Annotated in this window: 55 protein-coding genes and 1 riboswitch (2 of these 56 running past the window's edge); of the genes, 44 read left to right on the plus strand and 11 right to left on the minus strand. The window is 72.2% G+C overall.

The window, feature by feature from the left end:
- The 5 genes in view from ACFQW6_RS15925 to ACFQW6_RS15945 are tightly spaced (at most 10 nt apart) and all read left to right on the plus strand, a layout consistent with a single transcriptional unit that may run on beyond the window.
- Positions 1–831: the 3' portion of an extracellular solute-binding protein gene (locus tag ACFQW6_RS15925; RefSeq protein WP_378547244.1), read on the plus strand. It extends 597 nt beyond the left edge of the window; only the last 831 of its 1428 coding nucleotides appear in the window; the start codon falls outside the window, past its left edge; its stop codon occupies positions 829–831.
- A gap of 10 nt (positions 832–841) precedes the next feature.
- Positions 842–1783 carry a carbohydrate ABC transporter permease gene (locus tag ACFQW6_RS15930; protein ID WP_378547247.1) on the plus strand — a complete coding sequence of 314 codons (942 nt, stop codon included), beginning with the start codon at positions 842–844 and terminating at the stop codon, positions 1781–1783.
- Positions 1783–2694 carry a carbohydrate ABC transporter permease gene (locus ACFQW6_RS15935; RefSeq protein WP_378547249.1) on the plus strand — a complete coding sequence of 304 codons (912 nt, stop codon included), beginning with the start codon at positions 1783–1785 and terminating at the stop codon, positions 2692–2694. Before ACFQW6_RS15930 ends, ACFQW6_RS15935 begins: the two co-directional genes overlap by 1 nt.
- Positions 2694–3761 carry an ABC transporter ATP-binding protein gene (locus tag ACFQW6_RS15940; RefSeq protein WP_378547252.1) on the plus strand — a complete coding sequence of 356 codons (1068 nt, stop codon included), beginning with the start codon at positions 2694–2696 and terminating at the stop codon, positions 3759–3761. The genes ACFQW6_RS15935 and ACFQW6_RS15940 overlap by 1 nt, the downstream gene beginning before the upstream one ends.
- The gene (locus ACFQW6_RS15945) at positions 3761–4837 is read left to right on the plus strand and encodes an ABC transporter ATP-binding protein (protein WP_378547255.1); all 1077 of its coding nucleotides are present in this window, start codon (positions 3761–3763) and stop codon (positions 4835–4837) included. The genes ACFQW6_RS15940 and ACFQW6_RS15945 overlap by 1 nt, the downstream gene beginning before the upstream one ends.
- 10 nt (positions 4838–4847) lie before the next feature.
- Here ACFQW6_RS15945 and ACFQW6_RS15950 read toward each other — a convergent pair whose 3' ends face one another.
- Positions 4848–5210 carry a response regulator gene (locus tag ACFQW6_RS15950; RefSeq protein WP_378547258.1) on the minus strand — a complete coding sequence of 121 codons (363 nt, stop codon included), beginning with the start codon at positions 5208–5210 and terminating at the stop codon, positions 4848–4850.
- A gap of 134 nt (positions 5211–5344) precedes the next feature.
- Between ACFQW6_RS15950 and ACFQW6_RS15955 the strand changes: the two genes are divergently transcribed.
- Positions 5345–7291, plus strand: a complete 1947-nt coding sequence (locus ACFQW6_RS15955) for an ATP-binding protein (RefSeq protein ID WP_378547261.1) — start codon at positions 5345–5347, stop codon at positions 7289–7291.
- 106 nt (positions 7292–7397) lie between these two features.
- Here the strand turns inward: ACFQW6_RS15955 and icmF are convergent, their stop codons facing one another.
- The 3 genes from icmF to ACFQW6_RS15970 form a co-directional block, all read right to left on the minus strand.
- On the minus strand, positions 7398–10622 hold the full coding sequence (gene icmF / locus ACFQW6_RS15960) for a fused isobutyryl-CoA mutase/GTPase IcmF (protein ID WP_378547262.1): 3225 nt from the start codon (positions 10620–10622) through the stop codon (positions 7398–7400).
- Positions 10623–10775: 153 nt separating this feature from the next.
- Positions 10776–11264: a MarR family winged helix-turn-helix transcriptional regulator gene (locus tag ACFQW6_RS15965; RefSeq protein WP_378547264.1), complete on the minus strand. Its 489-nt coding sequence runs from the start codon at positions 11262–11264 to the stop codon at positions 10776–10778.
- Positions 11265–11274: 10 nt separating this feature from the next.
- The gene (locus ACFQW6_RS15970; protein ID WP_378547266.1) at positions 11275–12030 is read right to left on the minus strand and encodes a helical backbone metal receptor; all 756 of its coding nucleotides are present in this window, start codon (positions 12028–12030) and stop codon (positions 11275–11277) included.
- Positions 12031–12090: 60 nt separating this feature from the next.
- Here ACFQW6_RS15970 and ACFQW6_RS15975 point away from each other — a divergent pair, with 60 nt between their 5' ends.
- Together ACFQW6_RS15975 and ACFQW6_RS15980 are read left to right on the plus strand one after the other, a co-directional pair.
- Entirely contained in the window at positions 12091–12795 is a 705-nt protein-coding gene (locus tag ACFQW6_RS15975; protein WP_378547269.1) for a hypothetical protein, read from the plus strand.
- 66 nt (positions 12796–12861) lie between these two features.
- Entirely contained in the window at positions 12862–14058 is a 1197-nt protein-coding gene (locus ACFQW6_RS15980; protein WP_378547272.1) for an aldehyde dehydrogenase family protein, read from the plus strand.
- Here ACFQW6_RS15980 and ACFQW6_RS15985 read toward each other — a convergent pair.
- Both ACFQW6_RS15985 and ACFQW6_RS15990 read right to left on the minus strand, forming a co-directional pair.
- The gene (locus tag ACFQW6_RS15985) at positions 13997–14470 is read right to left on the minus strand and encodes a GNAT family N-acetyltransferase (protein ID WP_378547275.1); all 474 of its coding nucleotides are present in this window, start codon (positions 14468–14470) and stop codon (positions 13997–13999) included. The genes ACFQW6_RS15980 and ACFQW6_RS15985 overlap by 62 nt on opposite strands.
- Positions 14467–15378: an alpha/beta hydrolase gene (locus tag ACFQW6_RS15990; protein WP_378547278.1), complete on the minus strand. Its 912-nt coding sequence runs from the start codon at positions 15376–15378 to the stop codon at positions 14467–14469. Before ACFQW6_RS15990 ends, ACFQW6_RS15985 begins: the two co-directional genes overlap by 4 nt.
- Positions 15379–15410: 32 nt before the next feature.
- A riboswitch (TPP riboswitch) is annotated at positions 15411–15520 on the plus strand.
- On the opposite strand from ACFQW6_RS15990, the gene ACFQW6_RS15995 reads away from it, so the two are divergent.
- The 4 genes from ACFQW6_RS15995 (at position 15511) to ACFQW6_RS16010 (ending at position 20367) form a co-directional block, all read left to right on the plus strand.
- Positions 15511–16608: a thiamine ABC transporter substrate binding subunit gene (locus ACFQW6_RS15995; protein WP_378547281.1), complete on the plus strand. Its 1098-nt coding sequence runs from the start codon at positions 15511–15513 to the stop codon at positions 16606–16608. Its footprint overlaps the riboswitch before it by 10 nt.
- A 110-nt stretch (positions 16609–16718) precedes the next feature.
- Entirely contained in the window at positions 16719–18296 is a 1578-nt protein-coding gene (locus ACFQW6_RS16000; protein ID WP_378547283.1) for an ABC transporter permease, read from the plus strand.
- Between the two features lies 1 nt (position 18297).
- Positions 18298–19293: an ABC transporter ATP-binding protein gene (locus ACFQW6_RS16005; RefSeq protein ID WP_378547285.1), complete on the plus strand. Its 996-nt coding sequence runs from the start codon at positions 18298–18300 to the stop codon at positions 19291–19293.
- A 27-nt stretch (positions 19294–19320) separates the two neighbouring features.
- A complete protein-coding gene (locus ACFQW6_RS16010) occupies positions 19321–20367 on the plus strand; it encodes a phosphatase PAP2 family protein (protein ID WP_378547287.1) in 1047 nt (348 codons plus the stop codon).
- 110 nt (positions 20368–20477) lie between these two features.
- Here ACFQW6_RS16010 and ACFQW6_RS16015 read toward each other — a convergent pair whose 3' ends face one another.
- Complete coding sequence (locus ACFQW6_RS16015; protein ID WP_378547289.1) at positions 20478–21455, minus strand: type IV toxin-antitoxin system AbiEi family antitoxin domain-containing protein; 978 nt, start codon at positions 21453–21455, stop codon at positions 20478–20480.
- A 314-nt stretch (positions 21456–21769) separates the two neighbouring features.
- On the opposite strand from ACFQW6_RS16015, the gene ACFQW6_RS16020 reads away from it, so the two are divergent.
- Entirely contained in the window at positions 21770–23386 is a 1617-nt protein-coding gene (locus ACFQW6_RS16020) for a C40 family peptidase (RefSeq protein WP_378547291.1), read from the plus strand.
- Positions 23387–23473: 87 nt separating this feature from the next.
- Here the strand turns inward: ACFQW6_RS16020 and ACFQW6_RS16025 are convergent, their stop codons facing one another.
- The gene (locus ACFQW6_RS16025) at positions 23474–24349 is read right to left on the minus strand and encodes a sulfotransferase domain-containing protein (RefSeq protein ID WP_378547293.1); all 876 of its coding nucleotides are present in this window, start codon (positions 24347–24349) and stop codon (positions 23474–23476) included.
- Between the two features lie 35 nt (positions 24350–24384).
- Here ACFQW6_RS16025 and ACFQW6_RS16030 point away from each other — a divergent pair, with 35 nt between their 5' ends.
- The 7 genes from ACFQW6_RS16030 (at position 24385) to lon (ending at position 31695) form a co-directional block, all read left to right on the plus strand.
- The gene (locus ACFQW6_RS16030) at positions 24385–26448 is read left to right on the plus strand and encodes an acyl-CoA dehydrogenase (protein ID WP_378547296.1); all 2064 of its coding nucleotides are present in this window, start codon (positions 24385–24387) and stop codon (positions 26446–26448) included.
- Position 26449: 1 nt separating this feature from the next.
- Positions 26450–27133: a class I SAM-dependent methyltransferase gene (locus ACFQW6_RS16035; RefSeq protein ID WP_378547299.1), complete on the plus strand. Its 684-nt coding sequence runs from the start codon at positions 26450–26452 to the stop codon at positions 27131–27133.
- A complete protein-coding gene (locus ACFQW6_RS16040; RefSeq protein WP_378547302.1) occupies positions 27130–27726 on the plus strand; it encodes a hypothetical protein in 597 nt (198 codons plus the stop codon). The genes ACFQW6_RS16035 and ACFQW6_RS16040 overlap by 4 nt, the downstream gene beginning before the upstream one ends.
- Positions 27727–27777: 51 nt before the next feature.
- Positions 27778–28173 (plus strand): carboxymuconolactone decarboxylase family protein, encoded by a 396-nt coding sequence (locus tag ACFQW6_RS16045; RefSeq protein ID WP_378547305.1) that lies wholly within the window; start codon positions 27778–27780, stop codon positions 28171–28173.
- Positions 28174–28185: 12 nt separating this feature from the next.
- Positions 28186–28359, plus strand: coding sequence for a hypothetical protein (locus ACFQW6_RS16050; protein WP_378547308.1), 174 nt, complete (start codon positions 28186–28188; stop codon positions 28357–28359).
- Positions 28356–29240 (plus strand): RNA polymerase sigma-70 factor, encoded by an 885-nt coding sequence (locus ACFQW6_RS16055; RefSeq protein WP_378547311.1) that lies wholly within the window; start codon positions 28356–28358, stop codon positions 29238–29240. Before ACFQW6_RS16050 ends, ACFQW6_RS16055 begins: the two co-directional genes overlap by 4 nt.
- A 73-nt stretch (positions 29241–29313) precedes the next feature.
- On the plus strand, positions 29314–31695 hold the full coding sequence (lon, locus tag ACFQW6_RS16060) for an endopeptidase La (protein ID WP_378547314.1): 2382 nt from the start codon (positions 29314–29316) through the stop codon (positions 31693–31695).
- An 18-nt stretch (positions 31696–31713) separates the two neighbouring features.
- On the opposite strand, the gene ACFQW6_RS16065 is transcribed toward lon, so the two are convergent.
- Entirely contained in the window at positions 31714–32253 is a 540-nt protein-coding gene (locus ACFQW6_RS16065) for an inorganic diphosphatase (RefSeq protein ID WP_378547317.1), read from the minus strand.
- A gap of 127 nt (positions 32254–32380) precedes the next feature.
- Here ACFQW6_RS16065 and dacB point away from each other — a divergent pair, with 127 nt between their 5' ends.
- The 12 genes from dacB to ACFQW6_RS16125 all read left to right on the plus strand — a co-directional run bounded on the left by dacB (position 32381) and on the right by ACFQW6_RS16125 (position 44073).
- Positions 32381–33844 (plus strand): D-alanyl-D-alanine carboxypeptidase/D-alanyl-D-alanine-endopeptidase, encoded by a 1464-nt coding sequence (dacB, locus tag ACFQW6_RS16070; RefSeq protein ID WP_378547320.1) that lies wholly within the window; start codon positions 32381–32383, stop codon positions 33842–33844.
- Positions 33845–34240: 396 nt separating this feature from the next.
- Positions 34241–35257, plus strand: coding sequence for a zinc-dependent metalloprotease (locus tag ACFQW6_RS16075; protein WP_378547323.1), 1017 nt, complete (start codon positions 34241–34243; stop codon positions 35255–35257).
- Complete coding sequence (gene tilS / locus ACFQW6_RS16080; RefSeq protein WP_378547326.1) at positions 35254–36237, plus strand: tRNA lysidine(34) synthetase TilS; 984 nt, start codon at positions 35254–35256, stop codon at positions 36235–36237. Before ACFQW6_RS16075 ends, tilS begins: the two co-directional genes overlap by 4 nt.
- A 102-nt stretch (positions 36238–36339) precedes the next feature.
- A complete protein-coding gene (hpt, locus tag ACFQW6_RS16085; protein ID WP_378547329.1) occupies positions 36340–36891 on the plus strand; it encodes a hypoxanthine phosphoribosyltransferase in 552 nt (183 codons plus the stop codon).
- A 123-nt stretch (positions 36892–37014) separates the two neighbouring features.
- Entirely contained in the window at positions 37015–39075 is a 2061-nt protein-coding gene (gene ftsH / locus ACFQW6_RS16090; RefSeq protein WP_378547332.1) for an ATP-dependent zinc metalloprotease FtsH, read from the plus strand.
- A 14-nt stretch (positions 39076–39089) separates the two neighbouring features.
- Positions 39090–39692, plus strand: a complete 603-nt coding sequence (gene folE, locus ACFQW6_RS16095; protein ID WP_378547602.1) for a GTP cyclohydrolase I FolE — start codon at positions 39090–39092, stop codon at positions 39690–39692.
- 38 nt (positions 39693–39730) lie between these two features.
- The gene (gene folP / locus ACFQW6_RS16100) at positions 39731–40534 is read left to right on the plus strand and encodes a dihydropteroate synthase (RefSeq protein WP_378547605.1); all 804 of its coding nucleotides are present in this window, start codon (positions 39731–39733) and stop codon (positions 40532–40534) included.
- A complete protein-coding gene (gene folB / locus ACFQW6_RS16105) occupies positions 40531–40905 on the plus strand; it encodes a dihydroneopterin aldolase (RefSeq protein ID WP_378547335.1) in 375 nt (124 codons plus the stop codon). Before folP ends, folB begins: the two co-directional genes overlap by 4 nt.
- On the plus strand, positions 40898–41467 hold the full coding sequence (gene folK, locus ACFQW6_RS16110; protein ID WP_378547338.1) for a 2-amino-4-hydroxy-6-hydroxymethyldihydropteridine diphosphokinase: 570 nt from the start codon (positions 40898–40900) through the stop codon (positions 41465–41467). Before folB ends, folK begins: the two co-directional genes overlap by 8 nt.
- Before the next feature lie 120 nt (positions 41468–41587).
- On the plus strand, positions 41588–42091 hold the full coding sequence (locus tag ACFQW6_RS16115; RefSeq protein WP_378547341.1) for a DUF3180 domain-containing protein: 504 nt from the start codon (positions 41588–41590) through the stop codon (positions 42089–42091).
- 9 nt (positions 42092–42100) lie between these two features.
- Entirely contained in the window at positions 42101–42718 is a 618-nt protein-coding gene (locus ACFQW6_RS16120; protein ID WP_378547343.1) for a hypothetical protein, read from the plus strand.
- Between the two features lie 254 nt (positions 42719–42972).
- Positions 42973–44073 carry a GNAT family N-acetyltransferase gene (locus ACFQW6_RS16125; RefSeq protein ID WP_378547346.1) on the plus strand — a complete coding sequence of 367 codons (1101 nt, stop codon included), beginning with the start codon at positions 42973–42975 and terminating at the stop codon, positions 44071–44073.
- A gap of 3 nt (positions 44074–44076) precedes the next feature.
- Here the strand turns inward: ACFQW6_RS16125 and ACFQW6_RS16130 are convergent, their stop codons facing one another.
- Complete coding sequence (locus ACFQW6_RS16130; RefSeq protein ID WP_378547349.1) at positions 44077–45060, minus strand: ABC transporter ATP-binding protein; 984 nt, start codon at positions 45058–45060, stop codon at positions 44077–44079.
- Between the two features lie 3 nt (positions 45061–45063).
- Here ACFQW6_RS16130 and ACFQW6_RS16135 point away from each other — a divergent pair, with 3 nt between their 5' ends.
- The 3 genes from ACFQW6_RS16135 (at position 45064) to ACFQW6_RS16145 (ending at position 47537) form a co-directional block, all read left to right on the plus strand.
- Positions 45064–45762 carry an ABC transporter permease gene (locus ACFQW6_RS16135; RefSeq protein ID WP_378547352.1) on the plus strand — a complete coding sequence of 233 codons (699 nt, stop codon included), beginning with the start codon at positions 45064–45066 and terminating at the stop codon, positions 45760–45762.
- Complete coding sequence (locus tag ACFQW6_RS16140) at positions 45762–46520, plus strand: ABC transporter permease (protein ID WP_378547355.1); 759 nt, start codon at positions 45762–45764, stop codon at positions 46518–46520. Before ACFQW6_RS16135 ends, ACFQW6_RS16140 begins: the two co-directional genes overlap by 1 nt.
- A 63-nt stretch (positions 46521–46583) precedes the next feature.
- Positions 46584–47537, plus strand: coding sequence for a glycine betaine ABC transporter substrate-binding protein (locus ACFQW6_RS16145; protein WP_378547357.1), 954 nt, complete (start codon positions 46584–46586; stop codon positions 47535–47537).
- Positions 47538–47644: 107 nt separating this feature from the next.
- Here ACFQW6_RS16145 and ACFQW6_RS16150 read toward each other — a convergent pair whose 3' ends face one another.
- Positions 47645–48757 carry a glycosyltransferase family 2 protein gene (locus ACFQW6_RS16150; protein WP_378547359.1) on the minus strand — a complete coding sequence of 371 codons (1113 nt, stop codon included), beginning with the start codon at positions 48755–48757 and terminating at the stop codon, positions 47645–47647.
- 55 nt (positions 48758–48812) lie between these two features.
- On the opposite strand from ACFQW6_RS16150, the gene ACFQW6_RS16155 reads away from it, so the two are divergent.
- The 9 genes from ACFQW6_RS16155 to ACFQW6_RS16195 all read left to right on the plus strand — a co-directional run.
- Complete coding sequence (locus ACFQW6_RS16155; protein WP_378547361.1) at positions 48813–49940, plus strand: sulfotransferase family protein; 1128 nt, start codon at positions 48813–48815, stop codon at positions 49938–49940.
- A complete protein-coding gene (locus ACFQW6_RS16160; RefSeq protein ID WP_378547363.1) occupies positions 49937–50887 on the plus strand; it encodes a hypothetical protein in 951 nt (316 codons plus the stop codon). The genes ACFQW6_RS16155 and ACFQW6_RS16160 overlap by 4 nt, the downstream gene beginning before the upstream one ends.
- Positions 50888–50995: 108 nt before the next feature.
- Positions 50996–51937 carry a MetQ/NlpA family ABC transporter substrate-binding protein gene (locus tag ACFQW6_RS16165; protein WP_378547366.1) on the plus strand — a complete coding sequence of 314 codons (942 nt, stop codon included), beginning with the start codon at positions 50996–50998 and terminating at the stop codon, positions 51935–51937.
- A 27-nt stretch (positions 51938–51964) separates the two neighbouring features.
- A complete protein-coding gene (locus tag ACFQW6_RS16170) occupies positions 51965–52993 on the plus strand; it encodes a methionine ABC transporter ATP-binding protein (RefSeq protein ID WP_378547369.1) in 1029 nt (342 codons plus the stop codon).
- A complete protein-coding gene (locus tag ACFQW6_RS16175; RefSeq protein WP_378547372.1) occupies positions 52990–53655 on the plus strand; it encodes a methionine ABC transporter permease in 666 nt (221 codons plus the stop codon). Before ACFQW6_RS16170 ends, ACFQW6_RS16175 begins: the two co-directional genes overlap by 4 nt.
- 145 nt (positions 53656–53800) lie before the next feature.
- Complete coding sequence (locus ACFQW6_RS16180) at positions 53801–54733, plus strand: Rossmann-like and DUF2520 domain-containing protein (RefSeq protein ID WP_378547375.1); 933 nt, start codon at positions 53801–53803, stop codon at positions 54731–54733.
- Entirely contained in the window at positions 54730–55668 is a 939-nt protein-coding gene (gene panC / locus ACFQW6_RS16185; protein ID WP_378547378.1) for a pantoate--beta-alanine ligase, read from the plus strand. The genes ACFQW6_RS16180 and panC overlap by 4 nt, the downstream gene beginning before the upstream one ends.
- The gene (gene panD / locus ACFQW6_RS16190) at positions 55668–56084 is read left to right on the plus strand and encodes an aspartate 1-decarboxylase (protein WP_378547382.1); all 417 of its coding nucleotides are present in this window, start codon (positions 55668–55670) and stop codon (positions 56082–56084) included. Before panC ends, panD begins: the two co-directional genes overlap by 1 nt.
- A gap of 9 nt (positions 56085–56093) precedes the next feature.
- Positions 56094–56366, plus strand: partial view of an L-aspartate oxidase gene (locus tag ACFQW6_RS16195; protein ID WP_378547385.1) — the 5' end (the start) only. Its footprint extends 1401 nt past the window's final position; only the first 273 of its 1674 coding nucleotides appear in the window; it begins with the start codon at positions 56094–56096; its stop codon lies beyond the right edge, outside the window.

Below are 56366 nucleotides of genomic sequence, written 5' to 3' on the forward strand. Positions count from 1 at the left end.
GGCGACGAGCCGCCGAAGACCTGGGACGAGATGATCGACGTCGCCGCCCAGTGCCAGGAGGACAACCCGGGCGTCAGCGGGCTGGCCTTCCACCAGTCCAACGGGTCCGACGCCGCGGCCGTCACCTACAACACGGTCAACGGTGTCTACGGGGGCAACCTCTGGAACGCCGAGGACAAGACCATCGAGGGCGTCATCAACGACGAGGCCGGCCAGAAGGCGATGGACGTGCTGGTCAACGAGATGAAGCCGCTCACCGCCAAGGGCTCGGGCAACTGGTTCATCGACGAGGTCAACGCGGCCGTGGCGCAGGGCAAGGCCTGCATCGCCTTCCAGTGGATCGCCGCCGCCGGCGGCCTCGTGGACCCCGCCCAGTCGACCCTCGGCAAGACCGAGGACGAGATCCTCGACAAGCTCGGCTTCGCCACCCTGCCCACGCAGGACGCCGACGTGGTGCCCCTCGGCGGCATGGGGATGCACATCTCCGCCTACGCCCCCTCTGAGCGGCAGGCCGAGGCGCTGAACTTCATGAAGTGGTTCGAGCAGGAGGACATCCAGAAGAAGTGGGCCGCTGCCGGTGGCGTGCCCGCCCGCACCGACGCGCTCGAGTCGCCGGAGTTCCTCGAGGCCGGACCCTTCAACCAGGTGTACGCCGACTCGGTGTCCCGCATGCGCGACATGTGGAACGTGCCGGAGTACGCCCAGCTGATCGACATCGAGAACACCAACGTGAACGCCGCGCTCAACGGGGCCAAGGACCCCGAGGAGGCGCTCGACGACATCGCCGAGCAGCAGCAGCAGGTGCTCGACTCCGACGGTGGCGGGCTGTGAGCTGACGGCGATGACCACCACGACCGACCACCCGGTGCAGGAGGCGTCCGCGGCGTCGCTCCCTGCACCGGGGCGGTCCCCCCGCCTCACCGACCGCCGGCTCGCCCTGCTGTTCATCTCACCGGCGATGCTGCTGCTGCTGACGATGTCGGTGTTCCCGCTGCTGTGGGCGCTCTACCTGTCCTTCACCGACTACTCCGCCACGCGTGACGTGCCGGCCGAGTTCGTCGGGTTCCAGAACTACGTCGACGTCCTCACGTCTCCGCAGGTCTGGCAACGGGCGCTGACGACCCTGGTCTACGTCACGGGGGCGGTGGCGCTGCAGACCGTGCTGGGCTTCGGCATCGCCTACCTGATCTCGAGGCGTACCCATGGACGCGGGCTGCTCACCACGTTGTTCCTGGTCCCGATGATGCTGTCGCCGGTCGTCGTCGGGCTCTTCTGGCGCTTCATGCTCGACACGCAGTTCGGTGTGGTCAACAGCATGCTGGGCTCCCTCGGCCTCGGACAGGTCGAGTGGCTCACCCGCCAGCGCACGGCGCTCCTGTCGCTGATCGTGGTCGACACCTGGCAGTGGACGCCGTTCATCATGCTCATCGCGCTGGCCGGCCTCACCGCCGTGCCGAAGTACCTCTACGAGGCCGCCTCGATCGACCGCGCGTCCGAGTGGTTCCGCTTCCGGCACATCACGCTGCCCCTCGTGTGGCCGCTGCTCCTCATCGCCGTCATGTTCCGCGCGATCGAGGCGTTCCGGCTCTTCGACCTGGTCTACATCCTGACCAACGGTGGGCCGGGGGTCTCGACCGAGACGCTGTCGTTCCACGTCTACAAGGTCGCGTTCCTCGGCTTCAACACAGGCACCGCGTCGGCGTACGGGATCCTCATGGTCCTCGTCGTCATCGTCCTCGCGCAGTTCTACCTGCGCTACCTCAACAAGCTCAAGGAGGGGTGATGGCGATCTCGATCGACGAGGCCGTCCCCGTGGCCGGGACCACCGGCGACACGCCACCTGTCGCCCGCCACGGAGGCCGCGGTCGCACGATCCTCGAGGTGGTGCTGCTGACGGCCCTGGCCGTCGCGATGCTCTTCCCGGTCGTCTGGATGTTCGAGACCTCGATCAAGGAGAACCGCGACGTCTACGCCGTTCCCGCGCAGTTCTTCGGCTTCGACGTGACGCTCGACCACTACCGCGACGTGTTCGTCGCACCCGGCGGTGGGCGCTCCGACCTGTCGGGGTCGCTGCTCAACTCGGTGATCGTCGCATCGGCGTCCACCGCGCTGGCCACCCTCCTCGGCGTCCCCGCGGCGTGGGCCTACTCGCGCTTCACGCTCAAGGCCAAGAAGGACCAGCTGTTCTTCATCCTCTCGACCCGGTTCATGCCACCGGTCGTGGTGGTGATCCCGATCTTCCTGATGTACCGCGAGCTGGGGCTGATCGACACCAAGCTCGGCCTCGTCCTCATCTACGCCGCGTTCAACGTGCCGTTCACGATCTGGATGATGAAGGGCTTCGTCGACGAGGTGCCGGCGGAGTACGAGGACGCCGCGATGCTCGACGGCTACACCCGCCTGCAGGCGTTCTGGCGCGTCACGCTGCCGCTGCTCGTGCCGGGCATCGCCGCGACCGCGGTCTTCGCCCTGATCTTCTCGTGGAACGAGTTCGTCTTCGCCATCTTCCTGACCTCCAGCCAGGAGGTGCGGACGGCGCCACCCGCCATCGCCGGCCTGATCGGCGGCACCACCGTGGACTGGGGCCTGGTCGCGGCGTCCGCGGTGGTGTTCGCGGTGCCGGTGCTGGTCTTCGCCTACCTCGTGCGCAAGCACCTCGTGGCCGGCGTGACCCTCGGGGCGGTGCGACGCTGATGGCCGGCATCGAGGTGACCTCACTGCACAAGCGCTACCCCGACGGCACCGTCGCGGTGGAGCACGTGGACCTGTCGATCGGTGACGGCGAGCTGTTCGTGATGCTCGGCCCGTCGGGCTGCGGCAAGACGACGACGCTGCGCGCGATGGCCGGTCTGGAGCTGCAGACCTCCGGCGACATCCGCATCGGTGACACGCTCGTCAACGACCTCCCGCCGGCGCAGCGCGACATCGCGATGGTGTTCCAGTTCTACGCGCTCTACCCGCACCTGCGCACGCGGGACAACCTCGCGTTCCCCCTGCGCGCCGAGGGTCTCCCGGAGCCCGAGGTGCGTGCCCGGGTCGACGAGGCGGCACGGATGATGCAGCTCGAGCCGCTGCTCGACCGCCGTCCCCATCGGCTGTCGGGCGGCGAGCAGCAGCGCGTGGCGCTCGCGCGTGCCCTGGTGCGCCGACCGCGCGCGTTCCTCATGGACGAGCCGCTCACCAACCTCGACGCCGAGCTGCGCGCCGACATGCGCACGGAGATCAAGCACCTCCAGGCGGAGCTCGGGACCACGATGGTCTACGTCACCCACGACCAGGTCGAGGCGATGTCGCTCGGGCACCGCATCGCCATCCTCAACAAGGGCCGCGTCGAGCAGATCGGCACGCCGCTGGAGGTGTACGACCGGCCCGCCAGCCTGTTCTGCGCCGCCTTCATCGGCTCCCCGCCGATGAACCTCATCGAGGTGCAGGTGGCCGAGGGCGTGCTCCACGGGCCCGGCGGGCTCGTGCTCACGCCGCCGGACGGGCTGCCGCGCGACCGTGCGCTCGTCGCCGGCGTACGACCGGAGGCGCTCGAGGTGACCGCACCCGGTGCGGAGCGGACGGTGCCGGCACGGGTCGTCTCGGCCGAGGCGCTGGGCGACGAGATCATCTACGTCGTCGACCACGGCGGCGCGGCCGACGTACGGGTCCGGATGCCACCGACGGTGCGCTTCGCCGCCGACGACCGGGTCGGGCTGCGCCACGCCGGCGGGACCCCGCCGGTCTACGACACGAGCACGGAAGAGCTGGTGGCCTGATGGGGACCGTGGAAGCGCACGGGCTGCGCAAGTCGTTCGGCGACGTGCAGGCCCTCGACGGGGTCGACCTCGACGTGCCGGACGGCTCGTTCTTCGTGGTGCTCGGTCCGTCCGGCGCCGGCAAGACGACGACCCTGCGGGCGATCGCCGGCCTCGAGAAGCTCGACGGCGGCTCGGTGCACCTCGACGGCCGCGACGCGACCGGCGACACCCCGGCCGCCCGCGACCTCGCGATGGTCTTCCAGAGCTACGCGCTCTACCCGCGGCGAACGGCGTACGACAACATCGCCTCGCCGCTGCGGGCCCGCAAGGCCTCCTCCGGCGACATCGCTGCCGCGGTCGAGCAGGTCTCGGCCCTGCTGCACATCGAGCGGCTGCTGCAGCGCCGTCCCGCGCAGATGTCGGGCGGTGAGATGCAGCGTGTCGCGCTGGCGCGCGCCCTGGTCCGTCGCCCGCGGGCGTTCCTCATGGACGAGCCGCTCACCAACCTCGACCTCAAGCTGCGGGTCGAGATGCGCACCGAGCTCACGCGGATCCACCGCACGCTCGGCGGGACGTTCCTCTACGTCACCAACGACCAGGTCGAGGCGCTGTCGATGGCCGACCACATCGCGGTGCTCAGGGACGGGCGCGTGCAGCAGGTCGGCACGCCGACCGAGGTCTACGAGCGGCCCGCCAACCAGTGGGTCGCCGGCTTCGTCGGCAGCCCCCGCATCAGCCTGCTCGCCTGCCGGGCCGAGGGCGACCGGCTGGTCGGGGCGGAGGGCTGGTCCCTGCCGCGACCGCGGTGGACCACCGCCGAGGACGGACGGCCGCTGCTCCTCGGCCTGCGCGCCGAGGACCTGTCGGTCGAGAAGCGTGGCGAGACGGCGCTGGCCGGCGAGCTCTACGGCCTCGAGCCGCTCGGCGACCGCACCGTGGTCGACGTGAAGGTCGGGTCGGAGACGGTGAAGGTGAAGGCCAGGCCCACCGTGACCGGCACGCGGGGGGAGCGGGTCTCGGTGACGGTCGACCTCGACCGCGCCCACCTCTTCGACGCCGGCACCGGGCTGGCTCTCTCCACCACGGGGCGGTAGCCGGATCCGCTCAGTCCGCCCCGGTACCCGGGCCGGGGTCGAGCAGCGTGTCGACCGCGGCGAGGAACTCGCGCCGGTTGAACGGCTTCGGCAGGAAGTGCCGGTGCTCGTCGCCGACGTCGAGGTCGCCGGACATGATGAGCACCTTGGTGGACGGGCTGGTGCGGTGCAGCTCGTCGGCGACCGCGAGGCCGGTCATCCGCGGCATGTGGTGGTCGACGACGACCAGGTCGAAGCTCTCCGTCGCCGTGTGGGCGAGGACCTCGGCACCGTCCCCGGCGGTCGTCACGCGGTGACCGGCGCGCTCGAGCACGTGGCCGATGAAGTCGCGGATGTCCGGCTCGTCGTCCGCCACGATGCTGCGCAGGGCCATGGGACGAGTGTGGACCCCCGCGGGTGCTGCTGTCGTGCCGCGACGCAGATTCTGGGGTGGATGTGAGCGGATCGTGAGGTCTGGGCTCTGTGGAAGCCCCGTCGGCCATCCGTCGCCGGCCTTAGTGTGTGCGCATGACGAAGGCCCTGTCGCCGTCGCGCGCAGCTGCCTTCGCCGTCGCGTACACCCTGCTGACCCTCATCGGGCGGGCCACCGCCACCGAGGGCCTGGTCGTCAGCCTCATCTGGCCGGGCTCGGGCGTCGCCCTCCTCTGGCTGCTCGCCGAGTCGCCGCGCCACGTGCTGCGCGTGCTCGTCCCGCTGATGGCCATCCACTTCGGCGTCGTGCTCGCGACCGGGGTGTCACCGCTCCTCGGCTTCTTCGGGGCCGCGTCGGTGACGCTGCAGACCGCCGTCGCCGGCCTGCTGCTGCGGCGCTGGTGCCCGACGATGCTCGGCGCCGGTGGCACCGCCAGCATCCGGTCGCCGCGCAACCTGGCGGCCATGGCGGGGGCGGCTGCCATCGGCTGCGCCCTGGGGGCGGCGGTCGGGACGCTCGGGCTGTGGCTCGACCAGGCACCGGTGACGGCCCTGACTCCCGTGGCCTGGTTCGCCCGGCACATCGCCGGCGTCCTCACCGTCGGTGCCGTCGGCCACCTGGCGTGGGAGTGGCGCACCCAGCCGATCCCGACGCGCATCCACGGCGGCTCGCGCACCGAGCTGGTGCTGCTCTGGGTCGTCTCGGTGGCCATGACGGTGCTGCTGTTCGTGCAGCCCTACCCGGTCGTCTTCCTCGTCATCGCCTTCGCGGTGTGGTCGGCCGCTCGGTTCCCGACGTTCCCCGCCGCCCTGCACTGCCTCGTGCTCGGTGGCATCGCGCTGTGGCTGAGCCTCACCGGGCACGGCCCGTTCGACGCCATCGACGACCCGGTGGCCGAGGTGCTCGTCTCGCAGCTCTTCATGGTCGTCGTGCTGCTCACCGGCCTGGCGGTGGGAGCCCTCGGCGACCGGGTCGACGAGTCGTACGCCGCCGAGACCGCGGCCCGCGCAGAGGCGGCCGAGCAGGCCGAGCTGCTCGCCGAGATGACCGAGAGCATGGACGAGGGGCTCGTCGTGCTCGACGCCGACGGACGGGTCGAGCGCAGCAACGGCGCCAGCCGACAGCTGGCACACCGCGTGAGCGTCGCGACCACCGACGCCGACGCGCTGGCCGAGCTCGTCGGCCTGCTGCGCGACCCCGACCCGTCCGACACCCGCGCGATGCGCGCCGAGCTGGGCGTCGGCGACGTCGTCATCGCGCTGAGCAGCGGTGAGGAGGTCGTCCTCGCGGTCTCCCGCGCGACGCTCTCCCGCGCGAACCGTCGCCCCGGCGTCCTGCTCGTGCTGCGCGAGGTGACGGAGCACCGCTCCGGCCTGCGGCCGCTCGCCGGCTTCGCGTCGACAGCCGCCCACGACCTGCGCGGACCCCTCTCGGCGATCCGCTCCTGGGTCGGCCTCGCCGTCGACGACCTGGAGCCCGACTCCCCGGCCGCGGAACCGCTCCGCCGCGCCGAACGGGCGTCGGAGCAGATGGGGGAGCTCATCGGCGACCTGCTCGAGCACGCAATCGCGGAGTCGGGCGAGCTCGCAGCCCGCGAGGTGCCGCTCGCCGGTCCCGACGGGGTGCTGGACCAGGTCTCCGGACTGCTCGGCCCCGACGACGTCCTCACGGTCGACCCGGACCTGCCCTCGGTGCGCGCCGACCCGGTGGCGCTACGACAGCTCTTCGGCAACCTGGTCGGCAACGCGGTGAAGTACGCCCGGCCCGGCGAGCCCGCGACCATCGCCGTCCGTGCCCGGCGCAAGGGATCGCGCGTCGTGGTCGAGATCGAGGACTGGGGGGTCGGGGTCGAGGACTCCGAACGGTCGCTGATCTTCCAGCGCTTCCACCGCAGCGGCGCCGTCCGCGCGCACTTCCGCGGGACCGGGATGGGACTGTCGATCTGCCAGACCATCGTGCAGCGCCACGGCGGCACCATCGAGTGCCTCACCACCCCGCCCGGGAGCGGGACCGTGTTCCGGTTCGACCTGCCGGCGGCCTAGCTGCGCCGACGTCGGTTTCGAGCCGCCCGTCGCGGCCTCGTTCCTCGCTCGCGGGGCTCCCTCAACCTCTTCGCGTTCGCGTCCTCGCTGCGCTCGTCCGCGAAGCTCAGACATTGCGGCGGTACTGCCCACCGACCTCGAAGAACGCCTCGGTCACCTGCTGGAGCGAGCAGACGCGGGCGGCGTCCATGAGCACGGCGAAGACGTTGTCGCCCGAGATCGCGGCGTCCTTGAGCCGGGCGAGCGCCTCCTGCGCCTCGGCGCCGTGCTCGGCCTGGAAGGCGCGCACGCGCGAGAGCTGCGACTCCTTCTCGGACTCGGTCGCCCGGGCGAGCTCGACCTCCTTGGGCTGCGCGTCGGCGGCCGACTCCTTGACGAAGGTGTTGACGCCGATGATCGGCAGCGAGCCGTCGTGCTTGCGGTGCTCGTAGAGCATCGACTCGTCCTGGATCCGCCCGCGCTGGTAGCCCGTCTCCATCGCGCCGAGCACGCCGCCGCGCTCGTTGATCGAGTCGAACTCCGCCAGCACAGCCGCCTCGACGAGGTCGGTGAGGTCGTCGATGATGAAGGACCCCTGCAGCGGGTTCTCGTTCATCGCCAGGCCCCACTCGCGGTTGATGATCAGCTGGATCGCCAGCGCGCGGCGTACGGACTCCTCCGTCGGGGTCGTCACCGCCTCGTCGTACGCGTTGGTGTGGAGGCTGTTCGCGTTGTCGTAGATCGCGATGAGCGCCTGCAGCGTGGTGCGGATGTCGTTGAAGTCCATCTCCTGCGCGTGCAGCGACCGCCCGCTCGTCTGGACGTGGTACTTCAGCTTCTGCGACCGCTCGGAGGCGCCGTACTTCTCCTTCATCGTCACCGCCCAGATGCGGCGGGCGACGCGGCCGAGGACGCTGTACTCCGGGTCCATGCCGTTGGAGAAGAAGAACGACAGGTTGGGCGCGAAGTCGTCGATCTTCATGCCGCGCGCGAGGTAGGCCTCGACGTAGGTGAAGCCGTTGGCGAGGGTGAACGCGAGCTGGCTGATGGGGTTCGCCCCGGCCTCGGCGATGTGGTAGCCGGAGATCGACACCGAGTAGAAGTTGCGCACCTGCTGCTCGATGAACCACTCCTGGATGTCGGCCATCATCCGGAGGCTGAACTCGGTGGAGAACAGGCAGGTGTTCTGGCCCTGGTCCTCCTTGAGGATGTCGGCCTGCACGGTGCCGCGGACGTTCGCGAGGGCGTACGCCGCGAGGGTGGCGCGCTCCTCCTCCGACGGCTCGCGGCCCTCCTTCTCGCGGAACGCGTCGACCTGCTGGTCGATGGCGGTGTTGAGGAAGAACGCCAGCACCGTGGGGGCCGGGCCGTTGATCGTCATCGAGACGCTGGTCGTCGGGGCGACGAGGTCGAAGCCGTCGTACAGCGCCTTCATGTCGTCGAGCGTCGCCACGCTCACACCGGACGTGCCGACCTTGCCGTAGACGTCGGGGCGCGGGTCGGGGTCGCGGCCGTAGAGCGTCACCGAGTCGAACGCCGTCGACAGGCGGGTGGCGTCGTTGCCCTCGGACAGGATCTTGAAGCGGCGGTTGGTGCGCGCGGGATCGCCCTCGCCCGCGAACATCCGGGCCGGGTCCTCGTTGTCGCGCTTGAACGGGAAGACCCCGGCGGTGAAGGGGAAGTAGCCGGGCAGGTTCTCGTTGCGCCAGAAGCGCACCAGCTCGCCGTGGTCGGTGAAGCGGGGGAGCGAGACGCGCGGGATGTGGTTGCCGCTCAGCGACTCCCGGGTCAGCTTGGTGGTGATCTCGCGGTCGCGCACGACCACGACCTGCTCGTCGCCCGAGTACGACTCGACGACCGCGGGCCACCCGTCGATCTGGTCGGCGACCTCGTGCGGCACGGCCTTGCGGGCCGACTCCAGCAGCTCGGCGACCCGGCCGAGGTCGCCGTCGGTCAGCTGGTCGGCGACGTGCTGCACGCGCTGCAGGTTGCGCGCCGCCTCGGCCAGCTCGGTCGTACGGGCGTGGTAGCCGCGCACGGTCTCGGTGATCTCCGAGAGGTAGCGGACGCGGTCGGCGGGCACGACCTGGCGGATGCCCGAGGAGTGGCGGACGTCGACGTGCGGGAGCGTGCCCTCCTGCACGTCGAGCCCGGCGTCCGCGAGCTCGGCGCGCAGGTGCTGGTAGAGCGCCGTGACGCCGTCGTCGTTGAACGTCGCCGCGCTGGTGCCGAAGACGGGCATGTCGTGCGGCTGCTTGCCGAAGGCCCCGCGGTTGCGGACCAGTTGGCGGCCGACGTCGCGCAGCGCGTCCTTGGCGCCACGTCGCTCGAACTTGTTGATCGCCACGCTGTCGGCGAAGTCGAGCATGTCGATCTTCTCGAGCTGCGAGGCGGCGCCGAACTCCGGCGTCATGACGTAGAGGGAGTGGTCGACCAGCGGCACGATGCCGGCGTCGCCCTGCCCGATGCCGGGGGTCTCCACGATGACCAGGTCGTTGCCGGCCGCCTTCATCACCGCGATCACGTCGGCGAGGTGCTCGGGCACCTCGTGCGCGCCGCGCGTGGCCAGGGAGCGGAAGAACACGCGGTCGCCGTCGAGGGCGTTGGCGCGGATCCGGTCGCCGAGCAGCGCTCCGCCGCCCTTGCGCCGGGTCGGGTCGACCGCGATGACCGCGATGCGCAGCTTGTCCTGCTGGTCGGTGCGGAAGCGGCGGACGATCTCGTCGGTCAGGCTCGACTTCCCCGATCCGCCGGTGCCGGTGATGCCGAGCACGGGGACGACGCGGCTCGCGGCCGCGCGGCGTACCTCCTCGAGCAGCGACCCGTCGAGGCGACCGCCCTCGGCGCCTGTGATCGCACGGGCGACGGCGAACCGGTCGCCCGAGAGCACCTGCTCGGCCGTGACCTGGCGGTCGGCCCACAGGTCGATGTCGCAGTCGGCGACGACGGAGTTGATCATCCCGACGAGGCCCATCTTCTGGCCGTCCTCGGGCGAGAAGATCGTGACCCCGGACTCGCGCAGCCGCTGGATCTCCTTCGGCACGATGACGCCACCACCGCCGCCCACCACGCGCACGTGGCCCGCGCCGACGGCACGCAGCGACTCGACGAGGTACTCGAAGTACTCCACATGGCCGCCCTGGTAGGACGACACCGCGACGCCCTGGGCGTCCTCCTCCAGCGCGGCGTCGACAACCTCCTGCACCGACCGGTTGTGGCCGAGGTGGATGACCTCGCAGCCCTGGCTCATGAAGATCCGCCGCATGATGTTGATCGAGGCGTCGTGGCCGTCGAAGAGCGCGGACGCCGTGACGAGGCGGATCGGGTGGGTGGGGGTGTGCAGGTCGGCCATGAGTCGATAGTAGGACTTCCAACTAATACTCGCGAGTCACCAGCTTCTCCCGGCGCGATCCCCGGATATCCGGGGAACTTCCCGCTTGTCGGCCGAAGCTTCAGCCGACAAGCGGGAACATCACCGGATATCCGGGGAAGTCCCCGCGGCGGGTCAGACGTCGCCGAGGCCCGAGCGGAGGCCGGTCAGGCGGTCGGTGAGCTCGCGTACGTCGACCTCCGGCAGCCCGGGGGCCTCGAAGACCGTGCGGTTGAGCGCGTCCGTCGCCTCCTCGACCGCGTCGCGGCCGGCGTCGGTCAGCACGGCGCGCACGACGCGCTTGTCCTCGTCGCTGCGCACGCGTTCGACGTAGCCCTGGGCCACCAGGCGGTCGACGGCGCTCGTGACGCTCGTGGGGTGCACCTGCAGCAGCGACCCGAGCCGCGACATCGGCATCGCAGCGCCGCGGCTGAAGGACAGCAGCCGCAGCACCTCGTAGCGGGCGAAGGTCAGCCCCCGCGGACGCAGCACCGCGTCGATGCGCTCCATGAGCAGCTGCTGGGCGCGCACGACCGAGGTCACCATCGCCATTCCGTCGGCGGCACCGGCCCAGCCGTGGGCCACCCACTGCCGGTGGGCCTCGCTGATCGGGTCGCGGGTCATGGACGGGAGGCTACTCAGCCAGGCCGGCCAGCACGGCGTGCGCCTCGACCATCGCCGGGCCGTACCACGTGAGCAGCCGCCCCGACACCAGCCGCGTCGGCGTCCGCAACGCCTCCGGGCCGTCGTCGGCGGTGAAGACGTACGGCTCGTCCGGGAGCAGCACGACGTCCGCGCCGGCGCCGTCGATGTCGTCCGGGGTCACGGTCGGGTAGCGCCCCTCGCGCTCTGCCGGACCGTGGGCGAGCACGTTGGTCAACCCGGCTCGGGCGAGGAGGTCGTCGGTGTAGGTCTGCGACCCGACGACCATCCACGGGTCCCGCCAGATCGGCACGGCGACCCTGAGGCGAGGGACGGCGGGGGCGGACCACAGCGCGCGGGCATCGACCAGCCACGAGGGGTCGGGGAGCGCGAGGGCCTCGCGGAGCAGCCGCGACATCGAGTCGAGCGACTCCGCGACGGTCTCGATCCGCGTGACCCACACCGCGACGCCGGCGTCGCGGAGACGGCGTACGTCGAGCTCGCGGTTCTCCTCCTTGTTGGCGACGACGAGGTCGGGGGAGAGGGCCCGGACGGCCGCGAGATCGGGGTTCTTGGTGCCGCGCACGCGGGCGACGTCGAGGTCCGCGGGGTGGGTGCACCAGTCGGTGGCACCGACGAGGAGCCCCGGCGCCGAGGTCGCGATCGCCTCGGTGAGCGAGGGCACGAGCGACACGACCCGGGCGGCCGGGGCGCGCAGGGGGACGTCAGCACCCAGGTCGTCGCGCATGGGTCGAGGTTAGGGGGCGGTCGCGTTTCGGTGGCCATCGCGACGGGTAGCGTCCCCGGCATGAGCGCCGCAGCCGCAGGGCGCACCGGGGCAGGTGCACGTACCCCCGGCGTCCGCCTGGTCCCGCGCTGGTTCACCGCAGTCGTCGTCGGCGCGCTGACGCTCGCCGTCGTGGGCTTCCTCCTGCTCGCCCTCACGGTCGGCGGGGTGATGCAGTGGTCGGCGTGGGGACTGGTCGCGTTCGCCGTGCTGGCGTGGTGCTCGGCGGTCTCGGCGCTGGCGCGCCCACGCCGCCGCCGGGAGCCCCACGTGACGCCCGAGGGCGTGCGCGTCTTCGTGGCTCCGGGCATGACCACCTGGCCACTCGTCGGCGGGTGGGTGGCTCTCCTCGTCGTGGCCGGCACCTGGGTCCACGTGGCACTCACCGACCTCGGTGCGCTCGAGTCACCCGGGTTCGCCCTGCTGACGATCCTCGGCGCGGCCGCCTCGCTGCCCGATCTCGTCCGCCTCGTCACCGGTCGCCTGCATCGCTGGAGGCTCGAGCTCGGACCCGAGGCGGTCACCTACCGCGGCTACCGCACCGACGTCTCGTACGCGTGGTCGAAGGTGCACGGCTCCCGGATCCAGGAGCGCGGACCGGCCGGGGTGGTGATCGACGTCAAGGGCTCCGGCACCGACCCGGTCATCCCGATCATCGCCTTCGCCGTCCCCGCTGAGCAGCTGTTGGAGGAGATCGACCGGGCCCGGGCGGCCGCACGCCGGTGACCTCCCGCACCCCGCCGACCGAACGGGTGGTCACGCCGGCGACCCCGACGTGGTGGAGTTCTCCCCATGAGCAAGCACGCCCGTCCTCGGGGGCTGCCGGTGGACGGCGTGGAGCGTCCCACGGCCGACGGCTGGACCTTCCCGGCACGCAACCCGGCGACCGCGGAGCCGTTGTGGGACGTGCCGGACGCCGGGCTCACCGACGCCCGCGACGCGGTCACCGCCGCGCGCCGCGCCTTCGACGCGACGCAGTGGAGCACCGACGCCGACCTGCGCGCCGACGCCGTACGACGTCTCGCCGCCGCCGTCGCCGAGCACGCTGACGAGCTGGTCGCGCTGATGGCGGCCGAGACCGGGGTGCCGGTCGCGCTGCGCTCGGCCCACCTCGACGACGCCCTCGCCGCGATGGCGTCCGGGATGGCGTCCGGGATGGCGTCTGGAACCGAGTCCGAGCCGCAGCGCGGCCCGGCCGGTGTCACGGCCGTCGTCACGCCCGCCACCTCGCCCCTGTCGGTGGCCCTCACGGAGATCGGTCGCGTGCTCGTGGAGGGCGGGACGGTCGTGCTGAAGCCCGCGCCGGAGGCCGCGACCGCCGCGATCGAGCTGGGCCGCATCGCCCTCGACGTGCTGCCGCGCGGCGTGCTCAACGTCGTCACCACCCGCGACGTCGACGTCGCCATCGCGCTGACCCTCGACGAGCGCGTCGACGCGGTCTCCCTCACCGGGTCGCCCTTCGTGGCCGAGCGCGCGCAGGTCGCCGGCGAGCTGGCCGGCAAGCGTGTCCGCGTCGCGGTCGGTGGGCCGCGCACGGTCCGGGTGGCCGACGACGCCGACCTCGGGGCGGTCGTCTCCGCGGCGGCGTACGACGTCGCGGCCAACGCCGGGCAGGGCTGCGGGCTCCCGACGAGCGTCATCGTGCCCGTGCACCGGCACGCCGAGGCGCTGCAGAGCGCCGTCGCCGCCATGGCGGACGTCGCCGTCGGCGACCCGACCGACCCCACGACCCGGTGTGGCCCGCTGCGCTCGGTCGTCGCGCGCGACCGGGTGCGCCGCTACGTCGACCTCGGTCGTGCGGAGGGCGGTGACGTCGCCCTCGGTGGTCAGCCCCTCGACCGACCCGGTTGGTGGTTCGCCCCGACGGTCGTCGGCGGCCTCGCCCCCGGCTCGCGGCTGGTCCGCGAGGAGGTGCTCGGCCCGGTGTTCATGGTCGCGGTGGACGCGCCTGACCGGGCCGGCTCGCCCGCGCCATCGGCACGTGCATGACGCCGTCCTCGTCGAACTCCGGCCCGGTCACCGCGAAGCCGTAGGCCTCGTAGAAGGCGGTGAGCCCGGTCTGCGCGTCGAGCCGCACCTCGCGGTCGCCGCACAGGGCCATCGCCTCGTCCATCATCACCGCCGCCAGGCCACGACCCCGCGCGGCGGGCGCGACCACCACGCGGCCGATCCGCGACCACCCGCCGTCGTCGAGCACCCGGAGGGTGCCGACCACGGCCCCGCCCTGGCCGTCCTCGTCGTCGAGCAGCACCAGGTGGCGGGTCGAGTCCTCGAGGTCGCGACCGTCGAGGTCGGGGTAGGGGCAGTCCTGCTCCACGACGAACACCTGCTGGCGCAGCCGCCACACGTCGTACGCCGTGCGCGCGGGCAGCTCGTCGAAGGCGGCGACCAGCACCCTCACCGCAGGAACTCCGTCACTTGGCGGAAGGCGCGGGCGCCCTCGGGGACGAAGGGCAGCAGGCCGTAGACGTGGATCAGGTCCGGCTCCTCGACGACGGTGAGGTCCCAGCCGGCCTCCTCGGCTCGACGCGCCAGCAGTCGGCAGCCGGGGGCGAGCAGGTCGCGGGTGCCGTAGAGCGCCAGGGCTCGGGGCAGGCCGGCGAGGTCGCCGAGCCCGGGCGACACCTCGGGACGGCCGAGGTCAGCGTCGGACCCGGCCCACCACGCGGCGTACGCCTGCACCTTGCCGATGAACAGCCACGGGTCGATCGCGTCGGCGGCGAAGGTCTCGGGCGTCGAGGTGGTGAGGTCAACCCAGGGCGCGTGCAGCACGAGCGACGACGCCTGCGCCAGGCCGCGGTCGCGCATGGACAGCGCCATCGACAGGGCCAGCCCGCCGCCGGCGGAGTCGCCGGCGAGCACCGCGCCACCCTCCGAGCCCGCCCACCGTGCGGCGTCGTCGACCAGCGCGTCGTGGGAGTCCTTCCACGTGTGCTCGGGCGCGAGCGGGTAGTCCGGCATCACCACCCGGGCGCCGATCGCGTCGGCCAGGCGGGTGGCGTAGCGGACGTGGAAGGGATCGATCGGCGCCATGTAGCCGCCGCCGTGCACGTAGTAGAGCGTGCGGGTCACCGGCCGGCCGCGCGGGGTGAGGACGTGGCACGGGAAACCGATGTCGGTGACCGTGGCGTCCCACCGCTTCGCGAACCGGGGCACCGCGCGCGTCGGCAGAGCGCGTCCCAACCCGCGGTCGAGGGTGGCGTGCCACGCCTCGACGCGCGCCCGCTCGGTCGGCTCGTCGTCGAGCTCGCGCGAGCGGCGCAGGGCGGGCACCAGGCGGGCGAGGAGGTCGTGGCGGCGGCTGGGCATGGGAGGCAGCGTAGGGGGAGGCTAGGGTTGGACCACGAAGACAGGGGAGCACGCGCAGGCGTGCTGAGAGTGCGGACCAGCCGCAGACCCTCCGAACCTGATCCGGTTAGCACCGGCGCAAGGGAGTCACACATGTTGCACGTACGCGTTCGCGCTGCCCTCACGGCCTCGAGCCTCGCCTCCGTGGCGGCGCTGTCCCTCGTGGGCTGCAGCCTCGCCGGGGGTGGCGGTGACGGGTCGACCGCCACCGAGCCGTCGACCTCGTCACCGGGGGCCGAACAGGGCGGCGGCACCGTCGTCCTGGCCACCCACGAGTCCTTCCACCTGCCCAAGAAGCTGGTGAAGGCGTTCGAGGCTGAGAGCGGGTACGACCTCGAGGTCCGCGCCGCGGGCGACGCCGGCACGCTGGCCACCAAGCTCAGCCTCACCGCCGACAACCCCATCGCCGACGCCGCCTTCGGCATCGACAACACCTTCGCGTCCCGCCCGCTCGGCGAGGGCGCGTTCGCCGAGGTCACCACGACGGCGACCCCGCCGGCGGAGTACGCCCTGCCCGAGGGCGGCGACCGGCTGGTGCCGATCGACTCGGCCAACGTGTGCGTCAACGTCGACACCGCGTGGTTCGAGCAGGAGGGCATCGAGCCGCCGCGCACCCTCGAGGACCTCGCCGACGACCGCTACCGCGACCTCTTCGTGACGCCGGGCGCCTCGACCAGCAGCCCCGGGATGGCCTTCTTCCTCGCGACGGTCGCGGCCTTCGGCGACTCGTGGCCCGACTACTGGACCGAGCTGCTCGACAACGGCGCCAAGGTCGTCGACGGGTGGGAGGACGCCTACTACGGCGACTTCACCGCCGGCTCCGACAACGGCACCCGGCCGATCGTCGTGTCGTACGACTCCTCCCCGGCCTTCACCGTCAGCGGCGGCAGGACCACCACGGCGGCGCTGCTCGACACGTGCTTCCGCCAGGTGGAGTACGCCGGCGTGCTGGAGGGCGCCGACAACCCTGCGGGCGCCGAGGCGCTGGTCGACTGGATGCTCACCGACGAGGTGCAGAGCGCGCTGCCGGAGTCGATGTACGTCTTCCCGGTGATGCCGGGCGCCACCGTCCCCGAGGACTGGGCCGAGTTCGCGCCGCAGCCGAGCGACCCCTACGAGGTGGACCCCGCCGAGATCGACGCCAACCGCGAGCAGTGGCTGACCGACTGGACGGACGTCATCTCGCGGTGAGTCTCGGTACGCCCTGGCTCGTTCCTCGCCCGGCCACTCGACCACCGAGGGCTTCGCGTCGCATCGCCGGTCTGCTCGCCATCGCAGCGGCGCCGGTCCTGGTGCTGGGCGTGCTCTTCGTCCTGCCGGTGGCCGGCATGGTCGCCGAGGGGTTCGTCGTGGACGGGCACTTCGCGCCGGGCGCGGTGCTCGACGTCCTGGCGCGGCCCCGCGTGCACCGGGTCGCCTGGTTCACGGTGTGGACCTCCGGGCTCGCGACGCTGCTCGCGGTCGCCCTCGGGCTGCCGGCGGCGTACGCCCTTCATCGGCTCGCGCTGCCGGGCCGCACGGCGGTGCGGGCGGCGCTGCTCGTGCCGTTCGTGCTCCCGACGGTCGTCGTCGGCGTCGCCTTCCGCCAGCTGCTGGGCGAGGGCGGCCCGCTGGGCTTCCTCGGCCTCGACGGCACGCCCGTCGCCATCGTGTGCGGGCTGGTCTTCTTCAACGTCGCGGTCGTGGTGCGCACCGTCGGGGTCGCGTGGGAGTCGCTCGACCCGCGGCCCGGGCAGGCCGCCGCGGCGCTGGGCGCCTCGCCGTGGCAGGTGCTGCGGACCGTCACGCTGCCTGCGCTGCGCCCGGCGATCGTCGGCGCGGCGAGCATCGTCTTCCTCTTCTGTGCGACGGCGTTCGGCATCGTGCTCACCCTCGGCGGAGTCCGCTACTCGACGGTCGAGACCGAGATCTACCTGCTCACCACCACCGTGTTCGACCTGCAGGCGGCGGCCGCGCTGTCGGTGCTGCAGATCGTGGTCGTCGTCGGCCTGCTCGCCCTCTCCGCGCGGCTGCGGGCGACCCCGGACCCGACGGCCCAGCGCGCGGTGACGCCCGTGCGGGCCGTACGCCCCTCCGACGCGCCCGTCGTCGGCGCCACGCTGCTGGTGCTGGGCGCGATGCTCCTGCCGATCCTCACGCTCGTGCTCGGGTCGCTGAGCGTCGGCGACGGCTGGGGCCTGGACAACTACCGCGCGCTCACCACCGCCGGCGACGACGAGGTGCTCCTCGTGCCCGTCACGGCCGCGCTCGCGACCAGCCTGCGCACCGCCGTCGACGCCATGTGGATGGCGCTCCTCGTCGGCGGCCTGGTGTCGCTGATCGTGACCCGCCGCTCGCACTCGGTCGGGGAGCGGCGGGTGCGCTCGACCCTCGACGGCTTCTTCATGCTGCCCCTGGGCGTGAGCGCGGTGACGCTCGGCTTCGGCTTCCTGATCACCCTCGACGAGCCGCCGCTCGACCTCCGCGACTCCCCGCTGCTCGTGCCGATGGCCCAGGCGCTGGTCGCCCTGCCGCTCGTCGTGCGCACCCTCGCCCCGGTGCTGGGCGGCATCGACGACCGGCAGCGCCAAGCCGCCGCCTCGCTGGGCGCCTCACCGTGGCGGACGCTGCTCACCGTCGACCTGCCGGCGGTCTGGAAGCCGGTGCTCGCCGCCTGCGGCTTCGCCTTCGCGGTGTCGCTGGGGGAGTTCGGCGCGACGTCGTTCCTGGCCCGCGACACCGACCCGACCCTGCCGATCGTGATCTTCCGCCTGATCGGGCACCCCGGGGAGATGAACTACGGCATGGCCCTGGCCGCCTCCGTCGTGCTCGCCGGCGTCACGGCCGTGGTCGTCCTGGCCGTCGAGCGGCTGCGCGTGCCGGGTGTGGGAGCGTTCTGAGGTGCTGGCGCTCCGGGACGTGACCGTGCGCTACGGCGACACCGTGGCCGTCGACGACGTGTCGCTCGACCTCGCGTCGGGTCAGGTGCTGGCCGTGCTCGGGCCCTCGGGCTGCGGCAAGTCCACCCTGCTGCGCGCCGTTGCGGGCCTCGAGCCGCTCGCGTCCGGCTCGATCTCGTGGGACGGCACCGACCTCTCCGGCACGCCCACCCACAAGCGCGGCTTCGCGCTGATGTTCCAGGACGGCCAGCTCTTCGCCCACCTGACCGTCGCCCGCAACGTCGCCTACGCGCTCCGGCTCCGGCGTACGCGTTCGGCGCGCGTCGCCGCACGGGTGCGCGAGCTGCTCGACCTCGTCGGGCTGTCGGGGTTCGACGACCGGCTGCCCGGCACGCTGTCCGGAGGGGAGCGACAGCGGGTCGCCCTCGCCCGGGCCCTCGCCGTCGAACCGCGGCTGATCCTCCTCGACGAGCCGCTGTCGGCGCTCGACGCCTCCCTGCGCGAGCGGCTGGCCGGCGACCTGCGGTCGATCCTGCACGCCGCGGGGACGACGGCGCTGCTGGTCACGCACGACCACGAGGAGGCCTTCGCGCTGGCCGACCGGCTCGCCGTCATGCGCGCGGGACGCGTCGTGCAGCACGGCGCGATCGACGAGGTGTGGCGCGAGCCGGTCGACGAGGAGACCGCCCTGTTCCTCGGCTACGCGCGCGTGCTGCGCGACGACCCCGCGCGCCGCGTGCTGGCCGCCGCTGCGCTGCCGCCGGCGTACGCCGTCGCGCTCCGCCGCTCCGCCCTGGTCGTCGACGACGCCGGCTCCCTCCACGCCGTCGTCGAGTCTGCGCGCGTGACTCCGGAGCTGGTCCGGCTGGTGGTCCGCGTCGAGGGCGTCGGCACCGTCGACGCCGTCGCCCCGCTCGGCGGGCGGGTGGCGCCCGGCGACGAGGTGTCGCTGCGCGTCGACGTGACACGTCTCGCGGTGCTGCCGATCAGCGGGTGACGGTCGCGCGTCCCTACACTGACGTGCGTGTACAGACCGGCCTATGCCCTGCTCGTGGGAGTCGCCGCCACCATGGGCGCGCTGGCTGTCACGGCTGCGCTCGTGCTCGACCGACCGCTGGTCGACCCGGAGGGCTTCCTCGGTCCGTCGTGGCTGCGCCTGCCACTGCTCATCCTCGGCGCGTTCCTGCTCGACATCCTGCCGCGGACGCTGTGGTACTCGCGGATGAAGCCGGCGCTGATGCTCGACATCGCGCGCGAGCGGATCCGCGAGCACTGGGACCGCGAGCGGATCACCCTGGTGGTGCTCGGGCTCGTGTCCTTCTACATCACCTACGTCTGCTACCGGAACCTCAAGTCGTTCCTCCCGTTCATCATGGGCGAGGACAAGTACGACCGTGAGCTGCACCTCGTGGACCGGGCGCTGATGTTCGGCCACGAGCCGGCGACGATCCTGCACACGGTCTTCGGCACCAGCTTCTCCGCCCACATCCTGTCCACGATCTACCTGTGGTTCCTGCCGCTCGTGCCGCTGGCGCTCGCCGCCTGGCTGGTGTGGTCGCGCAACATCACCTTCGGCTACTGGTTCGCCACCTCGCAGTGCCTGGCCTGGTCGCTCGGCACCGCGTCCTACTTCGCGCTGCCGACCCTCGGGCCCGGCTTCCAGTACAGCTACCTCTACGCCGACCTCCCCGACACGGGCTCGAGCGCACTGATGGAGTCGCTCTTCTACGGGCGCAAGGGTGTCATCCGCGACGGCGCGGAGGGAGCCGTGCAGTCCGTGGCCGGCTTCGCGTCGCTCCACGTCGCGATCACCCTGCTCGTCGCACTGATGGTGCAGTACACGCTCCGCAACAAGGTCCTGCACATCGTGTTCTGGGCCAACTTCGCCATCACCGTCGTGGCGACCCTCTACTTCGGCTGGCACTACATCGCCGACGACCTCGCCGGCGTCGTGATCGCCCTCTTCTCCTTCTGGCTCGGCGGGCTGGCGAGCGGGCAGAAGTTCGATCGACATGGCCTGGCGAGCCATCCGACCTCGACGACCAGCCAGGTTCCCGTCGACGCCGAGTGACCGGCGTACGCCTCCCATATTTGCCCTGCGCGATCCCCGGATATCCGGGGAAGTTCCCGCTTGTCGGCCGAAACTTCGGCCGACAAGCGGGAAGTTCGCCCGACAAGTGCTCAGGCGCCGCGACGTGCCCGGGCTGCCATCACGCCGCGGATACGGGACGCGAGGAGCTCGGGACGGAGGAGGTCCGACCAGCTGATCCGCAGGCAGGTCCACCCGGTCAACAGGCACACGAGCTCGGCGCGCTCCTTCTCGCGCATGAGGTAGTCCTCGAGCGTCTCGCCGGGGAGTCGGTAGCGCGTGTACTTCTCCCGGCCGTCGAACTCGAGGAACACTCCGAGCTCGGGCCACGCGAAGTCCACGCGCGCGACGAGGTTGCCCGATTCGTCGAAGACCTCGAACTGCGGCTCGGGGCGTGGCAGCCCCTGGCGGTAGACCAGGTAGATGAAGCGGTCCTCGCCGACCGACTCCAGCCGGGGGTCCGCCAGCCGGAGCACGAGGTCGGCGGTCAGGCTGCCGGGCCAGCGCTGGTGCCGACCGACCTGCTCGGCGAGGGCAGGCAAGGTCAGCCGGCTGGCATGGAGCAGCCGGTTGACCACGACGAGTGCCGGTTCGACGGCCGCGACCGTCAAGACCTCGAAGGCTGCACGTGCCGTAGTGCTGACCGGGACACCGTTGACGACCTCGATGTCCTCGTCCGCCAGCACTCCGCGATGCGGCGTCCAGTCGCTCGCATGGCGTCCGGCGCGATCCGACTGCCCCCTCGTGGTGTGCACCACGGCCATGTTGAGGCCCCACATCGGGATGTCGCGCTCGGCCACGGACGAGACGTGGGTCAGCACGGTCGAGGGATGCGCGCGGGCGAGCACGCCGCGAGCCAGCAGTCGGTGCCGGTCCTCGACCGAGCACCGGTTCCAGACGTCGCCGGCGACGTACGTGCCGTGCCTGACGCGATGGAGCACGCCGCTGCGCACCAGTCGGGTGATCTGGTTGTCCGACAGACCCTCGGCCCGCAGGTCACTGCGCAGGCGCACGAGGGCTGCCAGGTCTTGGGAGGGGTGGAACGGTGTCGTACGGACGGGTCGCATCATGCACCCCGCCTGCCCGTTGCCGGCGTCCGTCATGCCGGCCGGTTCGGACCTGTGGACAGGACGTGGCGACTTGTCGTCCGAAGTTCCCGCTTGTCGTCCGATGTTTCAGCCGACAAGCGGGAGCTTCCCCGGATATCCGGGAAAGTGATCGGACGTGGCCTAGAACTACATCGATGTAGTTCGCAAGCCGACACGCCGGGCGATGGTGAAAAAGTTGAGGAAACTGTTCCTTGTGTGACGAAAGTTCACTAACGTGCCTCGAGTTGCCCGGTGCGAAGGGGAAGTCGCACGGGCCCGAGACCATCAGGAGCGCCGTGCCCTTCGCAGCACCGCACGACCATGAGCGACGACGCCGTACGACGTCGCGCTGGGCGACCGCGGTCGTCCTCGTCGCAGGCCTGGCCGTCGGCGGCGGCCAGGCGGCGTACGCCGACGACGATCCGACGCCGAGCGAGTCCGACGTCGCTGCCGCGAAGGACCGGGCCGACGCCAAGGGGCGCGACGTCGCCGCCGTGCAGGCCGACCTCATCCGCGCCAACCTCGGGCTCGAGTCCGCCGGCGACCGCGCCGCCCAGGCCGCGGAGGCGTGGAACGGTGCCCGCTGGCGCGCCGAGCAGGCACGGGCCGACGCCGACGAGGCCGAGGATGCGGCCGAGGCAGCGCGTGAGGACGTCGAGTCGCAACGCGAGCTCTACGCGGCCACGGTCGTGCAGTCCTACGAGGACGGCACCCAGGTGCAGGGTCTCTCGGCAGTCGTCGAGGCCGACGGGATCGAGTCGCTCATCGACCGCACGGTGACGATGGGCAACACCTCCGACGCGCTCAACCACCAGTACGACGCCTTCCTCGCGTCCTCGGCCGTCGCCGACGTCACCGCGTCGACCGCCACCCGGGCCTCCGAACGGGCCGAGGTCGCCGAGGCGGAGGCCGAGGAGGCGTACGACGCCGCCGGAGCTGCCGAGGCCGCTGCCGGCGCCGAGGCGCAGGCGGCGTCCGCCACCAAGGCCGACCTGCTCGCCGAGCTCGCCGAGCTCGAGGGAATCAGCGTCCGGCTGGCCGAGAAGCGGCAGTCCGCGCTCGAGCGGGAAGCCGCCGAGGCGGCAGCGGCTGCAGCCCAGGCGCAGGCCGAGGCGGAAGCCCAGGCCCAGGCGGAAGCCCAGGCCCAGGCGCAAGCCCAGGCGCAGGCCCAGGCGGAGGCTGAGGCGGAAGCCCAGGCGCAGGCTCAGGTGGAGCAGGAGCAGGCTCAGGTGGAGCAGGAGCAGCAGTCCACGCCCACGCCGACCACGAAGCCGACGCCCACTCCGACGCCGTCCGCCACCCCGACGCCGACCGCGACGCCGTCCGCCACCCCGACGCCGACCGAGACGCCGACCGAGACGCCGACACCGACGCCGACCGAGACGCCGACGCCGACCCCCACGCCGACCGAGACGCCGACGCCAACCCCCACGCCGACACCCACCCCCACGCCAACGCCAACGCCGAGTCCGACCACGCCACCCACCCCCACGCCAACGCCAACGCCGAGTCCGACCACGCCACCCACCCCGCCCCCGCCGCCGGCGGCCACGGGTGCCGCGGCCGCGATCGCCTTCGCCGCCGCCCAGATCGGCGACCCGTACAAGTGGGGTGCCTCGGGCCCCAGCGCCTGGGACTGCTCGGGCCTCACCGCAGGCGCGTGGGCAGCGGCCGGCAAGGCGCTGCCGCACTACTCGGTCGCCCAGTACACGCAGTCGACGAAGATCACCGCCGCCGACCTCGCGCCGGGAGACCTCGTCTTCTGGGGGTCATCGAGCAGCCCGAGCTCGATCTACCACGTCGCCCTCTACATCGGCGACGGCCAGATCATCCACGCCCCCCGCACGGGCAGGCCGGTGAGCCAGGAGTCGATGTACTACTGGCGGTCGCCGAACTTCTTCGCCCGCCCCTGATCGCCGGACTTGTCGTCCGAAGTCCCCGCTTGTCGGCCGAAATTTCGGCCGACAAGCGGGAAGTTCCCCGGATATCCGGGGATCGCGTCAGCGGACCTTCCGCGCCAGCCGCCCCGCCAGCTCACCGGGGTCGAGCTGCCCGTCGAGGATGAGCCGCGTCGGCCAGGCTGACGTGTCGATGCCCGACAGCTCCTCGAAGAGCGCGAGGTCCTTGGCGTACACCTCGGCGACGCGCGCGAGGTCGTCGGCGGTGGGGGCGGTGCCGGGCACCTGCTCGGCGCCGGCGTGCCAGTTCTGCAGCGGCGGCACCTGCTCGAAGCGGGGCAGGTCGAGGAAGTCGGTCGTGCGGTCGACGGTGGCGGAGAAGTCGTCGAGCATCGCGCGCAGCTCGATCAGCAGCCACTGGCGCCGGTCGAAGAGCTCGAAGCCGCGCTGCAGCTGCTCGCCGTAGAACCCGCGCGCCAGGCCGGTCATGTGTCGCCACCGCATGGTGCGTACGTCGTCGGGCACCGCGTCGGGCAGGGAGGTGTGCGGCCACTCGGTCAGGAAGTCCGGCCAGTCGGGCCACGCGAGGTTGCGCGAGCGCAGCATCACCCAGTGGGAGAACAGCCGCTCGAGCGGGTCGCGGAACACCGCGATCAGCGGCATGTCCGGCTTGTAGGCGCGCATCCGCTCCATCGCGTGCGGCCAGTAGAGGTAGGTGGGCGAGGCGTCGCCGAGCAGCCGGTGCACACGGGCGCGGCGCGGCGCGGTGTAGTCGCGGGCGTAGTCCGGCGCTGACCAGTCGACGGTCTCGTCGTCGAAGTAGTGGCGCTCCTTGTCGGGCGCCTGGCACACGAGCCGGTGCTGGTTCAGCGTCACCGCGAGCGTCGACGTACCGCCCTTCTGCACGCCCACGACGGCAAAGTTGTAGGCCATCGACCCCAACGTCTCGCCTCGAGGGGTGGCATCCGACACGTTCATCGCGGTGAACCTACCGGCATGGCTACCGTTGGTGAATGGCCACCGATCAGGTTCCGCCCATCGCCGACGAGCTGCCCACCGTCGAGCCGGAGACGGCTCCGGCCCGCGTCGAGGACGACGGGGTCCACGCCGACGACTCGGGCTACCGCCAGCCGGAGGTCGACGCCGACGCGATGCGCACCCTGCTCGACGGCCGGTACGGCGAGGTCCGCGACCTCGTCCGCGCCAACCTTGCCGAGCACGCGCAGATCCTGCTCGACCAGGAGCAGATGACCACCGCCGACTTCCGCGAGCGCGTCAGGGACGTCGTGGTGATGATGGCCGGGACCGGGCAGACCGGCATGGGCTTCCCGGAGGAGTACGGCGGCGACATCGGCGCCTCGATCGCCGCCTTCGAGACCCTCGCCCTCGGCGACCTGTCGGTGCTGGTGAAGGTGGGCGTGCAGTTCGGCCTCTTCGGCGGCGCGATCCTCCAGCTCGGCACCAAGCGCCACCACGACGCGCACCTCGCCGACCTCGTCAGCGGCCGCACCATGGGCTGCTTCGCGATGACCGAGAGCGGCCACGGCTCCAACGTGCAGGCGCTCGGCACCGTCGCGACGTACGACGCCGAGGCGCAGGAGTTCGTGATCACGACTCCCGACGACGCGAGCCGCAAGGACTACATCGGCAACGCGGCCGCCCATGCCGAGCTGGCCGTCGTCTTCGCCCAGCTCGAGGTCGGCGGCGAACGCCACGGTGTGCACGCCTTCGTCGTCCCGGTCCGCGAGGACGGCCGGGTGCTCGACGGCGTCCGCATCGAGGACTGCGGCCCCAAGATGGGCCTCAACGGCGTCGACAACGGACGGATCTGGTTCGAGGGGGTCCGGGTGCCGCGCACCGCGCTGCTCAACCAGTTCGCCGAGGTCACGCCCGAGGGGCGCTACCTCTCGCCGATCGACAACCCCAACAAGCGCTTCTTCACGATGCTCGGCACCCTCGTCCAGGGCCGCGTGTGCGTCGGCGGCGCGGGCATCAACGCGGCGAAGGTGGCGCTCACCATCGCCACCCGCTACGCCGTGCGACGTCGTCAGTTCGAGGCCACCTCGCCCGACGAGGAGCAGGTGCTCCTCGACTACGGCATGCACCAGCGCCGCCTGCTGCCGCTCATCGCGAGGACGTACGCCCTCCACTTCGCGCAGGAGGTCGTCGCCGGGCACTTGCACGAGGTGTTCTCCGGCCCCGGCCCGATCGAGGAGGGCAGCGACGAGCACGCCCGGCGGATGCTGGAGTCGCGCGCCGCGGGCACCAAGGCCCTCGGCACCTGGCACGCCACCCGCACCATCCAGGAGTGCCGCGAGGCGTGCGGCGGCGCGGGCTACCTCAGCGAGAACCGGTTCGCCGCGCTGAAGGCCGACACCGACGTCTTCACCACCTTCGAGGGCGACAACCACGTCCTGCTCCAGCTGGTCGCCAAGGGGCTGCTCACCGACTACGCCGGCGAGTTCGAGGACATGGACCAGCTGGGCATGGCCCGCTTCGTCGCCGGCCTGGCGGTCGAGACCGTCGTCGAGCGCACGGCGGTGCACAAGCTCGTGCAGTCGGTGCGCGACCTGCTGCCCGGGGGCGACACCGGGGACCAGGAGGCCGGGCTGCTCGACCCGAACTACAAGCTCGCGATGCTGCGCTTCCGCGAGGAGCACATGATCGGCGGCGTCGCGCGTCGCCTCAAGCGCGGCATCGACCAGGGGGCGAACCCCGGGGCGGTCTTCTCCCGCGTGCAGGACCACGTCATCGCGGCCGCCCGCGCCCACACCGAGCGGCTCGTGCTCGAGGCGTTCGTCGCGAAGACCGCGGCCCTGCCCGACGGCGAGCTCAAGGTCGCGCTCAACCTGCTGTGCGACCTGCACGCGCTCACCACGATCGAGGCGGACCGGGCCTGGTTCATGGAGCACGGCCGCCTCTCCAGCGCCCGCTCCAAGGCGATCAGCCGCGAGATCAACGCGTTGTGCCGCAAGGTCCGGCCGCTCGCGGTCGACCTCGTCGACGCGTTCGGCGTGCCCGAGGAGATGCTGCGCAGCCCCGAGCTCCTCGGCTGGCCCATCGGATCGGACGACTGACGTGCGGCTCCGCGCGCTGGGTGGCTGGCACGAGGACCCGCTGTGGTCCTACGTCTACCCCTGGCTCGTGGAGCACGACCGCGTCGGCGGCGCGGCCTGGCGCGCCGGCACCGGCAGCGAGCTGGCCCTCCTGCGCGAGACGGCCGACGAGATCGGCACCCTCCCGCGCGGTGCCCGCGTCCTCGACGTGCCGACCGGGTCCGGGGTCGCCCTCCGCGGGCTCCGTCCCGGTCAGGGGGTCGACTACGTCGCCGCCGACATCTCACCGACGATGCTCGGCCGGGCGCGCGCGGCTGCGGCCCGCCTCGGGGTCGCCGACCAGGTCACCACAGCGCTGGCCGACGTGGGGGCCCTGCCGTTCGCCGACGCGTCGTTCGACCTCGTCATCTCCCTGACTGGCCTCCACTGCTTCCCCGACCCGCGCCGTGCCGTCGCCGAGATGGTGCGCGTGCTGTCACCCGGCGCCGCGCTCACGGGGAGCTCGCTGTTCACCGACACCGGCCCGCGCTACGAGCTGCTGCGCCGTGTCGGCACGCGTGCCGGGATCCTGGGGCCGATGTGCAGCTCTGCCGAGGCGGTCTACTGGCTGCGGGAGTCCGGCTGCCGCGACGTCGACCTCACCCTCCACGGAGGGCTGGGCTACTTCCACGCGACCAAGCGGATGGACGAGGAGGACCGCGGATGACCTTCGGAGGACTGCCGACCCGCTTCGAGCCGGAGGGTCGCAGCCGCGGCCTCGCGATCGTCGCCCCCGGGCGCGCGTACTCGCCTGCGGCACCGCTCCTCGAGCTCGCCCGGCTGGCGCTCCTGCAGCACGACTTCACCGTCCAGCAGCTCTGGTGGGACTCGACCACCCGCGGCGAGGAGGACGCCGAGGCGTGGGTACGCCGACACGTGGCCGCCGCGCACGCCCAGGAGCACGCCGACCACGTGCTCGTCGTCGGCAAGTCGCTCGGCACCCGCGCAGCGTCGTACGCCGCCGAGCTCGGTCTCGACGCGATCTGGTTCACCCCGATCCTCGTCGACCCGATCGTCGCCGAGGGGATCGCCGCCAACGCCGGGCGGCAGCTGCTGGTCGGCGGCCTCGCCGACGAGCTGTGGGACGCCGCCGTCGCCCGCGAGCTCGCCGACGCCGGCTGCCAGGTGCTCGAGGTGCCTGACGCCGACCACGGCATGGGCACCCCGGACGTGGTTCGCACCGCCGAGATCCACCTCGAGGTCGCGCGAGCCGTCGAGGCCTTCCTGGCACAGCTCCCGGAGGACCTGTCACAGACCTGAACCGGTCGGTGTCTCCATGTCATCGAGACCCACACGAGACGGAGAGATGACATGCCCAGCCAGTTCCGGATCCCGCAGGCGACCATCGACGGCACGTACGGCGCGATCATGACCCGCGTCGCCCGGCGCATGTGGGGCAAGGTCCCCGACAACGCCTACGTGCTCTGGCACAACAAGCCGGTCCTCAAGGCGGTCTTCGGCTTCGAGCAGAAGGTCGGCAAGTGGTCCGCACTGGACCCCCACCTCAAGACGTACGCCGAGATGGCCAGCGCCGGCGTCATCGGCTGCTCGTGGTGCCTGGACTTCGGCTACTTCCTCGCCCACACCAACGGCCTCGACGAGGCCAAGGTCCGCGAGGTGCCGCGCTGGCGCGAGTCGGACGTCTTCACCGACCTCGAGCGCGACGTGATGGCGTACGCCGAGGCGATGACCGTGACGCCGCCGTAGGTCACCGACGAGATGGTCGCCGAGCTCGACCGGCAGCTCGGCCACGCCGCGGTCGTCGAGCTGACGATGATGGTCGCCGTGGAGAACGAGCGCTCGCGCTTCAACTCGGCGATGGGACTGGCCTCGCAGGGCTTCAGCGACGTCTGCGAGCTGCCGCTCGCGGAGGCTGGGACGATCAGCAGGTGAGCGAGACCGACACCCCCCTGGTCCAGGAGTGGACGGCCCACCGCAACCTGCTCTTCACCGTCGCCTACGAGATGCTCGGCTCGGCCGCGGACGCCGAGGACGTGCTCCAGGAGGTGTGGCTGCGGTGGGCGGACGTCGTGGTCGAGGAGGTGCGCGACCCGCGGGCCTACCTCGTGCGGATGACCACCCGGCTCTCGCTCAACCGGCTGCGGACCCTCGCCCGGCGTCGCGAGGACTACGTCGGCACGTGGCTGCCCGAGCCGGTGCTCACCGCGCCCGACGTGGCGCAGGACGTGGAGCTCGCCGACAGCGTCTCGACCGCGATGCTGCTCGTGCTGGAGACGCTGCCGCCCACCGAGCGGGCGGTCTTCGTGCTGCGCGAGGTCTTCGACGTGCCGTACGCCGAGATCGCGGAGGCGGTCGAGAAGTCCGAGCCCGCGGTGCGTCAGATCGCCAGCCGCGCGCGGGCCCACGTCGACGACAGACGGCCGCGCGCGTCCGTCAGCGCGGCCGAGCGCGACGCGGTGATCGAGCGGTTCCGCGCGGCCACCGAGACGGGCGACCTGCAGGGCCTGATGGACGTGCTGGCCCCCGACGTCGTGCTGATGACCGACGGCGGCGGCAAGGTGAAGGCAGCGCTCAACCCGATCTTCGGACGCGACAAGGTCTTCCGCTTCCTCACCGCCGTCACCCCGGAGGCGCTCGAGCTCGAGCCGGTCTGGCTCAACGGGTCGCCGGCGATCCAGTTCGTGGTCGCCGGGCACCGCGACGGCGTCGGCACGATGCTCGTCGAGGACGGGGTGGTGACGCAGCTGTTCCTGGTCCGCAACCCCGACAAGCTCGGCTCGGTGGCCGGCGAGGTGGCACTCTCGCGCTTGTAACGGCTGCCGGCCGTTCGCGGTGGGCGAAACCCGTCCGGGCATCGACACCGCGATCCCGCGCGTTGGGAACGACATGACGCAGAACGCTTCGCTTCCCATCTCCCTCCCGGTGGTGTTCCTCCACGACACGGTCGTGCTCCCCGGCATGGTCGTGCCCATCGAGCTCGACGACCAGGCCCGCGCGGCCATCGACGCCGCCCGCCTCGCCCACGACGCCTCCCAGAAGTCGGACGCTGCCGACGACGAGCCGACCCGCGTGCTCGTCGCCCCGCGGCTCGAGGACCGCTACGCCACCCACGGCGTGGTCGCCGTGGTCGACCGGGTCGGACGCTTCGCCGGCGGCAGGCCCGCCGCCGTGCTGCGCGCCGAGCGCCGCGTCGCCATCGGCGCCGGCGTGACCGGGCCCGGTGCGGCCCTCTGGGTCGAGGCCGAGCCCGTGCCCGACACGGTCGTCACCGACGAGCTCCGCACGCTCGCCGAGGACTACCGCGCCCTCGTCGTCTCGATCCTGGAGCGCCGCGAGGCGTGGCAGGTGATCGAGACCGTACGACGACTCGCCGACCCCGACGCGCTCGCCGATACCTCCGGCTACGCGCCGTACCTCTCCGACGACCAGAAGCGCCAGGTGCTGGAGACGCCCGACGTCGGCGACCGGCTGCGCCTGCTCATCGAGTGGACGCGGGCCTACGACGCCGAGGACGAGGTCAACGACAAGATCAGCCAGGACGTCCGCGAGGGCCTGGAGAAGAACCAGCGCGAGTTCCTGCTCCGCCAGCAGCTCGCCGCCATCCGCAAGGAGCTCGGCGAGGGCGAGCCCGACGGCTCGGACGACTACCGCGCCCGGGTCGAGGCGGCCGACCTGCCCGAGGCGGTCCGCGAGGCCGCGCTGCGCGAGGTCGACAAGCTCGAGCGCTCCAGCGAGCAGGCCCCGGAGGCCGGCTGGATCCGGACCTGGCTCGACACGGTCCTCGAGCTGCCGTGGAACGAGCGCACCGAGGACAGCACCGACGTCGCGGCCGCGCGCGCGGTGCTCGACGCCGACCACCACGGCCTCGACGAGGTCAAGGACCGCATCACCGAGTACCTCGCCGTCCGTGCCCGCCGGGCCGAGCGCGGCCTGGAGGTCATCGGCGGGCGGGGCTCCGGCGCCGTGGTGCTGCTCGCCGGTCCTCCCGGCGTCGGCAAGACCTCGCTCGGCGAGTCCGTCGCCCGGGCGCTGGGCCGCACCTTCGTGCGGGTCGCCCTCGGCGGCGTACGCGACGAGGCCGAGATCCGCGGCCACCGGCGCACCTACGTCGGCGCCCTGCCCGGCCGCATCGTGCGGGCGATCAACGAGGCCGGCTCGATGAACCCGGTCGTCCTGCTCGACGAGGTCGACAAGGTCGGCGCGGACTACCGCGGCGACCCGGCCGCGGCGCTGCTCGAGGTGCTCGACCCGGCGCAGAACCACACGTTCCGCGACCACTACCTCGAGCTCGACCTCGACCTGTCCGACGTCCTCTTCATCGCCACCGCCAACGTGGTCGAGCAGATCCCGTCGGCCCTGCTGGACCGCATGGAGCTCGTCACCATCGACGGCTACACCGAGGACGACAAGGTCGCCATCGCGCGCGACTTCCTCATCCCTCGCCAGCTGGAGCGGGCGGCGCTGACCCCCGACGAGGTCACCGTCTCCGACGACGCGCTCGGCGAGCTCGCGGCCAACTACACGCGCGAGGCCGGCGTACGCCAGCTCGAGCGGCTGCTGGCCAAGGCCTTCCGCAAGGCAGCCACCCGGCTCGCGACCGGTGACGTCGAGCGGCTCGACATCGACCGCGACGAGCTCAAGGACCTCGTCGGCCGGCCGCGCTTCACGCCCGACAGCCACGAGCGCACCGACGTGCCCGGTGTCGCCACCGGCCTCGCCGTGACCGGTCTCGGCGGTGACGTGCTGTACGTCGAGACGTCCGTGTCAGCCGGCCAGGCGGGGCTCACCGTGACAGGCCAGCTCGGCGACGTGATGAAGGAGTCGGCGTCCATCGCGCTGTCCTGGGTGCGCGCGCACGCGGACGAGCTCGAGATCGACCCGGCCGTGTTCGAGCAGTCGATCCACGTGCACTTCCCGGCGGGCGCGATCCCGAAGGACGGTCCGTCCGCGGGCGTGACGATGGTGACCGCCCTCGTCTCGCTGCTCACCGGACGGCCCGTGCGCTCCGACGTCGGCATGACCGGTGAGGTCACGCTCTCGGGACGGGTGCTGCCGATCGGCGGCGTGAAGCAGAAGCTGCTCGCCGCCCAGCGAGCCGGGCTGACGACGGTCTACGTCCCCGAGCGCAACCGCGCCGACCTGGACGACGTGCCTGCCGAGCTGCTCAGCGAGCTCGACGTGCGTCCGGTCGGGCGGGTGACCGAGATCCTGGCCGAGGCCCTCGAGCCGGCGGCCGACGCCGCAGACACGGCCGCCCGGGCGGCCTGACGATCGCGGGCGACAGCCTCAGGCGTCCTTGCCGAGGCTGTCGTCGGCGATGTTGGCGAGGTCGTCGCCGTGGCCCTCGGTCTTGAAGCGCTCGAACGACGCGCGGACCTCGGCCTCGGCCTCCACGCGGCCGACCCAGTCGGCGCCTTCGACGGACTTGCCGGGCTCGAGGTCCTTGTAGACCTCGAAGAAGTGCTGGATCTCGAGGCGGTCGTACTTCGAGACGTGGTTGATGTCGCGCAGGTGCTCGAGGCGCGGGTCGTGCGCAGGCACGCACAGCACCTTGTCGTCGCCCCCGGCCTCGTCGGTCATCCGGAACATCCCGATGGCGCGGCAGGCGATGAGGCAGCCCGGGAACGTCGGCGCCTGCAGGATCACGAGCGCGTCGAGCGGGTCGCCGTCCTGGCCGAGGGTGTTCTCGATGAAGCCGTAGTCGGCCGGGTAGGCCGTGGAGGTGAAGAGCATCCGGTCGAGACGCAGGCGACCGCTCTCGTGGTCGACCTCGTACTTGTTGCGCTCACCCTTGGGGATCTCCACCAACACGTCGAACTCGAGCACGTCTTCCTCCACACTCTCCGGCACGTCATCGGGCCGCTCAGCTGCGCCGGGCCCGGCCCGACGCATGGGTACGGGGGCAGTGTCGCGCACAATGGCCCCGATGCGCGAAGCGAGAGGGTCGAAAAGGGTGGGACGTGACCTACGCCACTCCGGCCCGCGCCGACGCCGGTGGCCGGTGTGGCACTGGCTGCCGACGGTCCTCGTCCTCGCCCTGCTGGCCGCGGGAGTGGGCGCCTACCGCTTCGAGTGGGGCCAGCGCTACCTCCCGGGGCTGGCCGCCGACCCGCGGACCGAGCCGGAGCAGGTGCTCGCGCCGGCCGGCCTCGACCTGCCCGAGTGGACGCCGCCCGCCGCCGACGCCGTCGCCCTCGACATCGCGGGCGCCCTCGCACCGGACCGGGTCGCCGCGGCCGTCTCCGACGACCTGGCCGACCCCGACCTGGGCAAGCACGTCGTGGGGGCGGTCGCACCCCTGGCCCCCGGCTCCGCCGAGTGGACGACGGGGGACGGGCGCTACCTGCCGGCCTCGACCACCAAGCTGCTCACCCTGGGCGCCGCCCTGGACGTGCTCGGGCCCGACCACACCTTCACCACGCGCGTCGTGCGCGGCGCGGGTCCGCGCGACGTCGTGCTGGTCGGCGGGGGAGACCCGCTGCTGGCCAGCAGGTCCCTCACGGTCGCGGAGGCCGAGTCGACGTACCCCGCTCGCGCCGACGTGACGACGCTCGCCCTGCAGGTCGCCGAGGCGCTCGGCGGCCAGGGACGTGTCCGGGTCCGCTTCGACGACAGCCTCTTCACCGGCCCGACCGACAACCCGGCCTGGCGCCGCGACTACGTCCCCGACGACATCGTCAGCCCGATCACCGCGCTCATGGTCGACGGGGGCGACGAGCCCGACAGCGACCTCAAGTCCGACGAGCCGTCGCTGGCGGCCGCCGAGGTCTTCGCTGACGGCCTCCGCGCCACCGGGCTGCGCGTGGACGGGCGGCCGCAGCGCGTCGTCGCGCCGGCCGGCGCCGAGGAGCTGGCCTCCGTCGAGAGCGCGCCGCTGTCGCAGGTCGCGGAGCGGATCCTCGACGTCAGCGACAACGAGGGCGCCGAGGTCGTGGGCCACCAGGTCGGCCTCGCCACCTCCGGCACCGGGTCGTTCGAGGCAGGCGCTGCCGGCGTGATCGACACCCTCGGCGGGCTCGGGATCGACGTCGCCGGCGCCGAGGTGTACGACGGCTCCGGCCTGTCGCGGCGCAACCGAGTCTCGACGTCCCTGCTGATCGACCTGATCCAGCACGCCGCCGGGGCCGACGGCGAGGGGATGCGCAGCCTGGTCACCGGCATGCCCGTCGCCGGCTTCACCGGGTCGCTCACCTACCGCTTCGCCGAGGGCCCCGCTGTCGCCCGCGGCCTCGTGCGCGCCAAGACCGGCACCCTCACCGGCGTGCACGCCCTCGCCGGCATCGCCGTCGACCGCGAGGGGCAGCCGCTCGCCTTCGTCTTCGGCGCGGACAGGTCCCCGCCGATCGAGCGGTACGACTCGCAGGAGGCCCTCGACCGTGCCGCCGCCTCCCTCGCCGCCTGCCGCTGCTCGGTGTAATTGGCTCGCTTCGCTCGCATGTCGCTGTGCTTGTCTGGCGCCTCCGCTTCGCTCCGGCGCGTGTCCGCGTCGCTGGGAGGCAACGCCTTCGTCGTCGTTGCCGCGCCCTCCTCCGCTTCGCTCCTCCGGACGCATCCCTCCTCCTGCAGGCGTCGCCGCGACGCGGACGTGCTTGTCCGGCGTCGCCGCTTCGCTCCCCCGGACGCAGCCTCTCCTGCAGGCGTCGCCGCGACGCGGACGGGAACCCCTGCCCCGGGAGCGGGCGTACGGCTCACCGGGCCTTGGCTCCCGGGTCTCGGTACGCCCCGTCGCGGCCTCGCAGGCTCGGCCGCGGGGCCACTCACCCTCCATCCCCAGGCCGCGGGCTCATTCTTCGTCCCCGGCTAGGGTCAGGACATGAACCTCGTGGACTGGGACTTCGCCGTCACCGTGGGAACCCGGGTGGCCGGGCCCGGGCCGGACGTGTCGCCCGACGAGGCGGCCGCCGCCGTCGTCGAGCTCCGCGAGGGCGCGACCCGCTCGACCCCGCTGGTCCGTGAGTTCACCGGACTGCACACCGAGGCCGGCACCGCGCCGGTGCTGGTGGTGGACCGCAGGGGTTGGCTGCGCGCCAACGCCGACGGCTTCGCCAAGCTCCTGAGCCCGGTCGTGGACAAGCTCATCGAGAAGAAGGGCCCCCCGTCGGCGTTCGCCGAGGCCGTCGGCACCCGGGTCACCGGTGCCGAGGTCGGCCTGATGCTGGGCTTCCTCAGCAGCAAGGTGCTGGGGCAGTTCGACCCGTTCCACGAGCCGTACGGCCGGCTGCTGCTGGTGGCGCCCAACATCGTCCACGTCGAGCGCGAGATCGGCGCGGATCCGACCGACTTCCGGCTGTGGGTGTGCCTGCACGAGGAGACCCACCGGGTGCAGTTCACGGCCAACCCGTGGTTGGGTCAGCACCTGATGACCCAGATGCACGCGGTCGCCGACACGCTCGAGCCCAGCGCGCTGCTCGACGGGCTCCGCCGCGGCGCCGACGTGCTGCGCGGCGGCAACGGCAGCATCATCGACCTCGTGTCCTCGCCCGAGCAGAAGGAGATCCTCGACCGGGTCACGGGCGTGATGTCGCTGCTCGAGGGCCACGCCGACGTCGTGATGGACGGCGTCGGCCCCACCGTCATCCCGTCGGTGGCGGACATCCGCCGCAAGTTCAACCAGCGCCGCAAGGGCGTCGGCTCCCTCGACAAGCTGCTGCGCCGCCTGCTCGGCCTCGACGCCAAGATGGCGCAGTACCGCGACGGAGCCGTCTTCGTGCGCCACGTCGTCGACAAGGTCGGCATGGACGAGTTCAACGCGGTGTGGACGGGCCCGGAGACCCTGCCGTCCAAGGCGGAGATCGCCGACCCCGACGCTTGGGTCGCCCGCGTGCTGTGACGCTCCACCCCTCGGTCGCGGCGGTGCGGCTGCCGGTCCGCCGGACGCTGTCCCGCCTCGAGGGTGGAGGCGGACGCGCCACGGTCGCCGTGGCCTGCAGCGGGGGTGCGGACTCCCTCGCCCTCGCGTCCGCGACCGTCTTCGAGGGGCACAAGCTGGGCGTGCGCGTGGTCGGCGTGACGGTCGACCACGGCCTGCAGCCCGGCTCCGCCGAGCAGGCTGACCGGGTGGTCGCCCAGCTGGCGGCGATGGGCGTGGACGAGACGCTCACCGCGCGCGTCGACGTCGAGGCCGCGTCCGGGATGGGGCCGGAGGCCGCGGCCCGCGAGGCGAGGTACGCCGTCCTGGAGCAGGTCGCCGCGCACCTCCAGGCGCCGCTCGTGCTGCTCGGCCACACCTTGGACGACCAGGCCGAGACGGTGCTGCTCGGCCTCACGCGTGGCTCGGGCGGCCGGTCGCTGCAGGGCATGCGGCCGTCCTTCGGCGTGTTCGCGCGCCCGCTGCTCGGCGTACGCCGTGCCGACACCGTCACCGCCTGCCTGGTCGAGGGGCTGGAGCCTTGGGACGACCCCCACAACTCCGACCCCGGCTACACCCGGGTGCGCGTGCGCGACCGGGTGCTGCCGGTCCTCGAGGCCGAGCTCGGACCCGGGATCGCCGAGGCGCTGGCCCGCACCGCGGACCAGCTCCGGGAGGACACCGCTCTGCTCGACGACCTGGCCGGCCAGGCGCTCGCCCGCGCCCGGCGCGACGGCGGCCTCGACGTCGAGACCCTGCGCCTCGAGCCGCCGTCGGTCCGCCACCGCGTCCTCCACCGCGCCGCCCTCGACGCCGGCTCGCCGCCGTCCGAGCTGACCCGCGACCACGTCCTCGCCGTCGACGAGCTCCTCGTCGGGTGGCGGGGGCAGAAGTGGATCGACCTGCCGGGCCCGCTCCGCGCCCTCCGCCGCGGCGGAGTGCTGCTCATCGAGGCACCGTGAAGGCAGTTCGCGGCACCAGCGACCGCAGTCGCGCTCACCTGTGACCGGCGCCGGGCCGAACTGCCTGCACGGTGTCCTCCGTCGCCCCCTAGGCTGACGCCCATGGACGCGTCCCACGTGGAGAACGACCTGGTCAACATCCTCTTCACCGAGGAGCAGATCCAGGAGCGGCTGGCCGAGATGGCCCTCCAGATCACCGAGGACTACGAGGGACGCGACCTGCTCGTCGTCGGCGTCCTGCGGGGGGCGGTGATGGTGATGGCCGACCTCGCGCGGTCGATGCCGCGGCACCTGGAGATGGACTGGATGGCCGTCAGCTCCTACGGGTCGGGCACCAAGTCCAGCGGCGTCGTCCGCATCCTCAAGGACCTCGACACCGACATCAGCGGCCGGGACGTGCTGATCGTCGACGAGATCATCGACACCGGCCTGACCCTGAGCTGGCTGGTCAACAACCTCTCGAGCCGCAGCCCCGCGAGCGTCGAGATCGCCACCCTCCTGCGCAAGCCCGAGGCGCTCTCGATGCCCGTCGAGCCCAAGTACATCGGCTGGGACATCCCCAACGAGTTCGTCGTCGGCTACGGACTCGACTACCGCGAGCGCTACCGCAACCTGCGCGACATCGGCACCCTCGCGCCCCACGTCTACTCCTGAGGTAGTGCGGCGCGCGGCCCTCCTGGCTCGAACCGGTCGCCCCGCTTCACCCCGCCTGAAAGAATGTGGACCCCGGCGGCGTGTAGCGTCGCCTCCTCACCTCCGAACCGCTGAAAGTTGCCTGTGAAGCGCATATTCAAGGGTCCCTGGCTGTGGATCGTCCTGTCCGCCTTCGCGGTGCTCCTGGCGATCCAGTTCCTCGCGCCCAGCGACGGCTATGACGAGGTCAACACCTCGACCCTGGCCTCCTACATCGACGACGGCAAGGTCGACGAGATCGAGTTCAACGGCGCCGACTTCGAGATCCAGGCGACGCTCGACGAGGGCACTCGGGAGGACGGCGACAAGGTCGTCGCCCAGTACATCGACGGCCAGCAGGAGCAGCTGCTGCAGGCGGTGCAGGAACAGAAGGCCGCCGGCACGATCGAGAAGTACAACTCGACCGTCCCGCAGCCGAGCTTCCTCGGCTCGCTGCTCGCCACCCTGCTGCCCTTCGCGCTGATCATCCTGCTGTTCATCTTCCTGATGAACCAGGCCCAGGGTGGCGGCGGCCGCGGCGTCATGCAGTTCGCCAAGTCCAAGGCCAAGCTGATCACCAAGGACATGCCCAAGACGACGTTCGCCGACGTCGCCGGGTGCGAGGAGGCCATCGAGGAGCTCGGCGAGATCAAGGAGTTCCTGCAGGAACCGGCCAAGTTCCAGGCTGTCGGCGCCAAGATCCCCAAGGGCGTGCTGCTCTACGGTCCGCCCGGCACCGGCAAGACCCTGCTCGCCCGCGCCGTTGCCGGTGAGGCCGGCACGCCCTTCTACTCCATCTCCGGCTCGGACTTCGTCGAGATGTTCGTCGGCGTGGGCGCGAGCCGGGTGCGCGACCTGTTCGAGCAGGCCAAGGAGAACGCACCCGCCATCGTCTTCATCGACGAGATCGACGCCGTCGGGCGTCACCGCGGCGCCGGCATGGGCGGCGGTCACGACGAGCGCGAGCAGACCCTCAACCAGCTGCTCGTCGAGATGGACGGCTTCGACGTGCGTGGCGGGGTCATCCTGATCGCGGCCACCAACCGGCCCGACGTGCTCGACCCGGCGCTGCTGCGTCCGGGTCGGTTCGACCGGCAGATCCAGGTCGACGCGCCCGACCTCAACGGTCGCCACCAGATCCTGAAGGTCCACTCGCGGGGCAAGCCGATCGCGCAGGACATCGACCTGCTGAGCATCGCCCGCCGTACGCCGGGCTTCACCGGTGCCGACCTGGCCAACGTGCTCAACGAGGCCGCGCTGCTCACCGCCCGCGGCAACGCCAAGCTCATCACCAACGAGTCCCTCGACGAGGCGATCGACCGCGTCATCGCCGGACCGCAGCGTCGTACGCGCCTGATGAGCGAGCGCGAGAAGCTCATCACCGCCTACCACGAGGGCGGCCACGCCCTGGTCGCCGCGGCGCTCCCCGGCACCGACCCGGTGCACAAGGTGACGATCCTGCCGCGCGGCCGGGCACTGGGCTACACGATGGTGCTGCCCGACCGCGACAAGTACTCCCAGACGCGCAGCGAGATGCTCGACTCCCTCGCCTACATGCTCGGCGGCATGGCCGCGGAGGCGCTGATCTTCCACGACGTCACCTCCGGTGCCGGCAACGACATCGAGAAGGCCACCGGCCTGGCGCGGGCGATGGTCACCCAGTACGGCATGACCGAGCGCCTCGGCGCGGTCAAGCTCGGCGACAGCAACTCCGAGCCGTTCCTGGGCCGCGACATGGGCCACACGCGCAACTACTCCGAGGAGACCGCCGCCAAGGTCGACGACGAGATCAAGGCGCTGCTGGGCCACGCCCACCAGGAGGCCTTCGAGATCCTCCACGAGAACCGCGACGTCCTCGACGCGCTGGTGCTCGCGCTGCTCGACAAGGAGACCCTCGACAAGGGTGAGATCGCGGAGATCTTCGAGCCGTTGACCCGACGGCCGACCCGTCCGGCGTGGACCGGCTCGCCCGAGCGGGTGCCGTCGACGGTCCCGCCGGTCGACATCCCGCAGGCGATCCGTGACCGGGTCAACGCCGACATCGCCTCCCAGCAGTCGGAGACCAGCGGCGCGATCCTCACGCCTCCCGGCGCGGGTGGAGACGTCCACGGCGGCCCGGACGTCCACCCGGACACCCCCACCCCGCCCAGCCCGGACGCGCCGTGACGGACCCCGTCACGGTGCCGCAGGTCGCGCCGGAGGACGTGCCCGACTTCGACCAGGCGAGGGCCGAGGCCGCCGTGCGCGAGCTGCTGTACGCGATCGGCGAGGACCCCGAGCGCGAGGGCCTGCTCGAGACGCCGGCGCGGGTCGCCCGCGCCTACGCCGAGCTCACCCAGGGCCTGCGCCAGAGTCCGCAGGACGTGCTGACCACCACCTTCGACCTCGGTCACGAGGAGATGGTGCTGGTGCGTGACATCGAGCTGTGGTCGATGTGCGAGCACCACCTGGTGCCGTTCACCGGGGTCGCCCACGTCGGTTACATCCCGGCCGAGACCGGCAAGATCACCGGCCTGTCCAAGCTCGCGCGCCTGGTGGACGTCTACGCCAAGCGCCCGCAGGTCCAGGAGCGACTCACCACGCAGGTCGCCGACTCACTGATGGAGATCCTCGAGGCGCGCGGCGTCATCGTGGTCATCGAGGCCGAGCACCTCTGCATGACCATGCGCGGGGTCAAGAAGGCCGGCGCCCGCACCATCACCTCGGCGGTGCGCGGCATGATGCTCACCAGCCAGGCGACCCGCGCCGAGGCGATGGCGCTCATCCACTCAGGCACCAGGTGACCGAGGGCGTGGCCCCCGCTGTCCGGTCGCCCCGGGTGATGGGGATCGTCAACGTCACGCCCGACTCGTTCTCCGACGGCGGCCGCTGGGACACCACCGAGGCCGCCGTCGCCCACGGTCGGCACCTCGTGGAGCAGGGAGCCGACGTCCTCGACATCGGCGGCGAGTCGACCCGGCCGGGAGCGACCCGTCCCCTCGTCGCCGAGGAGCTCGACCGCGTCGTCCCGGTCATCCGCGAGCTGGCGACCGACGGCGCCGTGGTGTCGGTCGACACGATGCGCGCCGAGGTGGCCGCGGCGGCGATCGACGCCGGCGCGGGGATCGTCAACGACGTCTCGGGCGGTCTCGCCGACCCACGGATCCTCGACGTCGTCGCCGACAGCGAAGCGTCCTACGTCGCGATGCACTGGCGCGCCCACGCCGACCGGATGCGCGACTTCACCGACTACTCGCCCGACGGCGTCGTGGCGTCCGTACGCCGCGAGCTGGGCGAGCGGCTCGACGCGGTCCTCGCCGCCGGCGTCCCGCAGGAGCGCGTCGTCCTCGACCCCGGCCTGGGCTTCGCCAAGAAGCCCGGCCACAACTGGGAGCTGCTCGCCGCGCTGGACGCCCTGCGCGAGCTGGGCTGCCCGTTGCTCGTGGGCGCGAGCCGCAAGTCGTTCCTCGGCTCCCTGCTGGCCGTCGACGGCGTGCCGCGGGCGGTCGACGAGCGCGAGCACGCCCACGTCGCCCTGGTCACCCTGCTCGCCGTCCGCGGGGTCGACCTCCTGCGCGTGCACGACGTACGCGCCACGCGGGACGCGCTGGCGGTCGTGGCAGCGATGGAGAGGGGCCGGAAATGACCGACGAGCTGTCCGTGACGGGCATCGAGTGCTTCGCCCACCACGGCGTCTTCGACTTCGAGAGGCGGGAGGGCCAGGTCTTCGTCGTCGACCTCGTGCTGGGCATCGACACCCGGCCCGCGGCCGCCTCCGACGACCTGGTGGAGACGGTCAACTACGGCACGCTGGTGGCGGACGTGAAGGCTGCCGTCGAGCGTGACCCGGTCGACCTGATAGAAACCGTCGCTCAACGCATCACGGACGTGTGCCTGTTGGACACTCGTGTTGAATGGGCGCGAGTCACGCTCCACAAACCTGATGCGCCCATCGACGCGACGTACTCGGACGTCGCGCTGACGATCACCAGAACGCGAGGCAACGCTCATGACTGAGACTCCCAACCCCTACATCGTGGACGCAGACTCCCTCACCGGCGAGATGCACCCGATCCGCCGGGTGGTGCTCGGCCTGGGCTCGAACCTCGGCGAGCGCCTCGCCTCCCTGCAGGGGGCGGTCAACGCCCTCGCGGACACGCCGGACTTCTTCGTCACGGGCGTGTCTCCGGTCTACGAGACGGAGCCGGTCGACGCGCCCGAGGGCTCCCGTCCGTACCTCAACGCCGTCCTGCTCGCCGACACCACGCTCCCCGCCGCCCGGCTGATGGAGCGTGCGCTGGCCATCGAGGACGCCTTCGACCGCGAGCGCAGCGACATCCGCAACGCCCCCCGCACGCTCGACGTCGACCTGATCGTCGTCGGCGATCGCCGCTCCAACGAGGACTTCCTGCGGCTCCCGCACCCCCGCGCCCACGAGCGCGCCTTCGTCCTGCAGCCGTGGCACGACCTCGAGCCCGACGCGGTCTTTCCCGACCGTGGCCCGATCGCCGAGCTGCTCGACGCCTCCGACTCCTCGGGCGTGAAGAGGCGCGAGGACCTCACGCTCGAGGTCGAGTGACCACCCGACCTCCTGCTCCTCCGCTGCGCTCCCGCGCACGACGCGGCGGGGACCCCGAGTGACCACCCGACCTCCTGCTCCTCCGCTGCGCTCCCGCGCACGACGCGGCGGGGACACCGGGTGAGCGAGGCCGGTCCCGACGCGCCCGACGAGGAGCCCGGGGAACCGCGCGGGACGCTCCGCCCCACTTCTGCGCGCGCCCTGACGGCGTGCATCGTCGTGGGACTGGCGCTCGGGTGGGCGATCCACCCGGTGATGACCTCCGTGGCCGGGCGTCCGCCGCTGGTGTCGTGGGTGCAGGCCCTGGTGCTGGTGATGGTCGCCGCGATCATGGGCTTCCTGGCGTGGCACACGTGGCAGACCGTGCAGGTGCGAGGTGAGCGGCTCGAGCCCCACCAGGCCGTCAACCGCCTCGTGCTGGCCCGGGCGTGCGCCCTCGCCGGCGCCGCGGTGACCGCCGGCTACGTCGGCTACGCCGTCAGCTGGCTCGGCGACGAGTCGCAGTACGCCGACCGCTGGATCCTGCGCTCGCTGGTCGCGGCCGCCGGTGCGGCGGGGGTGACGCTCGCCTCGCTGGCCCTGGAGCGTGCGTGTCGCACCGACGGCGGGCTGCCGCGCCCCTAGTCTGGCGCCATGCCTCCCCAGCAGTCACAGCAGTCACAGGCGTCCCGCACGCCTGCTCGTCGCCGCCAGCGCAGCACGCGCCTGGTCGTGGCCGTCACGCTCCTCGCCGTCGGCGCGGCGCTCGTGATCGGCGCGCTCGCGTCCTCGTCGGCCGGACTGACCGCTGTCGCTGCCGTCGTGGCCGTCCTCGCCGGAGCCGCCGCCACCCGCATCACCCACACCGAGCTCATGCAGGCCCGCCGCGACGCCGCGCGCGACCGCGCCGAGCAGGCGCAGGAGTACCGCGCCCTCACCGAGCGTCGTACGGCCGAGTCCGCGGCCTTCGCCGCCGACATGCGCCGCAAGATCACCGAGCGCGAGGAGGCCATCGACGTCCTCGAGCGGGCCCTCTCGAGCGCCCAGAAGAACGCCGCCGAGCAGACCCTGAAGCGTGGCCAGGAGGCCCGCCGTGCCGACGCCGCCGAGCGCGGTCGCGACGCGGCCGAGAGTGGCCGCGACGACGCCGAGGCCCGTGCCGCCGAGGCGATCGTGGTCGTCGCCGAGCTCGAGGCCGAGATCGACGTCCTCCGCGCCGAGCTCGATTCCCTCCGCGCCGCCGCGGCGCGCCGCAACCACAAGAGCGCCTGAGGCTCCTCGCCCGAGCGCTGGCCCAGCCACGTGCCTGACACCGGGGACGTGGCTGGGCCACCGCTGTCTCTGCGTGGGGTGTCGCGATGGAGGCGGTGGTTGAGGGGCAGTTTCGCCTCAGGGAGTCCTCCTCACGCACCGCCCAGGACTGGGCACGCCGTACGCCGCCCCTCAGCGGTGGCGGAGGGGCATTCGGGCCGCCGAGAGTCCTCCTCACGCACCGCTTGGGAGGGCGTACGGAACAATGGCCGCTCGTGATCCCCGAGGACAACCGGTTCGAGAGCGACCCGTCCGACGCGCTGCCCGAGGACCCGGGACTACCGGCGGGCTGGGTGGCCGGGACGCCGGACGGTGACGATGCCGCGACGGTCGAGCGACTGACCGAGCTGCTGCGCGACCACGAGCGCGCCGGCCGCGGCTGGCCGGGCTCGGGCGAGGAGGAGGTCCTGGTCGAGGTGTCGGAGCGTGGTGCGGCGACGCGCGAGAACATCGTCGTGCGCGACCCCGAGGGCACGATCCAGGCGTGGGGCAGCGTCCACGACCGCGCCGAGGGTCGGATGCTCTTCGTCCACATCGTCAGCCGCGAGGTCGACGAGCGGGTCGCCGACCGCTGCAGCGAGGTGCTGTTCGACTGGGCCGAGGCGCAGGCACGGGCGGTCGGCGCAGCCCGGGGGTTGACCGAGCAGCAGATCGACACCGGTTCCTTCGCCGACGACGAGCGGCAGCACGGCTGGCTGACCGACGCCGGCTTCGAGCGGGTGCGCACGTGGTGGCAGATGAGCCGCTCGGTGGAGGCCGCCGAGGCGGTGCTCGTGCCCGACCCGGCGCGGTGGGAGCGCAAGGGCGTGGTCTTCCGCCTCGTCGAGCGGCAGGGCGGCCCGGACTCCGACGGGATGCCCGACGAGGGCGACCTGCGTGCGGTGCACGACGTGCTCGAGGGTGCGTTCACCGACCACTTCAACTCCACGGAGGAGACCTTCGACGAGTTCATCCACCGGCTCCGCGAGGACCCCGGCCACCGCTGGGACCACTGGTGGCTGGCCGAGATCGTCGACGGGGAGGGCGGCGAGCCGGAGCCGGCCGGCGCCCTGGTCGGCACGGTGAGCGAGAGCGGCACGGGGCCCGACGGGTCGTACGTCGCCTACCTCGGCGTGCTCGAGTCCGCGCGGGGCCGCGGGGTGGCCACCGGCCTGCTCCGCACGATCATCGCCGACGCCGCGTCCCGTGGTCGCGACCGCGTCGGCCTCGAGGTCGACGCCGACTCACCGACCGGTGCGGACGGTCTCTACACGGCGATGGGGTGGGGCACGAAGTACGTCACCGAGTCCTGGCACAAGGACGTGAGGACCACCTAGGGCTCAGCTCAGCGAGCTCCGCAGCGCACGGTGCACGCCGGCGGGTGTGAGCACGCCGACGAACGTCGGCCCGCGACGTACGCCGACCATCGGCTTGTCGTCGCGGAGCATCGCTGCGAGGGCGTCCTCGAGCGAGGAGTCGATGTCGATCGCCGAGCCGAGGTCGCCGGTGGAGACGCCGTCGAGCGGCTCGAGGTGCTCCTCGCGGAGCCGGGTCACCGAGAGGGTGCGGAGCCCGCCGGAGCCCACGAAGTCGGCCACCTGGTCGTCGGCGGGGTGGGCGAGGAGCTCGCCGGGGGTGGCGTACTGCGCGAGCCGGCCCCCCGCGGCGAAGACGGCGACGCGGTCGCCCATCCGGATCGCCTCGTCGATGTCGTGGGTCACCAGCACCACGGTCTTCCCGAGCTCGTCCTGCAGCCGCCGGAACTCGTCCTGCAGGCGGCCGCGCACGACCGGGTCGACGGCGCCGAAGGGCTCGTCCATCAGCAGCACGGGCGGGTTGGCCGCCAGCGCACGCGCGACGCCGACGCGCTGCCGCTGACCGCCGGACAGCTCGTGCGGGTACTTCCGGGCGTACTGCCCCGGCTCGAGGCCCACGGTCTCCAGCAGCTCGTGCGCGCGCTCGCGCGCGGTGGCCTTGGACTCGCCGTAGAGCAGCGGCACCGTCATGACGTTCTGCTCGATGCGCTGGTGGGGGAACAGGCCGATCTGCTGGATGACGTAGCCGATGCCGCGGCGCAGCTCGACCGGGTCGGCGTCGGTGACGTCCTGGCCGTCGAGCCAGATCCGGCCGGTGGTCGGCTCGATCAGCCGGTTGATCATCTTGAGCGTCGTCGACTTGCCGCACCCGGACGGGCCGACGAGGCAGACCATCTCGCCGCGTGCGACGTCGAGGTCCAGCTCGTGGACGGCAACGGTCCCGTCGGGGTAGGTCTTGCCCACGCCCTCGAGCCGGATCATCGGCTCGTCGCCCCGTGTAGCGTCCATGCGGTGACCATACTGGGGGCAGCCGAGTCCGGCCCGAGCTGCTACAGCCGGTTCGTCAACGAGTGGTTCTGCTGGCAGTACGTCGAGGACCGCCACGAGCAGATCACCGACGCCCTCGTCGAGCACATCGCGATCACGCTCGCCGCCCTCGTGCTCGGGATCGCCATCGCCGTGCCACTCGCGCTGGTGGCCCGGCGGCTGCCACGGCTGGAGTCCCTCGTGCTCGGCTTCAGCACCGGTATCTACACGGTGCCGTCGCTGGCGCTGCTACCCCTGCTGGTGCCGTTCACCGGCCTCTCCGCGGCCACGGTCGTGATCGGGCTGGGCCTCTACGCACTCACGATCCTGGTCCGGGCGCTCCTCGACGGGCTGCGGTCGGTGCCCGGTGACGTACGGGAGGCGGCGCGGGGCCTGGGCTACGGGCGCGCGCGCATGCTCACCCGGATCGAGATGCCCCTCGCGCTGCCGGTGGCGATGGCCGGCCTGCGGGTCGCGGCCGTGTCGACCGTCGCACTGACCACCGTCGGCACGCTGGTGGCGTACGGCGGCCTGGGCGACCTCATCTCCCATGGGGTGCAGCGCGACTTCCGTGCCGAGCTGATGACCGCGGCGGTGCTGTGCGTCGTGCTGGCCGTGGTCCTCGACGTGCTGCTGGTGCTGCTGCAACGGGTGCTGACGCCCTGGACGGCAGGAGCGCGCTGATGGACCTCTTCTCCGAGACCTGGCAGTACCTCCTCGACGGCGACAACTGGACCGGCGCGGAAGGCCTCGTCGCGCGGCTGCTGGAGCAGCTGCTGCTCGCCGCGACGGCCCTCGTCGCCGCCATGCTGCTCGGCCTGCCGCTCGCCCTCTGGCTGGGTCACCTCGGCAAGGGCGGCTTCCTCGCCGTCAACATCTCCAACGTCGGCCGCGCCGTGCCGACCTTCGCGCTGCTGGCCATCCTGGTCGCGGCGGACTGGCCCGGGTCGGCGGACTTCGGTCCCTACGGCCGCGCCGGCCTCGCGACGCTGATCGCCCTCGTCCTGTTCGCCCTCCCGCCGCTCATCACCAACGGCTACGTCGGGATGCGCGAGGTGCCCGCCGACGTGCAGGAGGCCGCCGACGGCATGGGGATGTCGCCGGTCCAGCGCTTCCGGCGCGTGGAGCTGCCCCTCGCCCTGCCAGTGGTCGCGTCGGGAGTCCGCCTCGCGCTCGTGCAGGTCTGGGCCACCGCCACCATCGCGGCCCTGGTCGCGGGGCCGGGGCTCGGCCGCATCATCACCGAGGGGTTCGCGCGCAACGACTACGCGCAGGGCATGGCCGGCGCTGTCGTGGTCGCCGTCGTGGCCCTCGTGCTCGAGCTCGCCGCGGCCGCCGCCCAGCGTGCCGCCGACCCCATGCCGAGCGGTCCGTCGACAAGCCGTGATGACGCAGTGTCGGTGCCCTCGACTACGGTGACAGAGGCTCCCACCGGGAGCTGAGCAGACTCGCTCGCATCACCGGACACGCGTGGCTCAGCCACGGGACACAGAAGGTTGAACGACATGCACGTACGACGTCCGCTGATGGCGGTCACCGGCCTGGCCCTGACCGCCCTGCTGGCCGGGTGCGCCGGCGACGACCTGGCCTCGGAGAACGACGAGCCCACCTCCGGCTCCGGCGGGGGCGGCGGTGAGGGCACCTCCGTCGTCATCGGCAGCCAGAGCTTCGACGAGGCCGCGCTCGTCACCGCGATGTACCAGCAGGTCCTCGAGGCCGAGGGCTACGAGGTCGAGACCCGCCTGGTCGACACCCGCCCGATCTACCTCAACGAGATGCCCGACTCCGTCCAGATCGCCCCGGAGTACGTCGCCGGCATCGTCGACCAGCTCAACACCGACGCCAACGGCCCCGACGCCGAGCCGCTGTCGACGAGCGACGCCCAGGAGACGATCGACGCCGGCGCGTCGCTGCTCGAGGAGAAGGGTGTCACCCTGCTCGAGCCCTCCGAGGCGTTCTCCGCCAACGGCTACTTCGCCAGCCAGGAGTTCTCCGACTCCGAGGGTGTCACCAAGCTGTCCGACCTCGAGGGCCAGAAGGTGACGCTGGCGGCAGCGCCCGACTGCAAGGGCCGCACCGACTGCGAGAAGGGGCTCGTCGACACCTACGGCATCGACATCACCCTCGAGCCGCTCGGCTACGCCTCCACCGAGACGTTCCAGGCGGTCCTCGACGGCGAGGCCCAGCTCGGTCAGACCAGCACGCTCGACGGCACGCTGGAGGACCAGGGCCTGCTCCTGCTCGAGGACGACAAGGGCATCCAGCCCGCGCAGAACCTCGTCCCGGCCGTGTCGACCGAGTTCCTCGCCGACCACCCCGACATCGAGGGCCCGCTCAACGACCTGATGGCGGCGCTCGACAACGAGACCCTCGGTGAGCTGCTGGTCAGCGTGCAGATCGACCGGGAGCAGCCGGCCGACGTGGCCCAGGAGTTCCTGGAGTCCGAGGGCCTTCTCTGAGACGCGCAGCGGGGCGCGCTCGCGCGCTCCGCGTGGGCGCGGCCAGATCCAGTAGCCCAGCGGCTGAGGGACGAAGCCGCTGACGAGGCGTATCGAGATCTGGGCGGTCAGACCTCGTGGTCCCGCAGCGCCAGCGCTGCGGGATCCACGGTGGTCTCGTCGAGCACCGAGGGCGGCACCGACAGCCGCCAGGCCCCCGTCGCCACGTCCTGCACCCGGGGAGCCGGGCCGTCGAGCGTGGCCACCCACTCCATGAGCGCGACGACGTCGGCGCGGCGGTCCTGCTCCACGAGCCAGCCCGCGAGCCGGTGGACCGGCGGCAGGCCGCTGTGCACGAGCGAGCGTCGGCCCCAGAGCTCCAGCACGCCCGAGCGCAGCAGCTGCCACCACTCGGGCGAGCACCCGGGAACCAGCAGGAAGTAGCGCCAGAGGTCGCCGGCCAGCACCCGGTCGACGAAGAAGGACTCGACCTCGGGCGACCCGTGGCCGCGCACCGAGGCGAGCGAGGTCCGCTTGGTCTCCCATCGGTCGGCGAGGTCCTGCAGCGAGGAGGCCCGGGTCTGGGTGATCGAGCCCTCGCGGATCCGCCACCGGTAGACGACCTCGTCGAGCACGTCGAACCTGCCCTCGAGGAACGCCCGCGTCGTGGTGGGCTGGTCCTCGTAGCGCACGCCCTCGGGCCACGACAGCCCGCGCTCGTCCCACCACGACCTGCGGAACACCTTGTTCCAGGCGAAGACGTCGCCGAGGATCTCGGGCCGGTCCTCCACGCGCGCACCTCGCGCGGGCCGGTGGAGGCGCCGCATCCACCGTGGCTCGACCAGCCGGTCGCCCTCCCAGCGCACGATCGAGCCGGTCGCGAAGTCGGAGCCCGAGTCGTCGAGCGCGCCCACCAGGTCGGCGTACGCCGTGGGCGGGAGCACGTCGTCGGAGTCGAGGAAGGCGAGGTAGTCGCCGCGCACGTGCCGGACGCCGAGGTTGCGGGCGGCCCCGAGGCCGCCGTTGACGGAGTGGACGACGGTGATGCGGTTGTCGCGGCGCGCCCACGCGTCGGCGATCTCACCGGTGCGGTCGGTCGCCCCGTCGTCGACGATCACGGCCTCCCAGCGCCGGTGCGTCTGGGCGCGGAGCGATCGCACGCAGTCGTCGAGGTAGTCCTCCACGCCCCACGCCGGGATCACCACCCCGAGGAGCGGTGCCCGGGAGAAGAGGCGCCTCATGGGCGACGACCCTAGGACACGAGGCGGCAGGCCGGACGCCGGTAGGCTGCGCGCCGTGACCGAGCAGCCGAGAGCCATCGACGAGATGAACCCCGACGGAGTGCCGCGGAAGGTCCTCTTCGTCGCCGGCGCCGGCCGCAGCGGCACCAGCACCCTGGCGGGCATCGTGTCGCGGCTCGGCATGCACGTGCCGCTGCCCGAGGTGCCGCCGGACGACTCCAACCCGCGCGGCTTCAGCGAGCCGCAGTGGGTCGTCGACGTCCACGACGAGTGGCTGCGCGAGGCGCTCGTGCAGGTCAGCGACAGCCGCCCGGAGGCGTGGTTCGACACCGGTCGCATCTGCAGCCGGGAGCCCGCCCGGATCCGGGTCAGCGAGTGGCTCGAGCCGCACTTCGCCGAGCACCCGGAGCTCGTCGTCAAGGACCCCCGGCTGAGCTGGTTCCTCGGCCTGTGGCGCGTCGCTGCGATCCGCACGGGCGCGACCCCGGTCTTCGCGACCATGCTGCGCCCGCCCGCCGAGGTGGTCGGCTCCAAGCAGAAGTACTACGCCAACAAGCTCGGCTCCGCGCACCTCGCGGCCAGCTGGGTCAACATGCTGCTGCACACCGAGCGGGCCACCCGCAGCGTCGGCGTGGGCGAGGACGACGCCGGGCAGGGGCGCGTCTTCGTGCGCTACGAGGACCTGCTGACCGACTGGGTCAAGACCACCACCGCCATGGGCCACGCCCTCGACCTCCAGACGATCATCCACACTCGGAGCGACCAGATCCGCGAGGTGCACCGCTTCATCGACCCGAACCTGCGCCGGGTGACGGCCACGCTCGACGACCTCGCGCTGCCCAAGCGGCTCCACGACCTCACCGGCCAGACGTGGGAGGAGCTCAACAAGCTCGCCGTCGAGGGCGGGGACACCACGGCCGTGCACGCCACCTTCGACGAGCTCCGCGCGGAGTACGTCGACCTCTACGAGGAGGCGGCGGCCATCAGCCGCTCGACCGCCGAGCACGCCCGCCACCAGGCCCGCCGCCGGGCGCTGCACGAGGCCGCGGCCGAGGGTGCCTCGAGGTCCCTCGCCGACCGCGTGCCCCACGACGTACGCGCTGCGATCCCGCCGTCGGTGCGCCGCGGCGTCCGCAAGGCCCTCGGGCGCAGTCGAGACGCGACCGGGGACACGCAGCCGTGACCATCCCGATCGGCTCCGGCCACGGCCTGACCAACGTCGAGGGCCACGAGGACTTCGACATCGTGTGGCCCTGGAACCAGCCCGGCGGTCTGCGGCGCGGCGCGACCGCGGTGCTGCGGGTCAAGAACGAGGCCCCCGGGCTGCGCTTCGTGCTGCCGCCGCTGCTCCGCGCGTGCGACCACGTGCTGCTCGTCGACAACGGGTCGGACGACGGCACCGGCGAGGAGGCCCTCCGGGTGGCCGCCGAGCACGGCCTGTCCGACCGGTTCACGCTGAAGGAGTACCCCTTCCAGGTCGCGCGCGCAGGCGCCGAGCACCTCGCGGTCAACGAGCGCTCGGTGCACTCGCTCGCCTACTTCTACAACTGGTGCTTCTCGCACGTCCGCACCCGCTACTCGTGGAAGTGGGACGGCGACATGGTCCTCACCACCGAGGGCGAGGTGTCCATGGCCGACCTGTCCTGGCAGGTCGGGACGGCCGAGGCGGTGATCCGCTTCCCGCGCCACGGCCTCTACATCGAGTCCGACCGCAAGGCCTACCTCGACCTCGGCCTGCGCAACATCGAGGAGTGGGGCTTCCCGATGAGCCCCGACTACGTCTACACCAAGGCGCCGGAGTGGGAGATCCGCACGACGCCCGACCGCATCGAGATGTTCGCGCTGCCGCAGGGCCTGTGCGTGGAGCTGAAGTGGCTCGACGGCGACGAGTTCGCGCACTGGACCAACCCCGAGTCGTTCGCAACCTCCATCCGCAACCGGCGCAAGCGCCGTGAGTGGCTGGTCTGGAACGCCCTCCACGACGGCAAGGTGCCCGAGGGCGTCGTCGAGATCGAGTCCCCGGAGGGCGTGCACGTGGTCGACCACGTGACCCACGCCTGGTTGCCGCGCGCGCCGCGCCCGTTCGTCGTCGACGACCCCGACCACGTGAAGCTGCACCTCCGCGCCTGAGCGCTCCGGCTCGGCCGGGTGAGGCGGTTCACACCGCTTCGGGGCATAGGCGTTCCGTGTCGGGCGGTTCCACCGTCGCGCCCACGACGTACGACGAAAGGCTCCGCCATGTCCGAGAACCACCCCCAGATCGCACCTCCCGCCAAGCGACGTACGCCGCTCCTGATCGGCATCGCCGTCCTGGCGGTCATCGCCGTGGTCGGTGGCTTCCTCTGGTCCCGGGGTGGCGACGACGCCGGTGCCGCCAGCGGTGAGGAGCGCGAGAAGGTCGTGCTGGGCACGGTCGGCGCCAGCGACCCGTACTGGCAGGTCCTGGTCGACGCCGCGGCCGACGAGGGCATCGACCTGGAGGTCAAGGACTTCGCCGACTACACCCAGCCCAACCCCGCGCTGAGCGAGGGCGAGCTCGACATCAACCAGTTCCAGCACCTCGTCTACCTCGCGGAGTACAACGTCGCGAACGACGACGACATCGTGCCGCTCGGCTCGACCGCGATCTACCCGCTCGGGCTCTACTCCTCCAAGGTCGACTCCGTCGACGAGATCCAGGACGGCGACACGGTGGTCGTCCCCGACGACGACAGCAACCAGGCCCGCGCCCTGCTGATCCTCCAGTCGGCCGGCCTCATCACCCTCGAGGACGGCGGCTCGATCTACTCCACGCTCGCCGACATCGACGAGTCCGCCTCCACGGTGGAGGTCAAGGCGATCAAGGCCGACCTGACGCCCACCTCGCTCCCCGACGTCGCCGCGGCGGTCATCAACAACGACTTCGTCGAGAAGGCCGGCCTCTCGTTCGAGGACGCGCTGGCCACCGACGACGTCGACGACCCCAACGCGCTGCCGTACGTCAACGTCTTCGCCGTCCGCGCCGAGGACCGCGACGACCCGACGCTGCTCAAGCTCGTCGAGGTCTACCAGGAGACGCAGGCCGTCCTCGACGGCGTGCAGGACGTGTCCGGCGGCACCGCCGAGCTGGTGAAGGTCCCGCAGGACGAGCTGCAGGCGTCGCTCGACGACGTCGAGGCCGACACCGCGGCACGCCAGTAACCGCCGCTCGTAGGGGAGGAGTCCACGATGCCGCTCGTCGAGCTCACCGACGTGCACAAGACGTTCCCGGCCGCACGCGGCCGGACGCCCGTCGAGGCGATCCGCGGCGTCGACCTGACGGTCGAGGCCGGTGAGATCGTCGGCATCGTGGGCTACTCCGGCGCCGGCAAGTCCACCCTCGTGCGGCTGATCAACGCGCTCGAGACCACCACCTCGGGGAGCGTGCGGGTCGGTGGTCGCGAGATCACCGGCCTGAAGGAGCGCGAGCTGCGCGAGGTGCGGCTGGGGATCGGGATGATCTTCCAGCAGTTCAACCTGTTCCGGTCGCGCACCGTGTGGGGCAACATCGCCTACCCGCTCGAGGTGGCCGGCGTCCCGAAGGCCGAGCAGAACGCCCGGATCTCCGACCTGCTCCACTTCGTCGGCCTCGCCGACAAGGCCCACAGCCACGTCGAGGCGCTCTCGGGCGGGCAGAAGCAGCGCGTCGGCATCGCCCGCGCGCTCGCCACCAACCCGCGGCTCCTGCTCGCCGACGAGTCGACCAGCGCGCTCGACCCGGAGACGACCCAGGAGGTGCTCGCCCTCCTGCGCCGGGTCAACCGCGAGCTCGGCATCACCATCGTGGTGATCACCCACGAGATGGACGTCGTGCGCAGCCTGGCGCACCGCGTCGTGGTGATGGAGGCCGGCCGCATCGTCGAGGAGGGCCCGGTCGTGCGGGTGCTCTCCGACCCGCAGCAGCCCGTCACCCGCCGGTTCGTCTCGACCATCGTCGACGACGAGCCCGACGCCGAGGCGCTGGCCGCCCTCCACGCCCGGCACTCCGGGCGCTTCGTCAAGCTCGCGTTCCGCGGCGACCACGTGCGCCAGAGCGACGTGTTCGCGGTGCTCCTCGAGCACGGCGTGCGCTTCGAGCTCGTCTTCGGCGGCATCGAGGAGGTCCAGGGCGAGACCTTCGGCAACCTCACCCTCGCCCTTGACGGAGATCCCGCGGCCGTGGACGCCGCGGTCGACGCCGTACGAGCGCTCGTCCCCGCGAAGGAGCTGCCGCGATGACCGACTCCAACATGAGCGAGCTCTGGCCGCTCTTCTGGGACGCGGCGTGGGAGACCCTCTACATCGTGGCCATCACCCTGACGCTCGGTGGCCTGCTCGGCCTGCTGCTGGGCCTCGGGCTGTACGTCACCCGCGGTGGGGGCCTCTACGCCAGCCGCCCGGTCAACCTCGTGCTCAACGTGCTGGTCAACTTCTTCCGACCGATCCCGTTCGTCATCTTCATCGCCGCCGTCCAGCCGCTCGCCCGGGTGGTCGTGGGCACCGGCATCGGCAACCCGGCCATCATCTTCGCGCTCACGCTCGCCGCCGCCTTCGGCATCAGCCGCATCGTCGAGCAGAACCTCGTGACGGTCGACCCCGGCGTCATCGAGGCTGCCCGGTCCGTCGGCGCCGGCCGGGGCCGCATCGTCCGGACCGTGGTGCTCCCCGAGGCGCTCGGTCCGCTGGTCCTCGGCTACACCTTCGCCTTCGTCGCGCTGGTCGACATGACCGCGGTGGCCGGCGTCATCGGCGGCGGGGGACTGGGCAACTTCGCCCTGCAGTACGGCTTCCGGCAGTTCGACACCGTCGTCACCTGGACGGCGGTCATCGCGATCGTGCTGCTCGTGCAGGTCGTGCAGCTCGCGGGCAGCTCGGCCGCCCGCCGCATCCTGCGCCGCTGACCCTCCTCAGGCAGGGAGTGCTCAGGGGCGAGTGGTGCTCGTCACGTCGCCGTTGCGTTCCCACAGCGGAATCCGCGGGCGTAGGCTCGATGTTGATCGCAGTAGATCGGTACCCGCCACGGGACTGAAACGAAGAGGTCACCACATGACGCACGACCCTGTCCTCCGCCCGGTGTCGCACCCGACGTTCGCCGTCGGCGTGATCGGCGCCGGTCGTGTCGGCGCCGTCCTGGCTGCCGCCCTCCGGTCCGCCGGCCACGAGGTCGTGGCCGCCGCCGGCGAGTCCGACGCCTCGCGGGGTCGTGTCGACGACCTGCTGCCCGGCGTCACCGTCGCCAAGCCGACCGACGTCGCGCGCGCCAGTGACCTGCTGCTGCTGACGGTCCCGGACGACATGCTGTCCAACGTCGTCACGATGCTGAGCGCGAGCGGGGCGATCCGCGAGGGACAGGTCGTCGTCCACACGAGCGGCCGTCACGGCCTGGCCGTGCTCGAGCCGGCGCGGGAGGTCGGTGCCCGCACCGTCGCCCTGCACCCCGCGATGACCTTCACCGGCACCGAGGTCGACCTGCCTCGCCTCGCCGGCTGCGTGTTCGGCGTGACTGCCGACGACGTCGACCGTGAGCTCACGGAGTCGCTCGTGGCCGACCTGGGCGGCCGCGCGATGTGGGTCGCCGAGGACCGCCGCACGCTCTACCACGCGGGCCTGGCCCACGGTGCCAACCACCTCGTCACGCTCGTCGCCGAGGCGATGGAGATCCTCTCCGCCGCCGGCGCCGAGGACCCTGCCGCCACGCTCCGCCCGCTGCTCACCGCCGCCCTCGACAACGCGCTCGAGGACGGCGACGCGGCCCTCACCGGCCCGATCGTGCGTGGCGACGTGGAGACCGTCCGCGCCCACGTGGCCGACCTCGAGGCCACGGCGCCGCAGACGCTGCCGTCGTACCTCGCCATGGCCCGCGCCACCCTGGGCCGGGCGGTGACCGACGGCCGGCTGCTGCCCATCCGCGCCACCAAGATGCTCGGCGTCCTCGACGCCGCGACCGCCCCCACCCGGCTGGACCGGCACGCTCGATGACCACGACCCCTGCCCTCGCGTCGACCCGCGAGGAGCTCGCCGGCCTGCTCGCCGGCGCCCGCCGCGCCGGTGACCGGATCGCGTTCGTGCCCACCATGGGCGCCCTGCACGACGGCCACGCCAGCCTCATGCGGGCCGCGCGAGCTGCCACCAGCGGACCCGTGGTGGTCAGCATCTTCGTCAACCCGATGCAGTTCGGCCCGACCGAGGACCTCGACCGCTACCCCCGCACCCTCGACGCCGACCTCGAGGTCTGCGCCGCCGAGGGGGTCGACGTCGTCTTCGCCCCGAGCGTGGAGGAGATGTATCCCGGCGGCTTCAGCCACGACTCCGTCCACGACGGCGTGACCGTGGCACCCGGCACGCTGGCGACGATCCTCGACGGCGCGTCGCGGCCCGGGCACTTCGACGGGGTGCTGACCGTGGTCGCCAAGCTGTTCGGCCTGGTCCGCCCCGACATCGCCGTCTTCGGGCAGAAGGACTACCAGCAGCTCGTCCTCGTCCGCCGGATGGTCCGCGACCTCTGCATGGGCATCGAGGTCGTCGGTGCCAAGACGGTCCGCGAGCCCGACGGCCTGGCCCTCTCCAGCCGCAACCGCTACCTCGACGCCGGCCAGCGGGAGGCCGCGGTCGCCCTCAGTCGGGCGCTGCGCGCCGCGCAGGAGCGGGCGGCGTACGGCGTACCTGCCGCGCGCTGGGCCGCGATGTCGGTCCTCAGGGCCGAGGCCGGCCTCGAGCTCGACTACCTCGCGCTCACCTCCACCGACCTCGGTGAGCCGGACGAGACCGGTGAGGGCCGGATCCTCGTGGCTGCGCGGGTGGGCACCACGCGGCTGATCGACAACATGCCGCTCACGTTCGACCGCATCGTCCCCGGTGCGGGACTGGCGGGGACCGCGTCCGCGGCCTCGACCACCTCTGGAAGGAACAGCTGATGCTGCGCACGATGATGAAGTCCAAGATCCACCGGGCCACGGTGACCCAGGCCGACCTGCACTACGTCGGGTCGGTCACCGTCGACGAGGACCTGCTCGACGCCGCCGACCTGCTGGCGGGCGAGCTCGTCCACATCGTCGACGTCACCAACGGCGCCCGGCTCGAGACCTACACGATCGCCGGCGAGCGCGGCTCGGGGGTAATCGGCATCAACGGTGCCGCCGCCCGGCTGGTGCACCCCGGCGACACGGTCATCCTCATCGGCTACGGCCAGATGGACACCGCGGAGGCCAAGGAGCTCGAGCCGCACGTCGTCTTCGTCGACGCCGACAACAAGATCATGGGCACCGGCCCCGACCCCGCCGACACCTTCGGCGACGAGACCCTGTCCCGCGGTGACCTCGTCGCTCGATAGCCTGCGCGGATGACCTCCCACCGGCCGGTCCCGGGCCGCCTCCGTGCCCCGGCGCCCGGCTGGACCACGCGTGCCGACGTCGTCGTGGTGGGCTCCGGCATCGCCGGGCTCACCGCCGCGCTGCGCATCCACGCCGCGAACCCGTCGCTGCGCCTGCTCGTCGTCACCAAGGACGTCCTCGCCGCCGGGTCCACGCAGTGGGCCCAGGGCGGGATCGCCGCAGCGCTGGGGCCGGGCGACACCCCTGAGCAGCACGAGCGCGACACGCTCGTCGCGGGCGCC

Source organism: Nocardioides sp. GCM10028917 (assembly GCF_042666175.1).
In the GTDB taxonomy this organism is placed as follows: Bacteria; Actinomycetota; Actinomycetes; order Propionibacteriales; family Nocardioidaceae; genus Nocardioides.

Coding starts and splice junctions, on each gene's coding strand:
- hpt (WP_378547329.1), top strand. CDS start 36,340: ATGGACGCGTCCCACGTGGAGAACGACCTGGTCAACATCCTCTTCACC.
- ACFQW6_RS16030 (WP_378547296.1), top strand. CDS start 24,385: ATGGCCACCGATCAGGTTCCGCCCATCGCCGACGAGCTGCCCACCGTC.
- ACFQW6_RS15935 (WP_378547249.1), top strand. CDS start 1,783: ATGGCGATCTCGATCGACGAGGCCGTCCCCGTGGCCGGGACCACCGGC.
- ACFQW6_RS15955 (WP_378547261.1), top strand. CDS start 5,345: ATGACGAAGGCCCTGTCGCCGTCGCGCGCAGCTGCCTTCGCCGTCGCG.
- ACFQW6_RS16015 (WP_378547289.1), bottom strand. CDS start 21,455: ATGATGCGACCCGTCCGTACGACACCGTTCCACCCCTCCCAAGACCTG.
- ACFQW6_RS16075 (WP_378547323.1), top strand. CDS start 34,241: ATGAACCTCGTGGACTGGGACTTCGCCGTCACCGTGGGAACCCGGGTG.
- ACFQW6_RS16040 (WP_378547302.1), top strand. CDS start 27,130: ATGACCTTCGGAGGACTGCCGACCCGCTTCGAGCCGGAGGGTCGCAGC.
- panD (WP_378547382.1), top strand. CDS start 55,668: ATGCTGCGCACGATGATGAAGTCCAAGATCCACCGGGCCACGGTGACC.
- ACFQW6_RS16050 (WP_378547308.1), top strand. CDS start 28,186: ATGGTCGCCGAGCTCGACCGGCAGCTCGGCCACGCCGCGGTCGTCGAG.
- ACFQW6_RS15980 (WP_378547272.1), top strand. CDS start 12,862: ATGAGCAAGCACGCCCGTCCTCGGGGGCTGCCGGTGGACGGCGTGGAG.
- ACFQW6_RS15965 (WP_378547264.1), bottom strand. CDS start 11,264: ATGACCCGCGACCCGATCAGCGAGGCCCACCGGCAGTGGGTGGCCCAC.
- folP (WP_378547605.1), top strand. CDS start 39,731: ATGGGGATCGTCAACGTCACGCCCGACTCGTTCTCCGACGGCGGCCGC.
- ACFQW6_RS16150 (WP_378547359.1), bottom strand. CDS start 48,757: ATGAGGCGCCTCTTCTCCCGGGCACCGCTCCTCGGGGTGGTGATCCCG.
- ACFQW6_RS16130 (WP_378547349.1), bottom strand. CDS start 45,060: ATGGACGCTACACGGGGCGACGAGCCGATGATCCGGCTCGAGGGCGTG.
- ACFQW6_RS16175 (WP_378547372.1), top strand. CDS start 52,990: ATGACCGACTCCAACATGAGCGAGCTCTGGCCGCTCTTCTGGGACGCG.
- ACFQW6_RS15970 (WP_378547266.1), bottom strand. CDS start 12,030: ATGCGCGACGACCTGGGTGCTGACGTCCCCCTGCGCGCCCCGGCCGCC.
- ACFQW6_RS15950 (WP_378547258.1), bottom strand. CDS start 5,210: ATGGCCCTGCGCAGCATCGTGGCGGACGACGAGCCGGACATCCGCGAC.
- ACFQW6_RS15995 (WP_378547281.1), top strand. CDS start 15,511: ATGTTGCACGTACGCGTTCGCGCTGCCCTCACGGCCTCGAGCCTCGCC.
- ACFQW6_RS15975 (WP_378547269.1), top strand. CDS start 12,091: ATGAGCGCCGCAGCCGCAGGGCGCACCGGGGCAGGTGCACGTACCCCC.
- ACFQW6_RS16025 (WP_378547293.1), bottom strand. CDS start 24,349: ATGAACGTGTCGGATGCCACCCCTCGAGGCGAGACGTTGGGGTCGATG.
- ACFQW6_RS16045 (WP_378547305.1), top strand. CDS start 27,778: ATGCCCAGCCAGTTCCGGATCCCGCAGGCGACCATCGACGGCACGTAC.
- lon (WP_378547314.1), top strand. CDS start 29,314: ATGACGCAGAACGCTTCGCTTCCCATCTCCCTCCCGGTGGTGTTCCTC.
- ACFQW6_RS15990 (WP_378547278.1), bottom strand. CDS start 15,378: ATGCCCAGCCGCCGCCACGACCTCCTCGCCCGCCTGGTGCCCGCCCTG.
- panC (WP_378547378.1), top strand. CDS start 54,730: ATGACCACGACCCCTGCCCTCGCGTCGACCCGCGAGGAGCTCGCCGGC.
- folB (WP_378547335.1), top strand. CDS start 40,531: ATGACCGACGAGCTGTCCGTGACGGGCATCGAGTGCTTCGCCCACCAC.
- ACFQW6_RS16165 (WP_378547366.1), top strand. CDS start 50,996: ATGTCCGAGAACCACCCCCAGATCGCACCTCCCGCCAAGCGACGTACG.
- ACFQW6_RS15945 (WP_378547255.1), top strand. CDS start 3,761: ATGGGGACCGTGGAAGCGCACGGGCTGCGCAAGTCGTTCGGCGACGTG.
- ACFQW6_RS16170 (WP_378547369.1), top strand. CDS start 51,965: ATGCCGCTCGTCGAGCTCACCGACGTGCACAAGACGTTCCCGGCCGCA.
- ACFQW6_RS16145 (WP_378547357.1), top strand. CDS start 46,584: ATGCACGTACGACGTCCGCTGATGGCGGTCACCGGCCTGGCCCTGACC.
- folK (WP_378547338.1), top strand. CDS start 40,898: ATGACTGAGACTCCCAACCCCTACATCGTGGACGCAGACTCCCTCACC.
- ACFQW6_RS16180 (WP_378547375.1), top strand. CDS start 53,801: ATGACGCACGACCCTGTCCTCCGCCCGGTGTCGCACCCGACGTTCGCC.
- ACFQW6_RS15930 (WP_378547247.1), top strand. CDS start 842: ATGACCACCACGACCGACCACCCGGTGCAGGAGGCGTCCGCGGCGTCG.
- ACFQW6_RS15940 (WP_378547252.1), top strand. CDS start 2,694: ATGGCCGGCATCGAGGTGACCTCACTGCACAAGCGCTACCCCGACGGC.
- icmF (WP_378547262.1), bottom strand. CDS start 10,622: ATGGCCGACCTGCACACCCCCACCCACCCGATCCGCCTCGTCACGGCG.
- ACFQW6_RS16120 (WP_378547343.1), top strand. CDS start 42,101: ATGCCTCCCCAGCAGTCACAGCAGTCACAGGCGTCCCGCACGCCTGCT.
- ACFQW6_RS16140 (WP_378547355.1), top strand. CDS start 45,762: ATGGACCTCTTCTCCGAGACCTGGCAGTACCTCCTCGACGGCGACAAC.